43 protein-coding genes, 1 tRNA gene and 1 pseudogene (1 of these 45 running past the window's edge) are annotated in these 57,671 nt (G+C 64.2%); 12 read left to right on the forward strand and 33 right to left on the reverse strand.

Annotation, left to right across the window (positions count from 1 at the left end; genetic code table 11):
• The first annotated feature begins 163 nt into the window (after positions 1 to 163).
• Positions 164 to 592, forward strand: a complete 429-nt coding sequence (locus tag JS541_RS11335) for a metallopeptidase family protein (protein ID WP_214374622.1) — start codon at positions 164 to 166, stop codon at positions 590 to 592.
• An 18-nt stretch (positions 593 to 610) separates the two neighbouring features.
• Here JS541_RS11335 and JS541_RS11340 read toward each other — a convergent pair whose 3' ends face one another.
• Genes JS541_RS11340 through JS541_RS11350 form a run of 3 tightly spaced genes read right to left on the reverse strand, consistent with a single transcriptional unit; the run spans position 611 to position 5,591 of the window.
• Positions 611 to 2,137, reverse strand: coding sequence for a DUF5719 family protein (locus tag JS541_RS11340; RefSeq protein WP_214374623.1), 1,527 nt, complete (start codon positions 2,135 to 2,137; stop codon positions 611 to 613).
• Positions 2,134 to 5,256, reverse strand: a complete 3,123-nt coding sequence (locus JS541_RS11345; protein ID WP_214374624.1) for a glycosyltransferase family 2 protein — start codon at positions 5,254 to 5,256, stop codon at positions 2,134 to 2,136. Before JS541_RS11345 ends, JS541_RS11340 begins: the two co-directional genes overlap by 4 nt.
• Positions 5,257 to 5,291: 35 nt before the next feature.
• The gene (locus JS541_RS11350) at positions 5,292 to 5,591 is read right to left on the reverse strand and encodes a WhiB family transcriptional regulator (protein ID WP_214374625.1); all 300 of its coding nucleotides are present in this window, start codon (positions 5,589 to 5,591) and stop codon (positions 5,292 to 5,294) included.
• A 349-nt stretch (positions 5,592 to 5,940) separates the two neighbouring features.
• Between JS541_RS11350 and JS541_RS11355 the strand changes: the two genes are divergently transcribed.
• The 3 genes from JS541_RS11355 to JS541_RS11365 all read left to right on the forward strand — a co-directional run bounded on the left by JS541_RS11355 (position 5,941) and on the right by JS541_RS11365 (position 9,830).
• Positions 5,941 to 7,461, forward strand: coding sequence for an LCP family protein (locus JS541_RS11355; RefSeq protein ID WP_214374626.1), 1,521 nt, complete (start codon positions 5,941 to 5,943; stop codon positions 7,459 to 7,461).
• A gap of 121 nt (positions 7,462 to 7,582) precedes the next feature.
• The gene (locus JS541_RS11360; RefSeq protein ID WP_236036799.1) at positions 7,583 to 9,478 is read left to right on the forward strand and encodes an FtsK/SpoIIIE domain-containing protein; all 1,896 of its coding nucleotides are present in this window, start codon (positions 7,583 to 7,585) and stop codon (positions 9,476 to 9,478) included.
• A 76-nt stretch (positions 9,479 to 9,554) separates the two neighbouring features.
• A complete protein-coding gene (locus tag JS541_RS11365; protein WP_214374627.1) occupies positions 9,555 to 9,830 on the forward strand; it encodes a WhiB family transcriptional regulator in 276 nt (91 codons plus the stop codon).
• Positions 9,831 to 9,995: 165 nt separating this feature from the next.
• On the opposite strand, the gene JS541_RS11370 is transcribed toward JS541_RS11365, so the two are convergent.
• On the reverse strand, positions 9,996 to 11,483 hold the full coding sequence (locus JS541_RS11370; protein ID WP_214374628.1) for a PAS domain-containing sensor histidine kinase: 1,488 nt from the start codon (positions 11,481 to 11,483) through the stop codon (positions 9,996 to 9,998).
• Positions 11,484 to 11,709: 226 nt separating this feature from the next.
• Between JS541_RS11370 and JS541_RS11375 the strand changes: the two genes are divergently transcribed.
• Positions 11,710 to 12,615 (forward strand): hemolysin III family protein, encoded by a 906-nt coding sequence (locus tag JS541_RS11375; protein ID WP_214374629.1) that lies wholly within the window; start codon positions 11,710 to 11,712, stop codon positions 12,613 to 12,615.
• 123 nt (positions 12,616 to 12,738) lie between these two features.
• On the opposite strand, the gene greA is transcribed toward JS541_RS11375, so the two are convergent.
• The 10 genes from greA to JS541_RS11425 all read right to left on the reverse strand — a co-directional run bounded on the left by greA (position 12,739) and on the right by JS541_RS11425 (position 20,645).
• Positions 12,739 to 13,218 carry a transcription elongation factor GreA gene (gene greA, locus JS541_RS11380; protein WP_214374630.1) on the reverse strand — a complete coding sequence of 160 codons (480 nt, stop codon included), beginning with the start codon at positions 13,216 to 13,218 and terminating at the stop codon, positions 12,739 to 12,741.
• Between the two features lie 124 nt (positions 13,219 to 13,342).
• On the reverse strand, positions 13,343 to 13,744 hold the full coding sequence (locus JS541_RS11385; RefSeq protein ID WP_214374631.1) for an FKBP-type peptidyl-prolyl cis-trans isomerase: 402 nt from the start codon (positions 13,742 to 13,744) through the stop codon (positions 13,343 to 13,345).
• A gap of 72 nt (positions 13,745 to 13,816) precedes the next feature.
• Complete coding sequence (locus JS541_RS11390) at positions 13,817 to 15,274, reverse strand: L-serine ammonia-lyase (RefSeq protein ID WP_214374632.1); 1,458 nt, start codon at positions 15,272 to 15,274, stop codon at positions 13,817 to 13,819.
• A gap of 75 nt (positions 15,275 to 15,349) precedes the next feature.
• Complete coding sequence (locus JS541_RS11395; RefSeq protein ID WP_214374633.1) at positions 15,350 to 15,916, reverse strand: 4-hydroxybenzoate polyprenyltransferase; 567 nt, start codon at positions 15,914 to 15,916, stop codon at positions 15,350 to 15,352.
• Between the two features lie 101 nt (positions 15,917 to 16,017).
• Positions 16,018 to 16,096, reverse strand: a tRNA-Leu gene (locus JS541_RS11400).
• 76 nt (positions 16,097 to 16,172) lie between these two features.
• The gene (locus tag JS541_RS11405; RefSeq protein WP_214374634.1) at positions 16,173 to 17,186 is read right to left on the reverse strand and encodes a Ppx/GppA phosphatase family protein; all 1,014 of its coding nucleotides are present in this window, start codon (positions 17,184 to 17,186) and stop codon (positions 16,173 to 16,175) included.
• Between the two features lie 62 nt (positions 17,187 to 17,248).
• Complete coding sequence (locus JS541_RS11410; RefSeq protein WP_214374672.1) at positions 17,249 to 17,782, reverse strand: DUF501 domain-containing protein; 534 nt, start codon at positions 17,780 to 17,782, stop codon at positions 17,249 to 17,251.
• Positions 17,783 to 17,859: 77 nt separating this feature from the next.
• The gene (locus tag JS541_RS11415) at positions 17,860 to 18,528 is read right to left on the reverse strand and encodes a septum formation initiator family protein (RefSeq protein WP_214374635.1); all 669 of its coding nucleotides are present in this window, start codon (positions 18,526 to 18,528) and stop codon (positions 17,860 to 17,862) included.
• Between the two features lie 102 nt (positions 18,529 to 18,630).
• The gene (eno, locus tag JS541_RS11420) at positions 18,631 to 19,929 is read right to left on the reverse strand and encodes a phosphopyruvate hydratase (protein ID WP_163230630.1); all 1,299 of its coding nucleotides are present in this window, start codon (positions 19,927 to 19,929) and stop codon (positions 18,631 to 18,633) included.
• A 242-nt stretch (positions 19,930 to 20,171) separates the two neighbouring features.
• Positions 20,172 to 20,645: a GNAT family N-acetyltransferase gene (locus JS541_RS11425; protein WP_214374673.1), complete on the reverse strand. Its 474-nt coding sequence runs from the start codon at positions 20,643 to 20,645 to the stop codon at positions 20,172 to 20,174.
• 193 nt (positions 20,646 to 20,838) lie between these two features.
• Between JS541_RS11425 and JS541_RS11430 the strand changes: the two genes are divergently transcribed.
• Positions 20,839 to 21,903: a hypothetical protein gene (locus JS541_RS11430; RefSeq protein WP_214374636.1), complete on the forward strand. Its 1,065-nt coding sequence runs from the start codon at positions 20,839 to 20,841 to the stop codon at positions 21,901 to 21,903.
• Between the two features lie 94 nt (positions 21,904 to 21,997).
• Here JS541_RS11430 and JS541_RS11435 read toward each other — a convergent pair whose 3' ends face one another.
• The 9 genes and pseudogenes from JS541_RS11435 to JS541_RS11475 form a co-directional block, all read right to left on the reverse strand.
• The gene (locus JS541_RS11435; RefSeq protein ID WP_214374637.1) at positions 21,998 to 22,324 is read right to left on the reverse strand and encodes a hypothetical protein; all 327 of its coding nucleotides are present in this window, start codon (positions 22,322 to 22,324) and stop codon (positions 21,998 to 22,000) included.
• A 152-nt stretch (positions 22,325 to 22,476) separates the two neighbouring features.
• Positions 22,477 to 26,037 (reverse strand): transcription-repair coupling factor, encoded by a 3,561-nt coding sequence (gene mfd / locus JS541_RS11440; RefSeq protein ID WP_214374638.1) that lies wholly within the window; start codon positions 26,035 to 26,037, stop codon positions 22,477 to 22,479.
• On the reverse strand, positions 26,027 to 26,626 hold the full coding sequence (pth, locus tag JS541_RS11445) for an aminoacyl-tRNA hydrolase (protein ID WP_214374639.1): 600 nt from the start codon (positions 26,624 to 26,626) through the stop codon (positions 26,027 to 26,029). Before pth ends, mfd begins: the two co-directional genes overlap by 11 nt.
• Before the next feature lie 132 nt (positions 26,627 to 26,758).
• Positions 26,759 to 27,283, reverse strand: a complete 525-nt coding sequence (locus JS541_RS11450; protein ID WP_214374640.1) for a GNAT family N-acetyltransferase — start codon at positions 27,281 to 27,283, stop codon at positions 26,759 to 26,761.
• A gap of 14 nt (positions 27,284 to 27,297) precedes the next feature.
• Complete coding sequence (locus JS541_RS11455) at positions 27,298 to 30,534, reverse strand: UPF0182 family protein (protein ID WP_214374641.1); 3,237 nt, start codon at positions 30,532 to 30,534, stop codon at positions 27,298 to 27,300.
• Positions 30,535 to 30,700: 166 nt separating this feature from the next.
• The gene (locus tag JS541_RS11460) at positions 30,701 to 31,990 is read right to left on the reverse strand and encodes a solute carrier family 23 protein (protein WP_214374642.1); all 1,290 of its coding nucleotides are present in this window, start codon (positions 31,988 to 31,990) and stop codon (positions 30,701 to 30,703) included.
• A 119-nt stretch (positions 31,991 to 32,109) separates the two neighbouring features.
• Positions 32,110 to 32,922 (reverse strand): histidine phosphatase family protein, encoded by an 813-nt coding sequence (locus JS541_RS11465; protein WP_214374643.1) that lies wholly within the window; start codon positions 32,920 to 32,922, stop codon positions 32,110 to 32,112.
• Between the two features lie 114 nt (positions 32,923 to 33,036).
• Complete coding sequence (locus JS541_RS11470) at positions 33,037 to 33,735, reverse strand: haloacid dehalogenase-like hydrolase (RefSeq protein WP_214374644.1); 699 nt, start codon at positions 33,733 to 33,735, stop codon at positions 33,037 to 33,039.
• Positions 33,736 to 33,947: 212 nt separating this feature from the next.
• Positions 33,948 to 34,946, reverse strand: a pseudogene (locus tag JS541_RS11475) (4-hydroxy-3-methylbut-2-enyl diphosphate reductase); the annotation flags it as partial.
• 177 nt (positions 34,947 to 35,123) lie between these two features.
• On the opposite strand from JS541_RS11475, the gene JS541_RS11480 reads away from it, so the two are divergent.
• Positions 35,124 to 36,074 (forward strand): aldose 1-epimerase family protein, encoded by a 951-nt coding sequence (locus JS541_RS11480; protein ID WP_214374646.1) that lies wholly within the window; start codon positions 35,124 to 35,126, stop codon positions 36,072 to 36,074.
• Positions 36,075 to 36,366: 292 nt separating this feature from the next.
• On the opposite strand, the gene JS541_RS11485 is transcribed toward JS541_RS11480, so the two are convergent.
• A complete protein-coding gene (locus JS541_RS11485; protein WP_214374647.1) occupies positions 36,367 to 36,678 on the reverse strand; it encodes a hypothetical protein in 312 nt (103 codons plus the stop codon).
• Positions 36,675 to 37,343 carry a sigma-70 family RNA polymerase sigma factor gene (locus tag JS541_RS11490; protein ID WP_236036817.1) on the reverse strand — a complete coding sequence of 223 codons (669 nt, stop codon included), beginning with the start codon at positions 37,341 to 37,343 and terminating at the stop codon, positions 36,675 to 36,677. Before JS541_RS11490 ends, JS541_RS11485 begins: the two co-directional genes overlap by 4 nt.
• 150 nt (positions 37,344 to 37,493) lie before the next feature.
• Here JS541_RS11490 and JS541_RS11495 point away from each other — a divergent pair, with 150 nt between their 5' ends.
• Together JS541_RS11495 and JS541_RS11500 are read left to right on the forward strand one after the other, a co-directional pair.
• Positions 37,494 to 39,074, forward strand: a complete 1,581-nt coding sequence (locus JS541_RS11495) for a UDP-N-acetylmuramoyl-L-alanyl-D-glutamate--2,6-diaminopimelate ligase (protein ID WP_214374648.1) — start codon at positions 37,494 to 37,496, stop codon at positions 39,072 to 39,074.
• Positions 39,075 to 39,171: 97 nt separating this feature from the next.
• The gene (locus JS541_RS11500; RefSeq protein WP_214374649.1) at positions 39,172 to 40,170 is read left to right on the forward strand and encodes a GNAT family N-acetyltransferase; all 999 of its coding nucleotides are present in this window, start codon (positions 39,172 to 39,174) and stop codon (positions 40,168 to 40,170) included.
• 105 nt (positions 40,171 to 40,275) lie between these two features.
• Here JS541_RS11500 and smc read toward each other — a convergent pair whose 3' ends face one another.
• From smc to JS541_RS14890, 4 genes are all read right to left on the reverse strand, one after another.
• A complete protein-coding gene (gene smc, locus JS541_RS11505) occupies positions 40,276 to 43,929 on the reverse strand; it encodes a chromosome segregation protein SMC (RefSeq protein WP_214374650.1) in 3,654 nt (1,217 codons plus the stop codon).
• Positions 43,930 to 43,945: 16 nt separating this feature from the next.
• Positions 43,946 to 45,583: a folylpolyglutamate synthase/dihydrofolate synthase family protein gene (locus JS541_RS11510; protein ID WP_214374651.1), complete on the reverse strand. Its 1,638-nt coding sequence runs from the start codon at positions 45,581 to 45,583 to the stop codon at positions 43,946 to 43,948.
• Between the two features lie 102 nt (positions 45,584 to 45,685).
• Entirely contained in the window at positions 45,686 to 46,156 is a 471-nt protein-coding gene (gene nrdR, locus JS541_RS11515) for a transcriptional regulator NrdR (protein ID WP_236036816.1), read from the reverse strand.
• Positions 46,157 to 46,213: 57 nt separating this feature from the next.
• A complete protein-coding gene (locus JS541_RS14890; RefSeq protein ID WP_236036796.1) occupies positions 46,214 to 46,642 on the reverse strand; it encodes a LysM peptidoglycan-binding domain-containing protein in 429 nt (142 codons plus the stop codon).
• 162 nt (positions 46,643 to 46,804) lie between these two features.
• Between JS541_RS14890 and lexA the strand changes: the two genes are divergently transcribed.
• Entirely contained in the window at positions 46,805 to 47,527 is a 723-nt protein-coding gene (gene lexA, locus JS541_RS11525) for a transcriptional repressor LexA (protein WP_214374652.1), read from the forward strand.
• A 113-nt stretch (positions 47,528 to 47,640) separates the two neighbouring features.
• Here the strand turns inward: lexA and JS541_RS11530 are convergent, their stop codons facing one another.
• From JS541_RS11530 to hflX, 3 genes are all read right to left on the reverse strand, one after another.
• Positions 47,641 to 48,579 (reverse strand): cation diffusion facilitator family transporter, encoded by a 939-nt coding sequence (locus tag JS541_RS11530; protein WP_214374653.1) that lies wholly within the window; start codon positions 48,577 to 48,579, stop codon positions 47,641 to 47,643.
• Between the two features lie 344 nt (positions 48,580 to 48,923).
• Positions 48,924 to 49,886 (reverse strand): L-lactate dehydrogenase, encoded by a 963-nt coding sequence (locus JS541_RS11535; RefSeq protein ID WP_214374654.1) that lies wholly within the window; start codon positions 49,884 to 49,886, stop codon positions 48,924 to 48,926.
• Positions 49,887 to 50,109: 223 nt separating this feature from the next.
• Entirely contained in the window at positions 50,110 to 51,579 is a 1,470-nt protein-coding gene (hflX, locus tag JS541_RS11540) for a GTPase HflX (RefSeq protein WP_214374676.1), read from the reverse strand.
• Positions 51,580 to 51,741: 162 nt separating this feature from the next.
• Between hflX and JS541_RS11545 the strand changes: the two genes are divergently transcribed.
• Together JS541_RS11545 and JS541_RS11550 are read left to right on the forward strand one after the other, a co-directional pair.
• Complete coding sequence (locus JS541_RS11545) at positions 51,742 to 52,398, forward strand: methyltransferase (protein ID WP_214374655.1); 657 nt, start codon at positions 51,742 to 51,744, stop codon at positions 52,396 to 52,398.
• Between the two features lie 67 nt (positions 52,399 to 52,465).
• Complete coding sequence (locus JS541_RS11550; protein WP_214374656.1) at positions 52,466 to 56,626, forward strand: DUF3418 domain-containing protein; 4,161 nt, start codon at positions 52,466 to 52,468, stop codon at positions 56,624 to 56,626.
• A 296-nt stretch (positions 56,627 to 56,922) separates the two neighbouring features.
• Here the strand turns inward: JS541_RS11550 and JS541_RS11555 are convergent, their stop codons facing one another.
• Positions 56,923 to 57,671: the 3' portion of an aldose 1-epimerase family protein gene (locus tag JS541_RS11555; protein WP_214374657.1), read on the reverse strand. The gene runs 346 nt beyond the window's last position; only the last 749 of its 1,095 coding nucleotides appear in the window; the start codon falls outside the window, past its right edge; it ends in the stop codon at positions 56,923 to 56,925.

Raw genomic sequence — 57,671 nt, forward strand, 5'->3', positions numbered from 1 at the left:
TTTGGATGACCTGCCGTTCCTCTTCCGACAGGTGCGAATACACTTGACCCAAGGTGCAACATCCTTTCACTGGTTATCTAGACAATCTCCAATCTAAAGGGTGTTGCACTTTCATTTAGACAGCGGGCGCCGCTTGCCGCCGCCTGGGCCTATGGTGGTAGGCATGATCGAAGCTCCTTGGAACGCCCGCGTGTATCGCAATCGTCACGGCCGCGGCACACGCACGCCGATGTTCGGTACCCGTCTGCCCAGATATCGCACGCGCAGCGGTATGTTCGACGATATGGTGGCCGCGCAGATCCGTCGGCTGAACGGCGCATGGCCGCAACTGATCAAGCCGGTGCAGTTCGCCGTGGAGGACGTGCCGCCGTCACAGCCGGCCCCGTGGGAGCCGGAACCGAATCTGAACTCGCAGTATTTTCCTGCGGCGCACGGCGTGCCGACCCGCATCGTGCTGTATCGGATGCCGATTCAGTCCGTGGCGCGAAGCCGTATGGACATGCAGCTGATCATCCGCGACGAGCTGGTGGGACGCATCGCAGATCTCTACGGCCGCCGTCCCGAGGAGATCGACCCGGACTGGGGGCTGTGACCGGCGCGCCCCGGACCGTTATCTGACGATGGACGGATCCTGGTCGACACGGATCGTCTCGCGCAGCTCGTCCAACGGCGTCGACGGCAGATAGGCGACGCCGGCGAGTGACGCGTCATCGAGCGCGTTCCGGCTGAGGGATACACCCCAGTGAAGTTCTCCGGATGAGCGGTCGACACGCACTGCGACGGCGTCAGGGAACGTCTGCATGATGTCGAGCCGCTTCGCCGTGTTCGCGTCAAGCGCAAGCTCTTCCTGGCCGATGAGCGTGCCATGGCTGTCGTACGCCTTGACGACGGCTTTCGCATCCGCGGAGCCGACGTTGACGAACGTGGCCTCATCCTCGAACCCGTCGGGAATGGCCACGGCCGAGGACTCGTACGCTGCGGACGCGTTCTCCATGGCGAAGTCCTCCTGGCCGTTCTCACCGTTGCGGACGATCCGAGCACTGGCGTATATGGCCTTGTCGGCAACGGCGACCAGAGCCATGGCATCCTTGGGAGCCCGACCCGCGTCGATCACCGCCACAGTCCCTGCTGTGAGCCGCTCGTCCGACACGGATACCAATCCCTTGCTGGTAACCCATGACAGGCGAACGGCGCTGTCCGTCCTGCCGAAGGCGATCAGATCGACATGGTCGCCTTCAGTCACGGAGGGCATGACCGACGTGGCGGACGCATCTGCCAGCGGTGTCACATACTCTGAGCCGTGAGAGGTCAGCCCGTCCATCGATACCGTGCGGACGACCGCGGCGATGGGACTTTGCCGACTCGAGACGGATACGTACAGACCGTTCTGCCCGGGGACGGCGGCCGACAGGTCGATCGTCGTCTCGCCGTTCGCCCGCACCGTGACGCTTTCGCCGGTGGACAGCGTCAGCTTGCCGGCACCCGAAGTACCCCAGGCCTCCACCTGCACGGCGGTGGCCTTGCTGGACGGGTTCGCGATAACCAGCTGCTGCGTCGTGCCCGTGGCCGTGCCGGACAGCAGGAACTGATGGCTGAGCGACATGCCTACGCATGATGCTGCCGATATGCCTTTGAGATCGCCGGTCGTGGCCCATGAAGCAACCGACGAAGCGGTACCGGTGCCGCTCTTCGATTCGAGCAGCCGTGTGCGCAGCACGGTCGCCGCCTGGTCGACGTCGCCGGATGTGGTGAGGACGTCGGACTGCCCGTCCGAGACCAACGATGTCGTGTCGCCGGTTGCGGCAAGCGACCCGACCGAGGACTGGTAGACGGATCCGAATGCGGCGTAACGCGCCGACGACGCGATGTTGCCGGACGAGATCCTGAACTGACTGTCTCCGAACTCGCCGGTGTCCGCCAGACTCATGCGGGCCGGACAGTACGACGACAGCTGCAACTGGCTGACCTGCTGCGACGACTGGGATCCGAAGCCTGCCGTGTCGTCCACGATGCCGGAGAACGGCCGCAGCACGACCGAGGCCGCGAACAACGATATGACGATCAGCGCGCTGGTCGTGGCCGCGGCGATGGTCAGTCCGGTGCGTGCCGCACGATGGCGCGGTGCCTGTCCGCTCATGATTCCTCCCCCGCGTAACGATAGGTGCGATGCGGCAACGCCACCAGGCAGTACAGCACGATTACCACGCCCATGCACGCCAGCCATGCATACCGCCAATAACTCGACTGTGTGCGTTGCTGCCAGGAGGTGTCGATGTTCTGCTGATCCGCGCTGTTGATGGTCAGTCGGTAATAGGTGCCGTTGGCCGCGGCAACGACCGATTGGGTGCCGTCCGATGCGGTGACGTTGCTGACCAGCCTCTGGGCGGCGCTGTCGGTGTCGTCTGCGGGATCCACGGCCACGAAGATTCCACCGAATCCGAGCGTGCTGATGTCGCGGATGGACTGCGCGTCGGCTCCGGCCAGCAGACGCGCCACCGACCGCGACAACACGGCATCGGCGCGCTGCGACGTCTCGTCGGTGGTCGAGAACGCCAGACGTATGCGGCGCACGGGCGAACTGTCGATGAGATCGCCGCGTTCGGAACGCATCACGGTGAACGCCACATCGTTGTTCGAGGTGGCGTGGATCGCCAGTACACGATGATCCTCGCCTTGCGCGAGATAGTCGACCGCGACCATCGGCAATCCCGAATCGGAGACGGCCACGCTGCGTCGATCGGTGACGGACAGTCCGACCCAGCCGGTCACGGCCACGCACACGGTCAATCCCATGATCAGCAGCACCCGTCCGATACGGACAAACGCCGAAGTCCGCCCCACAACAGGCGCGCCGTCGCTCTTCGAGGTCCCGTCGGCGGACTGGACAACGGTACGTAACGGCACGAAGCGCTTGACCGCAGCACCGGCGACCAGACAGACGCAGGAGAGCAGGCCGAGCATCATCATCATGAATCCCGGAACCGGGGATGCCGCCACGTCAGCACCCGTATCCGAGGCGACGACGATGCGCGTGCAGCACAGTGCGAGCGCCGCGCCGGTCAACCCCGTCACCCACATCAGGCGGGACGCACGCAACGCGAACGGCAACGCCAGGGACAGTACGGCGAGCGCCACGATGACGGCCAGCACCAAGAACATCGCGATGGCTCGCAGCGTGCCGATGCCATCGAGCGCGAATACCCGCATAACCACGTCGATCATGGTCGCGGACCGCGGCCCGCCCTCGATGTTCAGACGAGGCACCGTCACGCTGCCGAACAACTGGCGCCACATGCCTTCGGAGGAGTACTTGATCGCGTTGACCAGCGTCGGGGACACGACGAACGCCGCCGGCACCGGCATAAGGAGCAGCATGACGCGATGGCGGCGAACGAACAGCACGAACACCAGAAAACTGGCGATCAGAGGGAGCAGCAACTGCGGCTGCGATGCGACGACCGGGATGAAGCACAGCGATGCCAGTGCCGAAGACTGCATGGAGCGGTGCGGGTGCAGCTGGTCTTCGGTGCGGTACATGCCGACCGCGCGGAACGCGAACGCGAACGCCGCAGGCATGAACACCATGACCGTGAGCATGGGCAGGTCAGCGGTATCGAATAGGCCCGCCGCAAGCGCCAGAGCCACCCACAGCAGGCCGCCCGCGACACGCACGCCGTTCGATCTGGTGAAAATGCCGGCAAGCGCCCAGAACGAGATCGCGGCCAGCGGCGCGGCCAGCAGGAAGATCATCGTCAGCGCGGCAGCCGGATGGCCGATCGTGACCACCGACGCGGCAAGCCATACGAGCAGCCACGGTGCGGGGGGCGCCGGTATGCCGGTTCCCGTACCGAACACCCACGGCGTGGTTGCCGCCTGCGCCAATTGGCTGAAGCTGGCCGAGGTGGGCAGCAGCTGCGCGGAGTACAGGGACGTGCCGGAGACGAAGGCCCCCACGATCACGGTGTGGTACGGGATCACGACGGCGAGCAGCGCGATCAGCATCATGCATGAGGCCAGTCCCCACCGCCGTATGCGGCGACGGCGCAGATGGGCGCGTGCCAGAGGACTGAGCAGCACGGTATTGTGCTGATCCTCCAGTGCCTGGGCTCGGTCTTTCCATTGGTTCATCTGCTGACGGTTGACGCTGAGCGCGGACAAGCGGGTCATCGGCACGTTGCTGTGCCGGGCCACGAGGCGTCGCGCGCGTATCGCACCGGGCAGCGAGATCAGCGCCCGCCCGGGCAGGCATAGTTCGCATCCGGCACGGTACGGCTGTTTGGACAGCAGCTGCATGAGAGAGACCGCAAAGGCGCGCAGCAGCAGCCACAGCCATAGCAGCGGCCACCAGAGCATGCGGATGTCGGTATACCGGTACCGTTGCCCGGCACTGATCACGGCCATCGTGGAATGCAGCCGTTCACCGTCGGCCACGGCCTCGCCGCCGCGCGTGCGCACGCCTTCGTAGCGGGCGCGCCGGTGGGCGATGCGTGCGGCGGGGACGACGACGACGCGGCCGCCGTCAAGACAGATGCGACGGCAGAAGTCAGCTGATTCTCCGTAGGTGGTGAACCACCGGTTGACGCCTTCGACTTCGTGCAGGGTGCGCACCGGCAGCAGCGCGCCGGCAAGCGACACCGCGAACACATCCTGCCGGTTGTCGTACTGTTCCTGGTCTTCCTCGCCGTCCACGACCAACGATTCGAGTCGGTGCCGACTGGCATACAGGCCTACGTCGTGCAGGTCGTTCGCCTGCCAGTCCAACTGTTTCGCACCCAGCAGCGATGTCGTCGGATTGTTGCGCCACGCGTCGGCGAGCGACGCGAGGCAAGTATCGTCCGCAGGCCTCGAATCGTCGTGCAGCATCCACCATGCGCGCACTGTCGCCGGCAGCCCAGCGGCGGTCATGCCCTTGGTCGCGGCGTCGCCGAATGATGTCGCCCCTTTGACCGGGACCACGCGGATCTCGACGCTCTTGCTTTCGGGAACCGCACGCAGCGGTCCCGCGGATGACGGGATAACCTCGAATCTGGCCACGACCGGTTCGCTGCGGCCGGTGCAGTCCGCGACGACGATCACCGCAGGCAGCATGCTTTGCCGCAGCACGGCCTTCATGGTGTCAGGGAAGAATCGCAGATCGCGTTCCACGGTGATCACCGCGGCGATGGCGGGGTTCACGTCCTGCCGGTGGGTATAGGGCCGCCTGGCCAGCAGCGTGGAGATCGTCTGCTGGAGTTCGTTGCTGCCTGTGGGATTCATAGACTCAAGTGTACGCATGGATGCGGAGGCCCGGCTCATGCCTGCTCCCTGTGCTCCTTCTTGTACCGACGGCGTTCGCGCTCGCTCATGCCGCCCCAGATGCCGAACCGTTCATCGTGCTCGATGGCCCATCTCAGGCATTGCTCCCGTACCTCGCATTGCGCGCACACGCGCTTGGCGTCACGGGTGGAGCCGCCTTTTTCCGGGAAGAACGCCTCGGGATCGGTCTGGGAACACAGCGCCTTGTGCTGCCACGACAGATCCTCTTCGGTATGGAACAGCCCCCATAGTTGCCGTAGCGGTTCTTCGGAGGAATCCTCGACGACACCCCACATTCGTCTTCCTCCTTACCGATGCACTTATGCTGTCAACCGTTAAATTACACACATGCGACTTGTGTTTTGTCAAATCCCTTATCATGGGAACCGTGTCATTACCGTCGATTTCACCGGAGGTGTGATACATAGGGTCAGCCGGTTCGCATGAGCGCACGCCCGGAGCCCGCACCGCGCGGTTCGGCCGTATCGAACAGGCCGCGGAACGGTCAGACGGGAACCGTTGCCGTTATCGTGGTGATGCGTATGTGCCGTTCCTGCGCAGGATCGCCGCGGCTGCGGCCCGGTTCGCGGGTTCCTGTGCGACAGTGACATGAGACAGTAACGAAGGCTATGGAGGCGAGATTCCATGATCGACGGCAACGGAGGTATGCATCAGGCGACACCGCCCAGCTTCACCCCAGCCGGTTCCAGAAGACGGCCGTCGCAGGATCGCGTGCAGCCGTCCGCGCAACCATCGGACCAGGTTCCGTCCGACGCGGGCGCCGCCGGCACGCAGCATCCCGCGATTCCGCCGTCCTTCTCGCCGTCCTCGGCAAAACGCCGGTCCGCCGCACGGCCGACCGGCGCAGCTGCCGTGCCGCCGTCTGCGACCGTACGGAGAACGTCCGCTCCTGCGCAGCCCGAGAGCGTCGTTCCGGTCTCGGCAGCGGCGGAACAGCCCCACAGCTTCTCCCCTGCCGTACCGCGTCAGCCGCGGCGTTCGGCGTCCGGCTCGCGCGTCTCGACGGTGGCGTCGCATGTGTCCGCGGCACCGTCCAGGGTTCCGCAGACGCAGCCGCGCACGCCGATGATGCCGGCCGCACCGTCCGTCATGGGCAAGGGCACCGGCGCGTCCCGGCGCCTCACGGAACGGCACATCGGACGGCTGCCACAAGGGCCTGGCACAGGTGTGACGAGGGCCAAGCGCCGGCTGCATGCCGGGCGGATCGTCTTCGGCGTGTTCGCGGTGCTGCTGGCGGCATTGGTGCTGTTGGTGTTCGGCGCATGGAATTGGGTCGACGGACGGATCGGCCGCGACCAGTGGCTGACTTCCATGGCCGATTCGTCCGGTGCGACGAGTTGGCTGCTCGTCGGTTCCGACAAGCGCGACAACACCGAGGGCGTCGTCGGTTCGGACGATGCGACGGTAACCGGATTCCGCACCGACACGCTGCTGGTACTCACCAAGCCGAAGAACGGCCCGAGCTCTCTGATCTCGATCCCTCGCGATTCGTTGGTCGAGGTCGAAGGCCAGTACATGAAGATCAATTCGGTGGCCCAGGTATACGGCAACAAGGCGTTGACCGGCGAAGTCGAACAGATCACCGGGCAGAAGATTGACCACGTGGCCGAGATCCAGTTCGGCGGTCTGAAGAACGTGGTGGATGCCGTGGGCGGTGTGAACCTGTGTTATGACCAGGACGTCGACGACGGCTATTCGGGACTTCAATGGCAGGCCGGATGCCATGACGCGGACGGTACGACGGCGCTTGCGTTCTCGCGTATGCGCTATTCGGACGCACAGGGTGATTTCGGCCGTGCGGCGCGGCAGCGTCAGGTCATCGCCGCGGTGATGAAGAAGGCGCTCAGCGCCGGCACGCTGCTCAATCCGGCGAAGGTCATGGCACTGGCGAACGCCGGACTGTCGTCGATCACGGTGGATGAGAGCACCGATCCCGCCACGTTGGCCGCCATGGCCTTGGCGTTCCGCGATGCGACGGGGTCCGGCGGCGTGACCGGCAGCCTGTACTGGTCCAATCCCGATTATTACGTCGACGGGGTCGGATCCTCTGTGCTGCTGGACGATTCCGCGAATCTCGAATTGTTCTCCCAACTCGCCTCGGGCAAGCATGCCACCGGCGAGGTGGGTACACTCGCGGAAAGCTGATTGTCGGCGTGTCGCCCTGCGGAGCCGTTGCCGCGTAAGGCGACACGCCGCACGATAAGCGTTCGACCACATCACCTGTTTCGGCTTGCGCGCGCCCGTGCAATGAAGCCAGACTCGAATCATGGGCACATCATCCACGCACATCGCATCGAAGCGACGGTCCGGTCTCCGTCATGGCCGTCGTCTCGCGCTGATCGCAGCGACGGCGCCGATCGCAGCCCAGATGATGATGCTCGTGGCGATGCTGGCGGAACGCCGTTGGCTGTTCGCCATGATGGTCGTGCCGGGAATCATCGGATGCGCCGCGTCGGCGGCGCTGTCATCGGTCAGAACCGATGCGGTCGCGGAAGACGACGCGAAGACGCCCAGTCACATATCCCCCGATGTCCACGACGACGGATGCGTCTTCCCCGAACGATGCCCGTCATGGGAGTCTCTGGCATTGCCATTCGCGCACGAGGAGCCGGCGCTGTGGCGGCACATCGTGCGCGTATGGCTGCAAGGTGGCGAGTCTCGTCATCATGCGCTTCGCGCGACCGTCGGCGTCCGGACGGACGGCCCGTTCGAGATCGATCTCGTCGGCCAGGGCCCGCACGCGCTGGTGGCGGGCACGACCGGCTCAGGCAAATCCGTGCTGTTGCAGACCTGGTGCATCGCGTTGGCATGCCGGTATCCCGCCGACCGGCTGAACTTCGTATTCCTTGATTTCAAGGGCGGTTCGGCGTTCAACGGACTTGCCCGTCTGCCCCATGTGGTGGGCAACGTGTGCGATCTCGACCTCAGCCATGCCGTGCGGGCCCTGGAGTCCATCGAGGGCGAACTGCGCAGACGGGAGCGGCTGGTGGCCGAGCGGCGCGTCGGGGATGTCCGGCAGCTGCGTGATCCGCCGCCGAGGCTGCTGATCGTCGTGGACGAGTTTCACGCACTGCGCAGCCAACTGCCCGATTCCGTGGATCGGCTGGTGCGTATCGCCTCGTTAGGCAGGTCGCTAGGCATGCATCTGGTGGCGTGCACGCAGCATCCGTCGGGTCAGGTGAGCGCCGACATGAAGGCGAACATCGCGATCGGCATCTGTCTGCGGGTGCGTGACGCCATGCAGTCGCGTGAACTCGTCGGTTCGGATGCCGCGGCGTCCATCAGCCCCTCATTGCCGGGGGCGGCGTACTGCCACGACGGGGAGCGGCTCGCGCCATTCCTGTGCGCGCAGGTCTCGGACATGGATTCGATCGTCAGGGCCATAGGGGTCGCGCACCGCTTCCGGGGAACGGCCATGCCCCGGCGATTGTTCAGCGCGCCACTGCCACGGTCGGTGTATGTATCCGCCGAGGATACGCCATGCGTCGTCGTGTCGGAATCAGGCCATCGTCTGGTCGGGTTCGGCCTGTCCGATGACGGCGTCACGCTCGGCACCGCGCGGATACGCATCGCCGACGGCAACGTCGCGATCATCGGCCAGCACGGGCGCGGCAAGTCGACGCTGATCCGTCTACTGCTCGAAGCGCTGCGGAATGAACCGCACATGCAGCTGGTGTTCAGCCGGGCGGAACACGGCGGGATGATCCGCAAGATCGTGCACCGGACTCAGTCTGAAACGCCGACCATATTGGAACCGTTCGCCTCGCACAAGACGACTTCGGGCACACGGCAAGACGTGGATGGCCCTCCCGCATGCCCTCACACGGTATGGTTGGCGGACGATGCCGACCCACTGTTCGACCCGATCGGCTCGCATCCCCTGCGCGACGAGTTTCACCGTGCGCTGCTCAGTCCGGATATGACGGTCGTGTTCGCCGTCGGCACATCGCGTCATGTCCGGGTTCCCGAGCATTGCGCGACGCGCATCGTGTTCCCGACCGCGGATCGGCCGACAGACTTGATGAACGGCATTCCGCCCGAGGTCCTCGGCCGGTTCACACCGGAGGATTTCGACACGGCCGGGCGGGCCGTGCTGCTCGAGCGGGGACGGGCCAGTCCCGTCCAGTGCTTTCTTTTACGCTCCGTTGGCGAAAGCTCTTGAAAAGTCGCCGATTTCGTGGTTACCTGTGTAATGGATTTTTACAACGGGCCCGCGGGGCCTCAAGGAAGGCAAGACAATGAGCAGTGCTTTTGACTGGCGCGCCAAGGCTGCGTGCCGCGACAAGGATCCGGAGCTGTTCTTTCCGGTAGGCAACACGGGGGCGGCATATCAGCAGATCGAGGAGGCCAAGGCCGTGTGCCGCACCTGCAAGGTGATCGACGCGTGTCTCAAGTGCGCGCTGGAGACCAATCAGGATTACGGCGTGTGGGGCGGTCTGAGCGAGGACGAGCGCCGCGCCCTGAAGCGTCGTGCGATGCGCGCCCGCCGTTCTCAGGCGTTGCAGAACCTCTGACGCATTCGCAGACTCACCGGGAAGGCCCCGGCAGCATCACCGCTGCCGGGGCCTTCCCATGTTCACGTGCATTCGAAACGGGCCGGCGTCGTTTCCGCGTGGCGATTTTGTCTTGGCCGGGCTGCGCCCGTCAGAACGAAACCGCCATGCGCCCGTTCGAACCGCCTATTCTTCCTGGGCCGCGCGCAGTCTCATTTCGAGCACCACGCGCGTGCCGCCCTCGCGGCGCGGCTCCCAGCGCACGCTGCCGCCGAAGTCGTTGGTGACGAACGTGTTGATGATCTGCGTGCCGAGACCCGAACCGGAGGAGCGCGCCATGCCATGGCTCTCCTCGTTGGCCAAACCCGATCCGTCATCCTCGACCACCACGTTGAGGTTCGCACCCGAACGGCCCACGGAGATCACGATGTGGCCTTCCTTGCGTCCCTCGAAGCCGTGCTCCACCGCGTTGGTGATGAGCTCGGTGAGCACAAGAGACAGCGGCGTGGCGTCCTGTGCGGGCATCATGCCGAACTGGCCGACGTATTCGATGTTGATGTGTTGGTCGCGCATCGTAGCCAGATCGACGCTCATCTTGAGCAGGTTGGAGATCACCTTGTCGAAGTCGACGATCTCGTCGGCGGTCTGGCTCAGTCCCTCGTGCACCATCGCGATGGTCTGCACGCGGCGCTGAGCCTCCTCCAGCTCCTTCTTGACCTCCTCCGACTTGGTCTTGCGCGCCTGAAGACGCAGCAGCGCGGAGACGGCCTGCAGGTTGTTCTTGACGCGATGGTGGATCTCGGAAATCGTCGCGTCCTTGGTCTGCAGCTCCTGCTCACGGCGGCGCAGCTCGGTCACATCGCGGCACAGCACGATGGCGCCGGTGCGTCCGTTCGCATCGAACAGCGGCATGGAGCGCATGGACACGGCGGAGTTGTTCGCGTTGAGTTCGGAGTCCACGGCTGCTTTGCCGCTCAGAACCAGCGGCAGGGATTCGGGCAGCGGGTCGTTCTCGTGCAGCAGCTGGGTGCCGACCTCGCTCAGCAGCTTGCCCTGCATCGGGTCGAGCGAGCCGAGACGGCGGAAGCAGCTGATCGCGTTCGGCGAGGCGTAGCGCACCACGCCATCGGCCGCCAGCACGATGAAGCCGTCGGCCACGCGCGCGTTGTGGCGCTGGCTCATCACCGAATCCATGTACGGGAACTGCCCGCGCGGGATCATCTCGTAAAGCTGCTTGCCGGCGTTGATGCTTTCGGACTCGTTGCGGCCGTTGGATTCGCGAGTCGCCATGTTCGTCTCGCGCACCACCAGGCCGAGCGTCTTGCCGTTGTGGTGTACCGGCGCGTATACGTTGCACACCGTGGACTTGCCGACGTTGCGCAGCACGGTGGAACGGAATACCACGGCCGAACGCATCGCCGCGTCGAGTTCGCCGATCATGTCTTCGGGCACCGGTTTGCCGACCACATCCTCGGCGCGCAGCGTCGCCACTGTGGATGGGCGGCACTGTTCGGCCACCACGTATTCGCCGTTGCCGTTCTGCAGGATGAGCAGCAGGTCGGCGAAGCTCAGGTCGGCGATGACCTGCCAGTCGGCCACCAGATGATGCAGCCATTCACGGTCGGTGCTGTCGAAATCGGGCCGCGTTGCGAGTACTTGTGTGAAATCTGCCATGCTGTCCATCATACGCAATGCCGTACCGTTGCGTCCGCCGCAAAATCGTATGCGCAGGTCGGGCGAACCGGCATCGTTGACCATCAGACAGGGACTGGAGCACCGTTCCCACCCCGCGTTTCTTGACAAATATTTAAGTTACGTTAACGTAGGTTACGTTAGCGTAGGTTAAGATGATAGTGACCGCCGACCGGACGTGCCGGCGAACGTCGATAGGGAGGAAACGATGGCAGTCTCCGAGGACGAGGTCGCACGCAAGCGCGCGGCGATACAGGCGGCGCGCGACGCCGCGACCGAGGCGAGGGAGGCGGCGCTCAAAGCCAAGGCCGATGCGGTACGAGTCAGGGCCCATGCCAGAGCGGAACGCATCCGCCGTCGCGGCGAGGAGCATGCGCTGTCCGTGATCGCCAAGGCGGAGGCCCGCGCGGCGCGGCTCGAGGGCATCTCCCCCGCCGAGGTCGAACGCAAGATCCGTCTCGACGTGCATGGTCGTCCGAAGCCGCTGCTGCGCGGCTGGATCCATGCAGTGGCGGCACCGCTCGCACTGGCCGCGGGCATCGTGCTGATCTGCCTCGCCCAAGGGGCCGGCCTCAAATGGGCGTGCGCGGTGTTCATGGTCTGCTCGCTGGTGCTGTTCACCAATTCGGCGGCCTATCATCTGGGAGACTGGTCCCCACGCGTCACCGACGTGCTGCGCCGCATCGACCATATGAACATCTTCCTGCTCATCGCCGGCACGTATACGCCCGTCTCGTTCGCGCTCGAGCCGCGCTGGCGCAACGCGATCATCGCCGGCATGTGGATCTGCACACTGGTGGCGCTCGTCATCCACGTGATCTGGATCGGGGCGCCCCGCTGGCTGTACGTGATCGTGTACATCGTGTTCGGTGTGTCCGGAGTGGCGTTCATGAGCCTGTTCTGGACCTCGCCGTATGCGGGGCCGACCGTGGTGATCCTGCTGGCTGCGGGTGGCGCATGCTATATCGCCGGCGCGATCGTCTACGGGCTACGCAAGCCCGACCCGTGGCCGCGCGTGTTCGGCTTCCATGAGATCTTCCACACCGGCACCGTCGCCGGATACGCGTGTCACATGGTCGCCATTTACATGGTGATCGTCAGCCTGTGGCATTAATGCATAGTTGAACGACCAATGACATATCCGCGTGCGATTACGCACCGATATGCGAATGTCCTGTTCCCCGCATCCTGACAATGCGTGCAACAGGACATTCGCATATCTCAAGTCCGGCCAAGCCTACTCGAGCGGCTTGGCTTCCTTAACGGTCACGCTGATCGTGCGGCCGTTGGGGGCCTGGTAGCTGACGGTGTCGCCGGCCTTGGCGCCCATGATAGCCTTGCCGATCGGAGAGTCCTCGCTCAGCACGTCGTATTCGGTGACGGACGCCATGTCGCGCGCGCCGAGCACGTACGTCATCTCGTTGCCGGCGAGCTCAATGGTCACCAGCGAGCCGTTGCCGACGATGCCGGCCTTCGGAGCCTCGACGATCTTCGCGTTGCGCAGCTTGACAGTCAGCTCGTTGATACGTCCCTCGTTCTTGCTCTGCTCCTCACGGGCGGCTTGATAGCCGCCGTTCTCGGACAGATCGCCTTCGGCACGGGCCGCGGCGATGCGCTTGGTGATCTCGTCGCGATACTGACCCTCGCGGTAGGCGAGCTCGTCCTTCAGCTTGTCGTAGGCATCCTGCGTGAGCGGGACGACTTTCTCTTCAGCCATGTTGTCCTCCTTGGTCAAAGTCTGTCAACGATGTTGTATGGTACGAAAAAAGCGCCGACTTGCGCCGGCGCGTCCACGTTTCGGGCAAAACGCGATCGGACCGGACACAGTGCCGGCCCGGATGTCAGCGGGTCGAAATGATGTCGATCACGAACACGAGCGTGTCGCCGCCGCCGATGCCGGCCTGCGGGACGCCGCGCGAGCCGTAGCCGTACTCCGGCGGGATGGAGACGACCAGGCGGGAGCCGACGTTGTGGCCCGGCACGGTCTGATCCCAACCCTTGATGACCTGGCCGACGCCGATGCCGAAGCTGGCCGGCTGGTGACGGTCGAAGCTCGAATCGAACGGCTCGGACTTGCCCCAGACGACACCGTGGTAGTTCACGGTCACGGTGTCGCCACGACGTACCATCGGGCCGTCGCCTTCGACCAGTTCCACGGCCTTGAGTCCGGCCGGAGCCTCGCCTTCGAACTCGATGACCGGAGCGGCGCCGAATTCGGCGTTGACCTTGGGCATATTCGCCATGTGTTCCTCCTTAGTGACGCACAATGTACACGAGGATACCCGCCGATGCGCGGGCACGCAACCGCAACCGGGTCAGCATTCGACTACGTTGACGGCCAAGCCGCCCTCGGACGTCTCCTTGTATTTGGCCATCATGTCCTCGCCGGTGTCCTTCATGGTCTTGATGGCCTGGTCGAGGCTGACGATGTGCGAACCGTCGCCGAGCATGGCCATGCGCACCGCATTGATGGCGGTGTTCGCAGCCATCGCGTTGCGTTCGATGCACGGGATCTGTACGAGTCCGCCCACCGGGTCGCAGGTCAGTCCCAGATTGTGTTCGATGCCGATCTCGGCCGCGTTCTCGACCTGCGCCGGCGTGCCGCCCATCACCGCGCACAGGCCGGCGGCGGCCATCGAACAGGCGACGCCCACCTCGCCCTGGCAGCCGACCTCGGCGCCGGAGATCGATGCGTTGCGCTTGAACAGATAGCCGACCGCACCGGCCGTCAGCAGGAACGTCACCACGCCGTCCTCGTTCGCGGAATCGACGAAATGCCAGTAATACTGCAGCACGGCGGGAATGATGCCGGCGGAACCGTTGGTCGGGGCGGTCACGACGCGCCCTCCTCCGGCGTTCTCCTCGGAGACGGCGAGCGCGAACAGGTCCACCCATGCGGCGTCGGACGCTTCGAGCGCGGCGTCGAGCCGATGGCTGCGTTTGAGCACGTCGCTGTTGGCGGCGAGCCGCGCGTACATTTTCGGGGCCCTGCGCGGCACGTCGAGTCCGCCGGGAAGGGTGGCAAGCTCGCTGGTGCAGCCGTTGGTCACGCAGTCACGCATGGTATTCCAGACCTTGAGCAGGTCGGCGCGCACGTCGTCGGCGGGGCGCGCGGCGGTTTCGTTGGCCCAGACGAGTTCGGCGATGGACAGGTCGTGTTCGCGGCACAGCGCGACGAGTTCGTCGCCGGTCGTGAAATCGTATGGTGCATGCGGGCCGAAATCGGTGGATGCCGATTCGTCGTCGTCAGCGAACGAGGTACCTGCCGGCGGGCGGTCATGGATGCCGATCATGAGGTCATCGGGGTGCCCTTGCCGTATGAAGCCGCCGCCGATCGAATACCAGACCTGTTCGTCGAGCAGGTTACCCGCGGCGTCGAACGCCTGAAAGCGCATGCCGTTGGGGTGCGCGGCCATGCGCTGCCAGCGTTCGAATACGATGTCCCGGTCGTAATCGAAGCCGACCGGATGACGTCCGTCGAGATTGAGCGTGCCGCCCACCTCGCATTCCTGGCGGATGGTAAGCACATGGTCGGTGTTGACGGTGGCCGGCAGCCCGCCTTCGAGTCCTGCCATGACCGCATGGTCGGTGCCGTGGCCGAGTCCGGTCAGGGCGAGGGACCCATACAGCACGACACGGATGCGAGCGACCCGGTCAAGCACGCCGGATTCGGCGAGCGAGGACGCAAACCGCTGACCGGCGACCATCGGTCCGACGGTATGCGACGAACTCGGCCCGACACCGATTTTGAACATATCGAGAATACTGAACATCAGCTGCCAGTATAGCGACGGTTTGTGTCATGCGACGCGACGCCGGGCCCGCGGCTCGACGGATGCGCATACGGATCAGGACAGCGCGGACAGCGTCATGCCGTAGATGATGCCACCAAGAACGGCGAGCACGATCGTCGCGATGCCGGCCGCGATGACCGCGGTACGTCGATTCGCCAGTTTGCCGGGCAGGATCGCGCCGAAGAAGAAGGAGACGAAGCCCGCCGCCGCGCAGTTGACACCGATGCCAAGCTTTGCAGTGCCGGTCAGAGCGATGCCTTGTGCCGGCGTGAGGACCGAGTCGATGACGGCGGGGAACACGGCGTATCCCCATGCGGCGAATCCGATCAGTCCGGCCAACGCATAGATGAACGGCAGCAATCTGGGGATGTCCAGCCGGTCGGTGAGCGATTCGACGGCCCACAGCAGCACGAATCCGACCGTGTATGCGAACGCGACGGCGAACAGGGAGGCGATGAGGAACCATGGCAGCGGCACGAACGCGCCGCCGGACATCTTCACATAGATCGGGGCGCTGATCAGCTCGCATACGCACAGCACGGCCGCGATGACGATCGCCTGCATCAGCATCGTGGGCAGCGAGTCCTTCGATTCACGGCGTACATCCAACCAACCGGCCATATCCGTTCCTTTACTCCCCGGCCACGTTCCGCAGCCGTCCGGCAACAACGCCGGCCAGTTTACCGGCCAAAAGAAAACGCCGTGTTTCCGATCGAATAAGGTGCCCCTGGCGGGACTCGAACCCGCAAGCCGAAGCGATCGATTTTAAGTCGACTGCGTATACCATTTCGCCACAGGGGCGTTGACCCGCGAACAGGCCAACCGTATTATTGTACGTCATCTTTCGGCATGTGCCGACAAGCGGCGTCCGTCATCGTCAGGCTCGTTGCGCGAGCAGTCGGCGGCCGTAGTCGAGCACGATGCCGTCGAGCAGGCCATGCTCGCTGGCGACGAACGAGTCGATCGGCTCGCCGTGGTCGGCTTCGGCCGCGGCGGACACCTTGGCGAGCACACGGTTCCATACGAGCGCGCCACCACCCACCACGTCGATGCGGCCGGGATGGATGGTCTTGTATTCGCGGCGCTCGGCACGTGTCATGCGCAGGAACCGATCGTCCACCTCGTAGGCATCCTCGTTGCGCACGCGCACGCCGTCGACCGCACGGTGATCATATTCCTTGAGACCGAGCGTGAGCGCAGTCATGGTGGTGACGGTGCCTGACACGCCGATGAGCGTGCGCGTTCTTCCGGCCGGCACAGTCCGGAACGCCTCGTCGATATGCTCATCGATGTCGGCGATCGCCTCGCCGATTTCGGCTTCGGTCGGCGGGTCGGTGTGCAAGTGACGTTCGGTCATGCGCACCGAGCCGATGTTCATCGAATATGCGGCCTGAACCTGCGTGTCGGGAGCGGTCACGCCGTCGCCGCCGAGCACGAGTTCGGTCGAACCGCCACCGAGATCGACCACGAGGAACGGGGCCGGCAGATCGCCGCGCGGCGCGACGCTGGTCGCGCCGAGGAAGCTCAGATCAGCTTCCTCCGTGCCCGGGATGACTTCGGGACGCACGCCGAGGATCCGTTCGATCCTGTCCTCGAACTCGTCGCGATTGTCCGCATCGCGCGTGGCCGAGGTGGCGACGAACCTCAGTCCATCCACCTGATGCTGGGCGAGGATCGCAGCGAATTCGGTGGCCGCCGTATAGGCACGTTCCAGTGCTTCCTCGGCGAACCGGTGCGTCTTGTCCACGTCCTGGCCGAGTCGTATCACGCGCAACGTACGCGGCACGATGTCACGCATGCCGTGTTCGTCCACCCGCGCGATCTTCAAACGGATCGAATTGGTGCCGCAGTCGATGCCGGCCACGATTACCGAACGCTGTTCGTCGTTCATCGAACATCCTCTCCTTGCATTGTCTGGTTCATGCCGTTCGGGCTTTTCGACCTTTGCCGAGCCTATTCAGCGTCCACCGCGCAACGGCATACGGCCGGGTCGAATTCGTCGGCGATGCGGGACAGGGTCATGTCGCCGATCGGGTTCGCGCCGGCGCCCATCACAAGCGTCTGCGCGAGCAGCGCATGCAGGCATTTGACGCGCACGGGCATGCCGCCCGCGCTGATGCCGGCGATGTGCTCCTCGCTGTCGCCTAACCGTTGCGCCAGTTCATGCCGAAAGGCGAGATACAGGTCATGCGCACGCCGGTAATCGGCACGCAGCTGCTCCCCCTCCTCGTCGGGCACGGCGAGCAGATCGTTGTACTCGGCCATTACGCCGTTCGCCTCCACATGGGAGACTGCCTTGACCGCTTCCGGACTGGTCAGATAGCAGGTGGTGGGGAACGGGATGCCGCCCGGAAGCACGGGGCGGGTCACGACGGCGAGCGGACGGCCGCATACGCAGCGCGCACCGACTGCGACCATGCCACGCGGATACCGTCCGAGCTGTCGTTCGACGACGGCAATGTCATGATCGGTGGCGGGGTCGTTCATGCACCGGTCGACCAGCCGCGAAGCCTGGTCGAGAATCGCCTGGTCGATGCCGTCGGCGGGGGTGTGTGCTGGATTCGTCACTGTTGCTGATCCTCCGTGGTGTGGTCGGTTTCGGTGCTTCCGGTGCCATCGGAAACGTTGTCTTGCGTGGTGCCCGAAGTGCCGTTCGCATTCTTCTGGTCATTGCCGGCAGTGGTCGCCTCATCGGCCTTCTTGTCCGCTTGTTCGAACGAATAGGCCAGTTCACTGTACCAGGGCAGCGATTTCTTGCCGGAATCCTCGTCGCCGGTATCGGTCTTGTCGTTCGGCGCGGATCCGGTGACGGCCTCCGGGTGCAGCACATGCACGACCTGTTCGCCGGGAAAGACGAAGCCGAGCTTGTCGCGAGCCTGCGCCGCGACATAGGCTTTGTCGTTCCACCGGGCGATATCGTTTTCCAGATCCTGTTTCTTTGCGATGAGCGCGGCCTCCTCACGCTTGAGACCGTTGAGTTCGGAGACGCTGATCGCATACGTGTAGAACGTCGACAGCAGCTGGATGGCCCCCAACGCGACGATGAACAGGGCGACGAAGAATACGATGGGACCGCTGCTGCGGGTTTTCGCCTTGGCCGCGGTGCGTCGCGTTCCGCGCTTCGCACTCGGCGCGGACGCACCCCGGGCCGCACGACCGTTCCGTGTGGCGCCCGATGCCGTGGTCTTACGGGTTTTGCCGGGGGATGCGCCGGGATTCGATCGTGATCTCATAGGCAATAAAAATACCCGCCGCATTCGACGGGGAATGCGGCGGGCATTGCACACTATGCGACCTTCATGAAGCGAATGGCCTTATGAAGGTTCGTCACAGGCTCACTTGGCCAAGTACTTCTTGCAGGCCTTGAACGCGCTGTAGCCGGCGTACTTCGCGGTGGAGCCGAGCTCCTCCTCGATCTCCAGCAGGCGGTTGTACTTGGCAACGCGCTCGCCACGGGCCGGGGCACCGGTCTTGATCTGGCGGGTGTTCTTGGCAACCGCGAGATCGGAGATGGTGGTGTCCGGGGTCTCGCCGGAACGGTGGGAGACCATGGAGGTGTAGCCGTTGGCCGTAGCCAGCTCGATGGCGTCGAGGGTCTCGGTGACAGTGCCGATCTGGTTGAGCTTGACCAGCAGGGAGTTGGCGGCGCCGAGCTCGATGGCCTTGGCCAGGCGAGCCGGGTTGGTCACCAGCAGGTCGTCGCCGACGAACTGCAGACGATCGCCGAGCAGCTTGGTGATGGCGGTCCAGTCTTCCCAGCCCTCTTCGTTGAACGGATCCTCGATGGAGACGATCGGGTACTCCTCGATGAGCTGCTCGTAGAAGTCGAGCATGTACTGGGAGTCGCGCTCGTCACCCTCGAAGTGGTACTTGCCGGTCTCCTTGTTGTAGAACTCGGAGGAGGCGACATCGAGGGAGATGCCGATCTGCTTGCCCGGCTCGTAGCCGGCGGCGGAGATGGCGTCCATGATGTAGTTCAGGGAGTCCTTGTTGGACTTCATCTTCGGGGCGAAGCCGCCCTCGTCGCCGAGGCCGGTGTTCAGGCCCTGCTTCTTGAGGACGTTCTTGAGGGTGTGGTAGACCTCGACGCCGGCCTGCAGGGCCTCGGAGTAGGAGTCGAAGCCGTACGGGGAGATCATGTACTCCTGGATGTCGGTCGCGAAGTCGGCGTGGGCGCCGCCGTTCATGATGTTCATGTTCGGGACCGGCAGGATGTGGCCGTTGGTGCCGCCGATGTAGCGGTACAGCGGTTCGTCGGCGGACTCGGCGGCGGCGTACAGGGCAGCCAGGGAGACACCGAGGATGGCGTTGGCGCCCAGACGGCCCTTGTTCGGGGTGCCGTCGAGCTCGATCATCAGGTCGTCGAGAGCGCGCTGGTCGGAGGCATCCATGCCGATGACCTTCGGAGCGATCTCCTCGTTGACGGCCTTGACCGCGTTCAGAACACCCTTGCCGCCGTAGACGGACTTGTCGCCATCGCGACGCTCCCAAGCCTCGGCCTCACCGGTGGAGGCACCGGACGGGACCAGACCCAGGCCGCGGGCGCCGTCTTCGGTGTCGAGGACGACCTGGACGGTCGGGTTGCCACGGGAATCGAGAATCTGACGCGCGTACACGCTTTCAATTGCTGCCACAACTACTCCTTTAACGTATAGGTTGTGATGACAGCCTTAAGAATACCGGGCTTTGTGGACGACGCGCAAGATCGCGCGACACGATTATGTGAGCGCTCACAACCTTGCGGCTCCGCCATGCCACCGGTCATCCGCCATTCACTTGCCGTTCATGTTCGCAGTCCGCATGCGGTCATGCGCCTACGTGTCACATCGCGCGGACTACGCCATCGGACGGCCTCGCCACGCGCGACGGATCCACATCACAGGATCTGTTCCATGCCGATCTTGTACGGTTTGAGTCCCATCCGCTCATAGAACGCCTGCGCTCCCGGATTGCACGACCACACGTTGAGCGTCACGTTGTAGCAGCCGGCGTCCCGCGCGAAATCGAGCACATGCCGGTACAGCGTGGTGCCGACGTGCCGACCGCGGGCCGACTCGTCCACACAGATGTCGTCGATGTACAGCGTGGTGATGTCGGTGAGGATATGACTGTGCTCGTGCCGTTCGAAGATGCAGAACGCGTAACCGTACAGCGTCGCGTCGTCGGCAGCGAACATACCGAACACCGGGGTCTCGTCGTTCGCGAGGATGCCGGCCAGTTCATCGTCCGTGTATTTGGTGACGCCGGTGTTGAACAGGTCCGGGCGGCCCCGGTGGTGGACTTCCAGCACCTCGCGCAAGAGTTTGTGCAGTTGCGGGATGTCGCGCGTCTCGGCGCGGCGGATATGCATGCCGTCCGCGGCGGGCTGCGGTTCGCCGCCGTCGATGTTTCCGACGCTCTCGTTGATCACGTCATCGGGTTCGTTGCTCATAACCGTCCAGTGTAATGCGCCGCATTACGGACGTTCGCTTCGGCACGGCGGACGGCGGACAATGGAAGACAAGAAGGACCCATACCGGGTCCCGCGGGACAAAGGAGTCGTCATGAACAGCCTGACCGCACGCTCATCGGGTATCATCCGCACCATCGCCGCGCTGACCGCGATGCTGTTGTGCACGGGACTTGCCGGCTGCGGCACACCGTCCGCCGCGACATCCACCGCGCCATCACAAACTGGCACGACCACCGGCACCACGTGCAAGGGACGCGACGAGCATGTGCAATACGACTGGCAGTGGTTCGACACGATCGATGATCTGACGGCGTCATCCGACCGGATCGTCTACGCGCGCATCGTCTCGTGCTCCGAACCGCCGGCGCAGGACGACGGATACGACACCACGATCAAGGCCGAGGTGCTCGGCGCCGCCAACGGCAACGACGCGGATCCGACGGACGGACTGCCGAAGTCCGGAGACATCATCAGCATGCACGGCTACACCGCCTCCGGGTCGGGAGCCGGCAAGCTCTCCGTCGGCGGCGAGTACGTGTTCTTCCTCTCCTACCACGACGGCACGTACGCACAGCTGACGCCCGCGCTCAGCACGTTCGAGGTGACGGACGCCGATCGGAACACGCCGACGAACATCCGCAACGTGGATGGCTCGTTCCCGCTGTCCGCGACGATCGCCGTCAAGCTCGGCATCACGGACGAGCACAAGCTGACCGTGTCCGAACCGGTCAGCGACGACGATGTCAGGCGCATGGCCGCCGTCAATCAGGCGGTCGGATTCGACGACGACATGACGCACGACGAGAATGCCGATGTGGTCAATTCGTCGAAGGCATCGTGGTGGTCGGCGGCCACCGTGGACAAGAACGGCGACACCGTGCCGCCAGCCGCGACCGCCATCATGTCGCTGACCCCGGTGCCGGTCGGCAAGTACCGGCTGACAATGGTCTGCTCCGGCACCGGCAGCTTCGACGCCGAACTGACCGTTGACGAAGCGAGCACACAACATAGGACGATCAGCTGCACGCCGGACAACGTGGCGAGCAGCACCATCGACATAACCGTCTCCGACGCCGGCGAGAAAAGCTGGATTCGCTTCACCCCGACCGACGACACCAAGGCCGCCGGAGGATTCCGCTTCGACAAGATCGGCTGAGCTCCATTGCGAGCAGTGGCGCATGACTTATCCGGTCATGCGCCACTGCTCATGTCAGACGGCGGGTCCCGTCATTCGCCCGACCCGCCGTATCCTACGACGCCAGTATCGTGAACGCCATGAATTCCGTGATCATGGTCAGAAACCACAAACCGGCCATGCCAAACGGATAACGCCAGTACGGGTGACGCAGGTTCCTGACACGCATGCATCGCCAGCACACCAGCGTCAGTATGGGGAGGAACGGAACCAGCAGGATGAGCACCAACCGTTGCGGCAGATCGATCGTCCCGTGGGTCATCGAACCAGGTGCGACCCAGATGACGAACCAGGCCAGATACAACAGCCAATCCGCATGAATCCGCGTCAACCGGACGGCCAGACGATCCACCCGCTCCATACTGCGAGATATCGGCTTCATCTCAGGTTCCTTCCCGTCGGCCGGATATACGGTCTTCCGCACGCCGGTTGCTTGACGCCGGCGGTCCTGCAATTTCGGACGGCCTTACGGCCGCGCTTCGCTGGCTCGCCTGTCGGCTCACACACCGGTCCACGAATGGCGCTGCCGTTCACCTACTTTTTCTTCGGACTCCATGCGAAGTCGTTGAGGAGGTCGCTGGTCCAGTCCATGACCATCTCGCCGCTCATGGGGCCGGAACCGAGCGAGCCGGCGAATGGGGCGGGGATCGTGTACGTGTGTGTGAGCGGACGGTACTGCGCGCCGCGGTAGATGCGGTTGATGCGCATCTGGATGGATTCGGGCGGGTCGATCTTGCCGACGCGCACGTTCTTGCCTTGCGCGATGATCTCCGAAATGCCGAGCTTGCGCGCCTTCATGCGCAGCCGCGCCACGCCGAACAGCGTCTCGAACTCCTCGGGCAGCTTGCCATAGCGGTCCGTGAGCTCTTCCGCCAGTTCGCGCAGATCGTCCTCAGTGTGGGCGGCGGCGAGCTTGCGGTACGCTTCGAGCCTGAGCTTGTCGGAATCGATGTAGTCGACCGGAATCGACGCCTCGATCGGCAGGTCGATGGTCACCGCCAGCGGTTCGACGCTAACTTCCGGCGCTTTGTACGCCTCGACGGCCTCCGAGACCATACGGATGTACAGGTCGAAGCCGACGCCTTCGATGTGCCCGGACTGTTCGTCGCCGAGCAGGTTGCCGGTGCCGCGCAGCTCCAGGTCCTTCATGGCCACGTCGAAGCCTGACCCGAGCGCCGTGTTCTGCGCGATGGTGGCGAGACGGTCGTGCGACTGCTGGGTCATCGGCTTGGCCGGATCGTACAGGAAGTACGCGTACGCGCGCTCCCTGCCGCGGCCGACGCGTCCGCGCAGCTGGTGCAATTGCGAGAGGCCGAACTTGTCGGCGTTGTCGACGATGAGCGTGTTCGCGTTCGAGATATCCAGACCGGTTTCGATGATCGTGGTGCACACGAGCACGTCGATGTCGCGATGCCAGAAGTCGCGGATGATCTGGTCGAGCTGCTTCTCCCCCATCTTGCCGTGCGCGATGCCCACGTGCGCCTCGGGCACGAGCTCGTGGATCTTCGCCGCGGTCTTCGAGATGTCCTGCACGCGGTTGTGCACGAAGAACACCTGGCCGCCGCGCAGCAGCTCGCGCCGTATGGCCGCGGTGACCTGCGCATCCTCGTATGCGCCGACGTAGGTCAGCACCGGCAGACGATCCTCGGGCGGGGTCGCGAGCGTCGACATCTCGCGGATGCCGGTCACGGCCATTTCCAGCGTGCGCGGGATAGGCGTCGCGGACAGCGACAGCACGTCCACGTTCGTGCGCAGCGCCTTGAGCGTCTCCTTGTGCTCGACGCCGAAGCGCTGCTCCTCGTCGATGATGACCAGACCGAGATCCTTGAACTTGATCTTCGGATTCAACAGCTTGTGCGTACCGATCACCACGTCGACCGCACCGGATTCGAGTCCCTCGATCGTCTCGTTGATCTCCTTGGTCGTCTGGAAGCGGCTCATCGCCGCGACCGTGACCGGGAAGCCCTCGTAGCGCTCGGAGAACGTCTCGTAATGCTGCTGGACAAGCAGCGTGGTCGGCACGAGCACGGCCACCTGTTTGCCGTCCTGGATCGCCTTGAACGCGGCGCGCACGGCGATCTCGGTCTTGCCGAAGCCGACGTCGCCGCAGATCAGACGGTCCATCGGCACCGGCTTCTCCATATCGGCCTTGACCTCGTCGATCGTTGTCAGCTGATCGGCCGTCTCCTGATACGGGAACGCATCCTCCAGCTCCTTCTGCCACGGGGTGTCGGGGCTGAACGCGAAGCCGGGCGTACGCTGGCGCGCCGAATACAGTTTGACCAGGTCCTCGGCGATCTCGTGCACGTGCTTGCGCGCCTTCGCCTTGGTTTCGGCCCAGTCGGAACCGCCGAGCTTGTTGAGCTTGGGAACCTCCGCGCCGATGTATTTGCTGATCTGGTCGAGCTGGTCGGTGGGGATGAACAGTTTGTCGGCCGGGGCGCCGCGTTTGCTCGGCGCGTATTCGATGACGAGGTATTCGCGTGTGCTTTTGTTTGCGCCGGTGCCGATCTCGCGCTGTTTCATGCCGACGAACCGGCCGATGCCGTGCTGTTCGTGCACGACGAAGTCGCCGGGCTTCAGTTCCATCAGGTCGATGGCCTTGCGACGGCGTTTCGGTGTTTTCGTTTGCCCCGCGGCGGACGAACGGCCGGTCAGGTCGCGTTCGGTGAGCAGCGCAGCCTTCGCGGCCGTGTCGACGAAGCCGTCGATGGCCTGCGAGCGGATGACGTCGAACGAGGCGATGCCGGTCTCGTTGATCGCGCGCTTCAACCGCGCGAGCGTGCCCTGCGCGGCGGCGGTGACGGTGACGTGGTATCCGGCGTCGATCAGTCCTTCGATGCCGGCGGCGGCCTTCGCCTCGTCGCCGCGGTACTCGCCGGGAGTGCGTGCGGCGAGCTGCACATGGTTCGGCATGCTCGTGTCCACGCCGAAGCTGGACAGGTTCCACACGTCGTGTTCCGAGTACGCGAGCGCGTTGACGGTATCCTCGAAGTCAAGGAAGCTGGCCTGGTCGAACGTGATCGGGGCGCCCGCGCCGTGGCCGGACGCGGCGACGTGCCAGCTGGCGGCGAGGAATTCGTTCGCGGTTTTCGCGAGGTCTTCGGCGGCGCGGCGCAGTTTTTCCGGGTCGGACAGCATGACGACCGCATGTTTGTCGAGCATGCCGGTGACCGGTTCCATGTCGTCGATGAGTGCGGGCATGAGCGATTCCATGCCTTCGACGGGGATCGCGCCTGCGATGGATTCGAGCATGTCGTCGGCGTTCGGGATCTGGCCGATGAGGCTCTTCGCACGGTCGCGCACGGCCTGGGTCAGTTGCAGTTCGCGGCAGGGCGTGGCCCAGATGATGCGGATGCCGTCGCCGTAGGTGCGCTGGTCGGAGGCGTGGAATTCACGGATCGTGTCGATTTCGTCGCCGAAGAATTCGATGCGCACCGGATGCGGCGCGGTGGGCGGAAAGACGTCGATGATGCCGCCGCGTACGGCGAATTCGCCGCGGTCCATAACGAGGTCGACGCGTGTGTATGCGTTTTCGACGAGCCGTCGGGACGCTTCGTCGAGCGGCAGTTCCTCACCTTGGGTGAACACGAGCGGTTCGACGTCGCCGAGTCCTTTGACGACCGGCTGGATGAGCGAGCGTACCGGCATGACGAGGATGCGGATGGGGCCGAACATCGGGTTCGCCGTGCTCGGATGGGTGAGCCGGCGGAAGACGGCCATGCGGCTGGCGACGGTGTCGGCGCGGGGGCTGAGCCGTTCGTGCGGCAATGTCTCCCACGCTTCGAGCTGGGCGATCTCGTTCGGGTCGCCGTCGTACCAGGAGCGCAGCGAGTCGACGGTTTCCTCGGCTTCGCGGCCCGATGCGACGACGAGCACGACCGGCTTGCGGTGCGCGACGGCCGCGGCGAGCGCCGGGCGCAGTCCTTCGGGGGCTCCGACGGTGATGATCGGGCTGGTGTTGCGGTCGGTATACGCTTCGATGTCGCCGGCGGCAAGCTTGTGGAAGGTGTCGTCGCGCTCGAGCGCGGCGAGCACGCCGGCCAGCGAACCGTTGACCAGCGCGTTGTGCGTCGCCTGAGCGTCAGCGGCCATTGAACTTCTCCTGGGTCTTCGCCAGTCCGTTGAAGATGATGTCTTCGGCGGCGTCCGCGCCGTCGGCGAGGAAGTCGGGCAGCTGCTTGCGCTGGTCGGGGCCGAATCCGCCGAGCACCCAGTTGATGGTGTTGTCATGCGCGTTCGCGCCGCGCTTGGCGTGGCCGACGCCCATGCGCACGCGCGCGTACTTGGGCGTGTTCAGCGCCTTGTCGATGGATTTGATGCCGTTGTGGCCGCCCGCGGAGCCACCGGCCTTGACCTTGATGCGGCCGAATTCCAGATCCATATCATCGTGGATGACGACGATATGGTCGGGCTGGATCTGGTAGTAGGCGCTGATGGAGGCGACCGCGTTGCCCGAATCGTTCATGTACGTCAGGGGCTTGGCGAGGAAGAACTTGACGGTGCGCCCCTGCAGGTTCATCGCGCCCTTGCCGAGCATGGCGAGTCCCTTGTGGTCGGAGAACGCGACCGACCAGCGTTCGGCGAGCACGTCGGCGGTCATGAAGCCCATGTTGTGCCGCGTGTCCTCGTACTTCTTGCCCGGGTTGCCCAGTCCCACGATCAGCCAGAAATCGGATGCCATGTCTATCCCCTTGTCCTCTTCATATCGTCATATTCACCGTACCGTCACGGCGCGTCGATCGTACGCAAACACACGAATCATACCCGTTCCCGCCGTCATCGAACGAACGGCGGGAACGGGCGAGCGGCAACGCTACAGAACGCGGTACCAGTAGCTCATGTCGTGAAGCGCGTCGCTGCCGGCGGTGGCCACGGCGGCGGGCAGCAGCCCGAATCGGGTGAAGCCGAACTTGCGCATGATCGCGACCGAGCCGGCGTTGTCGGCGTAGATGATGGTCGCGACGTGACGGAAGCCGCGTTCGCGGGCCGCCGCGAGTAGCCAGTCGACCATCGCGGTGCCGAGTCCCTGCCCGTGGAACCGCCCTGCGATGTAGTAGCTCAATTCGGCGATGCCGTCATAACCGGCACGCTGGTGGAACTTCGACAGCGAGCCGAATCCTGCGGTCGCGCGTTCGCCGGTCGTCGGATCGGTCACGTCGATGACGATGACCGGATACTTTGTGCGCGGGTTGTGCGAATCGACCCATGCACGGCGCGCCTCGAGCGAGACCGGTTCAAGATCGGCGGACGCTCCCCCGCGGATCACCGCCTCGTTGTAGATGTCGGCGATGGCCTGCACATCCCGCTCTTCGGCGGAACGGATCTCGTATTTCAACATGTCTGTCGTTCCCGTCACCGTTCGAGTTCGAGAGCCTTGTTGAGGGCTTCCTGAAGCTGCTTCTGGGCTTCGCCGTAGGCGGACCAGTCGCCGTTCTTCATGGCCGAGTCGGCGTCCTTCATCGCCTGCGCGGCGTCCTCAAGCGCGGCCTTGAGATCGGCGTTGGCCGACGACGAACCGTTGCCGTTCGACTGGCTGCCGGACGTACCGTTATCCTTGCCGCTGCCGTTCGTACCGGAATCCGAACCGCCGGAACCGCTCTGTGATGTGCCGTCGTTCGCATCCGTACCGCCGGTCGCGTTCTCCGCGTCGCCTGCGGCCGCGCCGGAATCGCCGCCGAACACCTGGTCGAGCGCCTCGTCGAGCGTGTCCGCGAACCCGACCTGGTCACCGAACGCGACGAGCACCTTCTTGAGCAGCGGGAACGAGGTCGAACCGCTCGATTTCACGTACACCGGCTGCACGTACACGAGACCGCCGCCGAGCGGCAGGGTGAGCAGGTTGCCGCGCACCACGTTCGTGGAGCCGGATTGCAGCAGGTTCAGTTCCTTGGACACGTCGGCGTCGGCGTTGAAGTTGTTCTGCGCCTGACCGGGACCGGGCACGTTGGAGTCCTTGGGCAGCTCCTGCAGTCGGAGCGTGCCGTAGTTCTTGCCGATCACGCCCTTCTCGGAACCCGCGTCCGAATCGACCGACAGGAAGCCAGTCAGGATCTCGCGCGTGGACGTGCCGGCGGGGATGTACGAGGAGGTCAGCGAGAAGATCGGCTCGTTCGTACCGCCGGTCTGCAATGTCAGGTAGTACGGCGGTTGCAGGATGTCCTTGGCCTGATCGGCCTCGGATTCGGTCGGGTCGACCGGCGTCTGCCAGAAGTCCTCGCCGGAGAAGAACTGGTTCGCGGAGGTCACGTGGTACTTGGCGAGCAGTTCGCGCTGCACCTTGAAGAGATTTTCGGGGTAGCGCAGGTGGCTCATCAGGTCGCCGGAGATCTCGGAGACGGAGTGGTACTGGCCGGGGAAGATCTGCTGCCATGCCTTGATGACCGGATCGTTCTCGTCCCACACGTACAGGTCGACCGATCCGTCGTACGCGTCGACGGTGGCCTTGACCGAGTTGCGAATGTAGTTGGCCTGCTGCGAGCCGAGCCCCTTGACGGTGTCCGACGTCTCGGTGGTCGAATCGGCGGTGGCCGAACCCAGATCGGTCATCTGCGAATACGGATACGCGTCGGAGGTCGTGTAGCCGTCGACGATCCACTTGACGCGGCCGTCCACCACGGCCGGGTACACACGGCCGTCGAGCGTCAGGTACGGCGCGACCTTGGCGACTCGCTCTTTCGGGGAACGGTCGTACAGGATCTGCGACGCGGAGGTCACACGGTCGGAGAACAGGATCTGGTCGGAGCCGAAACGGATCGCGTACAACAGTCGGGAGAAGATGTTGCCGACCGACGGGCCGCCGTCGCCCTTGAACGTGGTGGTCGCACCCTCCGAGCCGGTCGGATAGTCGAACTCCCACGACTTGGTGCCTTCCGGCGCGCCGACGATCGAGTATTCGGTCGCGTTCGGCGAGAAGTAGATGCGCGGCTCGTACTTTTCGGAATCCGTGAGCTTGCCCTGGGTGGGGATGCCGGACTCGAAGAACTTCGGCTGGCCGTCGGCGGTCACCTTGTTGCCATAGGCGGCGACGATGCCGTAGCCGTGCGTGTACACGGTATGGTCGTTGACCCAGTTGCGGTTGTCGAGACCGTCGAGGTCGAGTTCGCGTGCGGCGATCACGGTGTCCTGGCTTTCGCCGTCCACATCGTACTTGTCGACGGCGAGCGTGTCCGCGAACGTGTAGTACTGCTTGGACTGCTGCAGCTGCTTGAACGTGGGCGAGACGATCTGCGGGTCAAGCAGTCGGATCTGCGCGGTGGTGTCGGCCTCGCCGGACAGCGCACCGGACTCGCCCTTGGTGGTGGCCTTATACTGCTCGACCTTCACGTCGTTCAGACCGTACGCCTGCTGCGTGGCCTTGATGTTGCGCTGGATGTACGTCGATTCCATCTCCTGCGCGTTCGGGTTGACCTTGAAGCGCTGCAACAGCATCGGCCATGCGACGGTGAGCACCATCGAGACGACGAGCGCGGCGGCGATGGCGACGACCGGCGTGCGCCACGCCTTGAGCGCGGCCACGGCGCGAACGGTGGGTTTGGCCGGGCCTTCGAGCGCGTGCAAGCGCATGAGCCAGATGCCGAGGAAGATGCCGAGGATCGCGGTGATCGCGGCCATGATGAACGTGACCGGGATGGTGGCGTTGACGGTGGTGTAGGTCGCGCCGGTGATGCGGCTGCCCTGTTCGGTCAGGTGGGTGAACACGCCGAGCACCTGGCGGGCGGACCATGCGAGCATGTTGAGGATGAGCCAGATGGCGACCTGACGGCGGGCGCGCTTGGTGACGGCGAGGATGCCGCGGCCGTGCACGGGCATGGTGAAGCGGATGCCTCCCATGAGCACGTGGGAGATGACGGAGAACACGATGCCGACTCCGAGCAGCATGGACACGGCGGCGACCACGAGCTTCAAGCCGGGCAACACGAACACGTAGAAGCCGTTGTCGAGACCGAACTGCGGGTCGGTGGTGCCGAACGACTGCGCGTTGAACATGAGCAGCACGTCAGCCCAGTTCGCGTTGAACTGGGCGCCGAACACGGCGCCGACGATCAGGGAGACCACGACGGCGACACGGCGGGCGGTCTTCGAGGCGACGCCCTTGCCGATCTCGATCACGTCGCCGTTGATGCGGATCGTGGAGCCGTCGTCCGAATCGGGACGCGCGCGAATCGCGAGCATGGCAGAGACGAAGCCGGTCAGGGCCATGAGTAGCGCGTAGGCGACCCACAGGCCGACCTTGGTGCCCAGCTGCGTCCACACGACGCTTTGGAAGCCGAGCTGGCCGTACCACATGAGATCGGTGATGAACTGGGCAAGGCCGAAGAACAGGCCGACGATGACGACGAGCGCGAGCGCGACGCCGATGAGGATCCTCGAACCGCGGCTCACCCCGGGGATGGACGGTTGCTGCGCGATGCGTGGCGTGGCGTGGCGGCGTGGCGGCCGCGCTCCCGTACCGCCGTCATACGCCGAGGACGCGGCGTCGCCGTCCGCCTGGACGTTGAGGATCACCGGATCGTCGTCGCTGCCGTCTCCCCGGCGATCATCTTGTCGGGAGCCGTCGAACAATGGACCAAACGCATCGAAAAATGACATGTTCCCAGCGTAACGTCAGGTGCGGAACCGCTTATGCCCAGAGCTTGTCCAGAATCACCTGGCATGAGGGTCGCCATGCCGGAACGCAGGCGGAGCCGTGTGACTTGCATATGAATGAGGCTCCCTTGCGGGAGCCTCGGGATCGCGGATCATCGCATGTGTTCGGTCACAGGATGTCGGGATCGTCCTTGTCGATGGTGCCGGTGGCCTTGCCGATGGCCTTGAGGCCATGGTAGGCGACGAGGATCACGATCGTGCCGATGGCGATGCCGTTGAACTGGATGCCGCTGAACGCGAACTCGAACTGGCCGATGGCGATGATCATGACAATCGCGGCGACCATGATGTTGAGCGGCTTGTCGAAGTTGACCTTGTTCTCGACCCAGATGCGGATGCCCATCATGCCGATCATGCCGTAGAGCAAGGTGGTCACGCCGCCGAGCACGCCGGCCGGGATCGTGTTGATGATCGCACCGAACTTCGGGCACAGGCTCAGCAACAGGGCGAAGCCGGCCGCGCACCAGTAGGCGGCGGTCGAGTAGACCTTGGTAGCGGCCATCACGCCGATGTTCTCGCCGTACGTGGTGGTGCCCGAACCGCCGCCGAAGCCGGCGATCGCGGTGCCGAGGCCGTCGGCGAACAGGGCGGTGCCCATCTGGTTGTCGTAGTCGCGGCCGGTCATCTGCGCGACGGACTTGACATGGCCGACGTTCTCGGCGACGAGCACGAGCACGACCGGCAGGAACATCGGCAGGATGGAGAAGTCGACCTGCGGGGTGTGGAAGTGCGGCAGGCCGATCCACGCGGCCTTGCCGATGGCGGAGAAGTCGACCTGACCGCGGGCGCAGGCGTACACGTAGCCGACGATCACGCCGAGCAGGATGTTGAGTCGGCCCGTCAGCCCCTTGAACAGCACGGCGATGAGCAGCACGGCGATCAGCGTGACGAGCGCGGTGTCGGGCGCGGCCTTGAAGTTGTTCCACACGCTCGGCGCGAGGTTGAAGCCGATGATCGCGACGATGGCGCCGTTGACGACCGGCGGCATGATGATGTCGATCCACTTCGAGCCGGCGTAATGGACGGCCACGCCGACGAGCGCAAGCAGCAGGCCGGTGACCATGATGCCGAAGCTGGCGACGGCGGGTCCCTTGTGCGCGGTGGTGACGGCGGTGATCGGCGCGATGAAGCCGAACGACGAGCCGAGGTAGCTCGGCAGCACGTTCTTGTTGATGAGCAGGAACAGCGCGGTCGACAGCGCGGTGAAGAACAGCGTGGTCGACGGGTCGAAGCCGGTGAGGATCGGCACAAGGAAGGTCGCGCCGAACATGGCGACGACGTGCTGGGCGCCGATGCCGACGGTGCGCGGCCAGGTCAGGCGTTCGTCGGGTTCGACGACCTCGCCGGGGGCGAGCGTCTTGCCGTCGCCGTGCAGCGCCCATGTGAACAGGTTCTTCATAGATGAACTCCTTCGGTTCTCTCCGAGCGGGCGCGTTACGTCATGCGCCCGCGCATCGTGAGCCATTGTAACCTGTTCACCAGTCCTTCACGTTTCGGCTTGGAACCGCACGCCGCAGATCACAGATGCGGGTCGACGGCGTGCACCACGTCCACGAGGTCGCCGTTGGACAGGGTCGGCTTCTTGAACGAACGCCAGTCGGTCACCTGCACCTCCCATTTGCCGGTCTCCTCGCTCAATACCGGACGCGCGGTCTGCTCCCAGCGGAACCGCTTGTACGTGCGTCCGGTCGCCGGATCGCGCCGCGAATAATGCAGACAGGTGCAATTCGTGATCTGCCACTCACTCGATGCGGCCCGGTGCATGAACTCCTCGTCCGAGAGATCCTCGAGCACAAGCATGAGCGCGAGCATGAGGTCGCCGTGGCTGACCATCACCACCGACTGCGCGTCGGATTTGCGATCGAGCGAGGTGAGCAGGTTGTGCACGCGGTTCTCCGCCACATCGGCGATCGACTCGCCTGCCGGCGGCCGCCAGTACAACGGGTCCGTGTTCTTGAACATCCAGTTGCGCGGATAGTTGCTGCGGAAATCGTCCTTCGTGATCGTGTTGATCTCGCCCCACGAGCGCTCCCGCAGCACGCGGTTCTCCTCCCATTTCGCCTTCGGCAGAGCCATCGTGGCTGCCGTCTCGCGCGTGCGCACGTACGGCGAGACGAGATAGCGGTCGAACAGCTGCTGCTGGTCGACAAGCCAACGACCGATGCAGTCGGCCTGTTTGCGGCCGGTCGCGGTAAGCCTCCACGAGCGGTCGGGCACGGTCACGTTATCCTGCGTGTACAGCGAGTTGTCGCCGCGATCACCGGCGCTGATGATCACGTTCGCCTCGGATTCTCCGTGGCGGATCACATACAGGTCAAGCGGCATTCCCATAAGCCGCGCTCCTTTCGTCCATATCAGTCCCGTCCTTCGCCGGCGACGTCGCCCCCGACGACGCGTCCTTGCCATTATCGGTCAGACGAACGGCAGGAAGACGCCGAGGGATGGCTATTTGATCCGGGTGATCCTATCTCCCTTGACCATGTACGCCTTGCGGGACAGATCGATCATCGGCTGGTCGAATTTGCTGTCGGTATAGAATTCGTCGACCGGCACGTCGCCGAACAGTTCACGGAACCGCTTCGGCTTGTTCGTGTTGAAGTTCAGATAGGTGACCTCCAACGTATCCGGGTCGATCGTGGATGCGACCAGATGATGCACACCGAGCCTGCGGCATGCCTCGCCCACGGTCACATCGAACGAGGCCGTGAGGATCACGTCGTCGGGCTGCGGCCGGTACCAAGGTTTGATCCTGCGCATGTTGCGGTCCCAGAACCTGCTCACCAACGCTTCCAGCCCGCCGTTGAGCCGTTCCTCCCGGGCGACGATGCGTCCAGTTTCGACGTCGTGCGCGACGCCGTCCAGAATGGCGTCCAGATCGCCTGGCCGCTCTTCGGATTCCTCGCCGTCGCACAGGGAGTTTACCGTGCGCGAGCCGGCCAGATCGTGCAGGTATTTGCGGGCGATGTCGCCGACGCCGCGTTCCATCTGCTCGAGCGTGGCCTTGCCGAGCTTGTATTTGATCGCGTACCGCAGCACAGGCGCGATATGGCGGAACACCTTCGGATCGTAGCGCGCGCTGAACAGGTACAGGTCGAACAGACTTTCGCCGTCATAGATCGTGCCGTCAAAATCGAAAACCCGCATACCGCTCCCTATTCATCGATGAGGCCATCATAACGGACACGGTACGTGGCGCCGGCTTATCGTAGGCTAATGTTTCCCGCCGTTCGGCAACCGTTCATCTGCGCGTCAGACCCACCGCTTGCGGCGAAGGCTGCCGTCCGCGCAGTTCGGACGGCCGAGCCGTCAAACGGGAAGCACTGTGTGCTTCCCGTAGGCGAGGTGAGCGTGCGCGCCTATTGCGCACGCGAAGGCTGCCGGCGGAGTTCCGCTGGCAGCACGAAGTGCATGTTCTCCTTGACCGTCTCCACCGAGGACACGTCGGTGAATCCGCGCTTCTTCAACGTCTCGATCACGCCGGACACCAGTTCGTCGGGCACGGACGCGCCGGACGACACGCCGACCGCCTCCACGCCGTCGAACCACGCCGGATCCATCTCCGAGGCGTCGTCGACCCGATGCGCCGTGCCACGGCTCCCCAGCGCATCCTGCGCGACCTCCATGAGCCGCACGGAATTGGACGAGTTGGCCGAACCGACGATCACCACGCAGTCGGACTGTTCAGCGACGAGCTTGACCGCGGTCTGGCGGTTCGACGTGGCGTAGCAGATGTCCGAGCTCGGCGGCTCCTTGAGCCACGGGAACTTGGCCTTGAGCGCGGCGATCGTGCCGGCCGTCTCGTCGATGCTCAGCGTGGTCTGGCTGAGCAGCACGAGCTTCGTGTTCGGCGCGAAGTCCAGCGAGTCCACGTCGCCGGCGTGTTCGATCAGATGCACGTGCTCAGGGTTCTCCCCCACCACGCCGACCGCCTCGTCATGCCCCTTGTGGCCGATGTAGATGATCTCGTAGCCTTCCTTGACGAACCGCAGCACCTCGCGGTGCACTTTGCTCACCAGCGGGCAGGTGGCGTCGACCACGTGCATGCCACGCGCGGAGGCCTCGGCCTTGACCGACGGCGACACGCCATGCGCGGAGAAGACGACCGGGATGCCGGCCTGAGCTGCTGCGTCAGGGATTTCGGAGAGCTCCTGCACGAACACCGCGCCCTGCGACGCGAGCTCCTCCACGACATGTTTGTTGTGCACGATCTGACGACGCACATACACCGGAGGCAGCCCGTCCTCGCGCGGCGCCCGGGAGGCCTTGAGAATCGTATGCACGGTGAGAATCGCCCGATCCACGCCCGCGCAGAAGCCGCGCGGGTCAGCCAACACGATCCGTTTCGCCATATCGTCACCTTTCCTCTTATGTTCAGCCCCACTGTACCGTTCCTCATGTCCATGCCGAAATGGGCGAAATCGGATTCGATTTCGCCCATTTCGGCACATGCATCGCGCTAGACTGGATCGTTAGCGGTAACATCCGTTACCGGACACACGAAACCACACGGACCTCACTATGGAGTGATGCATATGACGAAGAACATCCCGCCGCGCACCGGCCAACAGTATTCCATCCACTACGGCGACTGGGCCGCAGTGATCACCGAACTCGGCGCGACGATGCGCAAGGTGACGTATCAGGGCAAGAACGTGATCGTGCCGCTCGGCCCCGACGACCCGGTCACCTGCTGCCACGGCCAGCTGCTCGTCCCGTTCCCGAACCGCATCGAGGCCGGCACCTACACGTTCGAAGGCAAGACGTACACGCTGCCGATCGACGAGCACGACCGCAACACCGCCATCCACGGCTACGGCTACCGCTCCTACTGGAAGCTCGAGGAGCTGACCGAGACGTCCGTCACCCAGTCGTGGCGCGTGCCGTTCCTGCTCGGCTACCCGTTCGACGTGATCGTGACCGCCAAGCACGAGCTGGACGCGGACGGCCTGCACATCACCGTGAGCGCGTACAACAACGGCGACACGGACGCCCCGTGGGCGCTGGCGATCCACCCGTGGCTCGACAACGGCTTCAACGGCTACGGCGACGAGATCGACGGCCACAACGCGCAGTGCCGCCTGACGGTCCCGGCCGACACGCATGTGACCGTGGACGAGAACCTCATCCCGACCGGCACCGAGCCGGTGGACGGCACGAAGTACGATCTGCGCGACAACCCGCTGCTGACCGACCAGCCGTTCGACGACGCGTGGACGAACGTGCGCCACGACGCCGACGGCACCGTGACCGCCACGTTCACCCGCCCCGACGGACTGGAGATCAAGGTGGGCGGCGACGAAACGATCACCTCGTTCCAGGTGTGCACCGGCACCGGATTCCCGGCGTTCCAGCACCCGGCCGGCACTGCGGTCGAACCACAGACCGCGTATGCGAACGCGTTCAACACCGGCAACGAACTGATCGTCATCAAGCCGGGCGAGACAAGCACGACCAAGCTGTTCATCAAAGCGGAGCAGCACTGAACATATCCCGCCGACGAGTTGCGAACGTCTGCGGGATATGCGATAATCCCGTAGGCTTATTAATCTTGAAGTAAAGGAGTCCATCATGGGCATGCGCGGACGTAAGCGCAAGGATCGTCGCAAGAAGGCCGCCAACCACGGCAAGCGCCCGAACGCCTGATCCAAGCCTGTTTCAGGCTGCGTGAATAACGCTAGAGAAGCCCCCGTGCCATACATTGGCAACGGGGGCTTCTCGCATTGTCTGATATTGTCCAGCCGACGCCCCCCGAATTGGGAGACTCCGACCGGCCGCTCATTCGTCCGTATCACAGCAGCAGTGGTCGAGTGTCTCGCGGAGGCGCCGCATCAGGCATTCGGGGGCGACCTGCGGGCGAAGATAGGCACGCATCGCTTCGATCAGCGCACGTTCGCGCGCATCGCAACAGGTGGCCGGGTCAAAGCATTCCCCCGCATCATTGCCGGCGCCGGACAACGCATCCGGCTGCACGCCGGGGTGCACGGCCGGATCGGGATGCACCGTAGTGACATGCACGTCGGCGCGAACCACCGTACCGTCCGCGGTCTGACGAGTCACCGAGATGTGACGCTCCACCTGCTCGCTCATGACCGCTCCTTATGTCCGAATCCGACCGTCTTCCTGCTCTCGTCTCCATTATCGCCGTTCGCACCGTGCTTCGCGGACAGTGAACCATGGGAGGGGCCCGAGTCCTTCACGTATCCGCGCTCGCGCGCGTATGCGGACAGATCGCGTTTGAGCTGCGTGCGCGCGCGGTTGAGCCGGCTCATCACCGTGCCGATCTTCACGCCCTGCTCGTCGGCGACCTGCTGGTAGGTCTTGCCGTCGATCACCGTGTCGATGAACACCTGCCTGCGTTCGGGAGGCAGCCGGTCGAGCGCGGCCATGATCTCCTGGGGCGCAAACGTGTCGAGATACTCGTCCTCGGCCGATTTCAGTCCCTCCGACGAATGCTCGGATGCCGAATAGATGTCCCAGTCGTCATATTCGCCGGTGGAGTCGTTGGCCCGTTGAGGACGGCGCTTAGCCTTCGCGTACTGGTTGAAATAGGCGTTGCGTTCGATCGTGGTCATCCACGCCTCGAAATTCGACCCCTCCTGGAACGAGTCGAACGCCTTGAACCCGCGCTCGAACGTGTCCTGTACGAGATCCTGCGCGTCGTCGGCGTTGTTGGTCAGTTTCATCGCCTGCCGGTACAGGGCGTCCACGGCCGGCATGGCGAGCCGTTCGAACCGCTCGCGTTTCGCCGCCATCTCCGGGGTCATACCGGGCGACGGCACCGTCCGCTCCCCCTCGTCCTGTGCTGCTGCCACCTTTTCGTCTGCCACGCCTCCCCATTGTAAGGGAGAACATGCCAGCCTCACGCTAAGATGACTAACGCGAATCGATAAGGAGTACACGGCATGACTTTGACGGTGCAATCGTTGACCCTGCAATCGGCGGCGGATCTTCTGTCCGAGCATCATCTGCTGCGCGAGATCATCGCTGACGGCCATTGGACGCTGGATCCGCGTGACATCGACGGGCACGATCGCCCGTTCGCCGATGTCACGTACGACACGCGCAAGGTCAGCGACGGAACGCTGCTGTTTTGCAAGGGCAACTTCAAGCCGGAGTATCTGAACGGCGTCGATGGGCGAGGCCTGGCCGCGTATGTGGCCGAGACCGATTTCTCCACCGCGACCCGCGCGCCCGGCCTGATCGTGGACGACGTGCGCAAGGCAATGAGTCTGCTGTCCGCCGCATTCTTCGGCCGGCCGCAGGACACACTGACCGTGATCGGCATCACCGGCACCAAGGGCAAGACGACGACCGCGTATTTCACGCAGGCGGTGCTCAACGCCTATTCCGGCGGCCGCTGCGCCCTGTTCTCATCCGTCGACAACTGCCTCGACGGCCATACGTACACCGAATCCGCGCTGACTACGCCGGAAAGCCTCGACGCGTTCCGCATGATGCGGCAGGCGCTTGACAACGGCATGCGCTATCTGGTGATGGAGGTCTCCTCGCAGGCGTACAAGGTGCACCGCGTCTACGGTCTCACGTTCGACGTGGCCGCGTTCCTGAACATCTCCCCCGACCACATCTCCCCGATCGAGCATCCGACGTTCGAGGACTATCTGCACTGCAAGCGGCAGATCTCGTACAACTGCCGCAAGCTGGTGCTCGGGGAGGACTGCGATCATGCCGATCTGATCCGTCAGGACGCGGGCCGGGCCGGCGTGCCGGTGGTCACGTTCGCGTTGCGAGAGAAGGTCTGCCAGAACGACGGTATCGACGTCGTCGCCACCCCCGACCCGCAGCACCCCGCACAGTACGTGTTCCACGATCACGGTGCGACGATCGGCGACTTCTCGCTCGAGCTTGAGGGCGGCTTCAACGCGGCCAACGCCGCGGCGGCGATCGCTTTGGCTCGTCAGGCCGGCGTGCCGCAGGATTCGCCCGCGTTCGCCGCGCTCGAACAGGTACGCATCTCGGGTCGCATGGAACATTTCGCGAGCGCCGACGGCAACATCGTCGCCTACGTCGACTACGCGCACAACTATGTGAGCACGAAGACGCTCGCCGAGTTCGTGCTGCGCAAGTATGCGGGTCGCGATCCCAAGCTCGTGCTGGTGACCGGTTCGGTCGGCGACAAGGCCGTGGATCGCCGTCAGGGCATCATCGACGGCGCGCAGGACAAGGTCGACCGGATCATCCTCACCTCGGAGGATACCGTCAAGGAGCCGATGCTCGACATTCTGAACGAGATGCGCGGCTACATCACCAACCCGCATGTGTCGTCCACGATCATCCTCGACCGGGCGCAGGCCATCGAAACCGCGGTCGACGAGGCTCGTGCCGATGCGGCGGCCGGACGTCTCACCGTGCTGCTGGTCATCGGCAAGGGCGAGGAGCAGTGGATCAAGGTCGGCGGCAAGCACGCGCTGTACGAGGGCGATGGCCATATCATCCGCCGCCTGTTCGGCATCGCGCAGGGCTGACGCCGCACGTCGCGCCAGTCCCAGTCGTTCCATCGACACACCGCCGCTGCACCGCGGCCCGTACTACACTCGTCACCAGTCAATCGCAAGGAGCATCATGATCACGCTGGAAGCCGTCACCCCCGAAGCCTTGGAAGCGGCCGCCGCCGAACACGGCATCAATCTTCCCATTGAACAGACCGCAGTATGGGCGGCATATCAGGCCGACATCGACGGGCGCACCCCGTGGGGCGCGTATCTGGTCAAGCGCGACGGCGAGACGGTCGCGTTCGTGTCCCTGATCGATTTCGAGACGCACGGTTATCACTATCTGCGTTCGGTGCATGGACCGGTCTGGGTCGCCAAGCCTTCCGAAGCCGAAGAACGCGACGTCATAGACGCCTTGGTCCAGACCGTACATGCCAAGGACAAAAAGATCGTGTTCCTACGCATCGACGCATGGTTCGAGGCGGGCACCGAACCCGTGCTGTCAACTGTCCCGTATGACCAAACCGTCATCGTTGATCTGACCGGCGGAGACGATGCGATCCTGACGCGCATGAAGAAGCGCGGCCGCCGCGATGTGCGCAAGGCGCTGCGCGAAAGCCCGGCGGAATGCAAGGACGAAACCGAACTGGCGGTCGCCGACTTCTCCGAATACTACGAGGTGATGGTCGAGACCGCGCATCGCGACGGATTCTCGCCCGCGCCGATGAGCGACTACACCGACATGATCACCGCACTCGGCCCCGACCATTGCCGCGTGTTCGCCGCCCGCATCGACGGGCGCGTCGTCGCGTGGGCGATCGTCACGGTGAACGGCGCCCATGCCGTGTACTACTACGCCTGCATGCGCACCGAGGTGATGCGCAACCTCGTGCCCGACAAGCTGCTGTACACGTTCTGCTGCGCGCTCGGCGCACGGGGCTGCACGCAGATCGATCTGATGGGCATCGGCAACGATTTCGCGCCGTCGCTCAAATCGCTGAACATGTTCAAGACCAAGTTCGCGGAAGACACCACGCAGGTGGCCCCGGCGCGTGACGTGCCGATCAAGAAGGTGTTCTACGGCACGCTGGCCGCCGTGCAGAAGCTGCGCAAGTCGCTGCGCAAGTAGCGATACCCCACTATGGCAAGGGGCTTCCCGTTTCCCGCGGTTCGATTCCGCGGGAAACGGGAAGCCCCTTGCCATATTCCTGCCGGCGGCATACCTTCGGCCGGTTCAGGCCTGTTCCAGCCGTTGCGACACGACCGCCGTCACGCCGTCCGATCGCATGGTCACGCCATACAGGGCGTCCGCGATGCTCATGGTGCGCTGCTGGTGCGTGATGACGATCAGCTGCGCATGCTCGCGCAACTGGTCGAGCGCGTCGAGCAGACGGGTCAGGTTCGTGTCGTCCAACGCCGCCTCGACCTCGTCCATCACGTAGAACGGACTGGGCCGCGCCGTGAAGATCGCGAACAGCAGTGCCAGGGCGGTCAGCGAACGTTCGCCGCCCGACAGCAGGCTCAGCTGCCTGACCCGTTTGCCGGCCGGGCTCGCCTCGACGATCACGCCGGTGGAGAGCATGTCGTTCGGGTTCTCCAGCCGCAATCGTCCGGTGCCGCCCGGGAACAGGGTGGCGAACACCTTCGAGAACGCCTCCGCGGTGTCTTCGAACGCGGAACGGAACACGTCGAGCATCGTGGCGTCAAGATCCCGGATCAGTTGCATGAGATCGTCGCGGGATTTGGCCACGTCGTCCCGCTGCTCGTGCAGATACCTGTTGCGGGTCTGCAATGCCTCGTATTCCTCGACCGCCAGCGGGTTCACCTTGCCCAGCGCCGCCAAGGCGCGTTTGGCCTGTTCCAGCCGCTTTTCCTGCTCCTCACGCACGTAGGGGACGCTCAGAGGTAACTCGTCCGGCTCGTCGCCGGATCCGGCTTTGGCCTCGGCAGCCGTATCACCGGACGTCTTCGCGTCCGAGTCCGTCATCGGTACGGGTTTGTCCGGCCCGTACTCCCTGATCAGCTCGTCCGCTCCCATGCCGAGCTCGTCGGCGATCCTGCCGGCGATCCGGTCATAGTCCGCAGCCAGCCGTTCGCGGGTCACGTCCAGCTCGTGTTCGTGCGCGATCAGATCGTTGACCTTGGGTTCGAGCTCGTCCCGTCGCGTTCTCAGACCGCCAAGCTCCTCATGACGACCGGCGGCTTCCGACTGCACCCGTTCACGCCGGTCGGAGACATCGCGCACGGACAGGCCGACCATATCGGCGACGGCCGCCGCATCCTGTGCGATCCGATGCAGCCGCTCGGCCTGCCGGCGCAGACGGGCGTTCGTTTCTTCCACGCGGGCGCGACGGATCTCGGCTTCATGGGCCTGGTCGCGGAGCAGTCCCACCTGTCTTGTCAGCGATTCCGCCGCGCGTTTGGCCTCGTTCCATGCGATGTTGGCGTTCATCTCATGTTCCCGGTCTTCGCGCAACTGCAGATCCAGACGCTGCTCCCGCTGCGTCAGTTCATTCGGATCCGCATTGCCGGCATCGTCCCGTTGCAGGGATTCAAGCGTCCGCGTCAGTTCCTCGACCTTTGCCTGATGCGTTTCGCCGCTGCTTCCGGCCGCAGCGATCCTGCCATCCACGTCACGTATCCGCAGTTCGATGGCGACGATCTGGTCGTTGGCGACGCGCAGCGATTGCGCCGCCTGATCTGATCTGACCCGCATCTCCGTTCGACGGGTGACGGCCTGATCGACACGCAGTCGCGCCTGATCCCGCAACGTTCTGGCCTGGTCGATGCGTCCGCCGAGCTCGTCGAAGCTCACACGTAGCGATGCGACGCGTTCGACCGCCTTGTCGCGCCGTGACGCCAGTGACAGGTCGCTTTGCGACAGCGACGAACCGCCGACCGCGCCGACCGCGTTAACGAATTCTCCAGATTGAGTGACCGCGCTGGAGAACCGGCCCGGGCAGGGGCCCGCATCGGTCTCATCCACCGCTTCGAATGCCTCGTCCAGAGTATGTGTCGCGGCCACGTCGGAGAGCAGACGCCTGACCGCAAGCACCACGCCGTCGGCTTGGTCGGCGTCGGCATGGGGATTGGCGGATACCAGGTCGGCCGCGCATCGGATTGCCCTGCCCGGCGCCGTGAGCGCATTGTTATCCGCGTCGCGATTGGAGTCCCGGTCATGCGAGTCGAGCGGCGTCAGTACCACGGCTCTGCCAAGCCGATCCTCGTTGGCACGTTCGAGCGCGTGGATCATATTGCCCGGTTCGGGAACGACGATGGCTCCGGCGAACGCGTCGAGCGCCCGTGCAACGGATTCCTCCCAACCTTCCTCCACATGGATGAAGTCGGCAAGTCGGCCGATGGAGGCGACCTCGGGGTCATGCTCCAGCGTCTGTGACGCGCTGCGGCTTTCCAGCGTGTCCTTCAGCGCATCCGCCTTGGCCTGCAACGATATGATCGCCGCGTTCAGCTCACGCTGGCGATCCTGCAGCTCATTCAATTCGTCCTGTCGCCCGGACAGTTCGAGACGTGCCGCCTTCAGCTCGTTTTCACAGTCGGCAGTGTCATCGGGCCGCGCTTCGAGGTTCAGGGCGTCTCGTCGTGCGGTCAGATCGTCCCGCTGACGGATCAGTCCCTCACGCTGGGCCGCGAGATCCTTGCCTCGAGCGGCTTCCAGCTGGATCGCGGACTCCTCGCGGGCGATCGTCTCACGTAGGTTGGCTATGGAGGCGTCGCGCTGCCGTGCCATGCCACGCAGCTCATTCAGGCTCTGACGTACCGTGGCGAGCCGTTGTTCGTCGTCCATGCGACGCGCGCTGGCGGCGTCGACGGCGTCTTTCGCATCCTGCGCTGCCTGCCGTTGCCGTGATGCCTGTTCCTCGAGCTCGTCGGCCCGTCGACGGAGCAGTTCCGGGTGAGCGTCATCGTGCTCGATCACACGATCCGACAATGAACGACTCCGTTCCTGCGCCACGGATGACAGCGATAGCAGCCGTTCCTGGATGCGCGATAGGTCGTGCCACTGCTGGTTGAGTTGCGCAAGCACCGGTGACGAGGCGGCGGACTGTGCTTCGATCTGTTCGATGCGCAGTTTGATCCGGGCCAGATCGTGTCGTGACGAGCCGAGCTGCGTACGCACGTCGGTCAGGCGGGCGCGTGTCTCATCCCGCTGCTCGCCGATACGCTGCGCATCGTCGGCGAGCAGGCGCGACTGGGCGTCGCGGATGGTGGCCTGGATAAGGTCGGCTCGCCGGCTGGTTCGGGCCTGACGCCCGAGAGGGCCGAGCTGGCGGCGCAGCTCGGTCAAAAGATCATCGAGGCGCGCAAGATTGGATTCCGTGTTCGCCAGTTTGCGCAACGCGCGTTCCTTGCGCTTGCGATGCTTGAGAATGCCTGCGGCCTCTTCGATGAACGCACGATGGCCGCTGGGGTCGGCTCTGAGAATCGCATCGAGCCGTCCCTGTCCGACGATCACGTGCATCTGCTGGCCGAGTCCGGTGTCGCTGAGCAGCTCCTGGATATCGAGCAGACGGCAAGGCGTGCCGTTCATCGCGTATTCGGACCCGCCGTTGCGGAAGATGGTGCGGGTGATCGTCACCTCGGTGTACTCAATATCGAGCGCGTGATCGGTGTTGTCGATGGTCAGCGACACCTGCGCGCGGCCGAGTGCGGGGCGGGAGGATGTGCCGGCGAAGATCACGTCCTCCATCGAATTGCCGCGCAGGTTCTTGACACCCTGCTCGCCCATGACCCATGCCAGGGCGTCCACGATGTTCGATTTGCCCGAGCCGTTCGGGCCGATGACGGCCGTGATGCCCGGCTCGAACCGCAGCGTGGTGGCGGAGGCGAACGATTTGAACCCTTTGAGTGTGAGTTCCTTAAGATACATTCGTCGCAGGACCCCGTCAGTCTCGCTCGGAACCGGTCTCGTCGCCGCCCTCGTCGGTGCCGTCCTGCTTGGAGGCGGCCTCTTTGGCGAGTGTCGACAAGCCGAAATCACCGAAGTCGTCCACGTCGAAATCGGGGTTCGCGTCGGTTTCGAAGTCACGGTCGGCATCCGTCTGAGGCGCAGAGTCCCCTTCCGATTCGTCGGCTCGGATAATCGGCCCGTTCCCGAGATTCGGCTCGACGCGTTCGGACTTGGGCTTCGCCAGATCGGCGTTCATCCGTTCCTTGAGCAGGGTTCGGGCGTCGCCGGCCGTTACGAAGCTGCCGCAGATCAGCACGCCGTGCCCATAGCCGACGCCCAGTTCGTCTTCCACGTCGACCATGTTGACGGCGGTCTGGATCGCGTCCGGCAGCGAGTCCTCACGGATCACCCGGTCGCGACCGAACACATGCACCGCCACCTTCTCGAGATCTTCGGCGGGCATGACGCGATCCCGCCACGAGTTCTCGGTGACGATGATCTTATCCAGCACCGGTTCAAGCACACCCAGATATTCCTCGACCTGCTTGTCGGCCATCATGGCGACCACGCCGACGAGCTGCTGGAAGTCGTAGTTCTCCTCGATCGCCGCGCGCAATGATTCCGCGGCGTTGACGTTATGCCCGCCATCGACAATGATGGTCGGCGACGTACGCACCTGCTCGATACGCCCGGGAATCTTCACACCGCTGAGGGCCTCGGCGACCAGGTCGCCGTCCAATGCACCGGAGACGGGGATCACCGTTTCAGCCGCGGCCAGCGCTGCCAGCGCGTTGTGCGCCTGATGCTCTCCGAATTTGGCGATCGGCACTTCCGTATAGGTGCCCAGCGGCGTGCGCAGCGTCGCGACCTGGCCACCGACCGCCGGCATACGGCTGATGACCTCCATCTCATATCCGTCGCGGATCATGGTCGCCTGATTGCGGCGCGCGGCCTCCTCGAGCACGGGCATGACCTCATCCTCATGCGGCTGCTTGCCAATGATCGCGGCGCAGCCCGGCTTGATGATACCGGCCTTCTGTTCGGCGATCTTCTCGACGGTGTCGCCGAGCCACATCATATGATCCATGTCGACGGGGCCGATGACGGCGGCATCGGCGTTCAGCACGTTGGTCGCATCCTGCAGGCCGCCCATGCCGACCTCCACGATGACGACGTCGACCGGGGCGTCCGCGAACTTCCAGATGGCCATGGCGGTAAGCACCTCGAAGAAGCTCATGCGGGGCTTGCCCTGCTCCTCCATCTTCGCGTCGACCAGATCGATCAGGCCCTTGACCTGATCCCAGATATCGATGAAATCGTCGTCGGAAAGCTCCTGGCCGTCGATGGCGATGCGCTCGTTGATACGCTCGAGATGTGGAGACGTGTACAGCCCCGTACGCATGCCATATGAACGGCAGATCGCCTCCGCCATGCGGGCGGTGGATCCCTTGCCGTTGGTCCCGGTCACGTGGATGACACGGAAGGAATCCTCAGGGTGCCCGAACAGGTCGAGGATCAGCTTCATGCGGTCGAGATCCATGTTGGTGGTGTTATGCTCCGGCGGACGGCGCATAATGTCGCGTTCCACTTCGCGAATGGTCTCATTGTTCCGATTCGGATGCTCATATGACATACTGATCAGCGTTCCTTCTGGTGATGATGATTAATGCTCGCGTATATACGTATCTCATTCAGGGCATGCTTCGCCATGCTCCTTGGCAACATAGCAGACGAACTATGCTTCGTTCTTCAACTCGTCTATGGCCTTTTGGAAATCATCCAGGCCGTCGAAGTTCTGGTACACACTTGCAAAACGCAGATAAGCGACCTTGTCCAGTTCCTTCAGCGGAGCGAGAATGGCCTTGCCCACGTCCTCGGACTTCACCTCGGCAAGCCCTCGCGATCGCAGGTCCTCTTCCACACGCTGACCAAGTTTTTTGAGATCCTCTTCCCTGATCGGACGGCCTTGGCACGCCTTGCGTACGCCCGATATGACCTTGCCGCGATCGAACGGCTCCGAATTGCCGGATCGCTTGGTCACCAAGAGCATGGTGGTTTCGACGGTGGTGAAACGCTTGTGGCATTTCAGGCATTCTCGACGACGTCGAATGGAAAAACCGTCCTCGCTGATGCGAGTATCCACGACTTTGGTGTCAGGCTGCTGGCAAAAAGGGCAATGCATGACCCCAACAATAGCGTGAGCCATACCATACATGCAAACATCCTTCCTCGCTCCATCGCACATGACGCGAGAGACAACCGGCTACGACTCCGACTCGGCTGGGACTATAATGCGTTGGCCCACTTGCAGCGAATATGAATCCAGATCATTCAATCGCCGAAGCCGTTCAACGGTGCTCGACACATCGCCTCCCGCCGGCGTGATCGCCTGGGCGTATTGCCAGAGCGTGTCGCCAGGCTGCACCGTGTAGCACGTGACCTCCATCGCGGTGGAGGCCGAATCGGCCCGCATCGGGACCAGCCACGAATACGCGATCCACGCCAGCGTCATGCACAGCAGAGCGGCCATGCAACGGACGACAACGTTCGGTTCGCGGCCGTCATGCCCGTCAGGAGCAATCGGCCCACACGAGAAGCCACTGCATTCGTTGCGCGCGACACTGCGCCAGACGGTTCGTTCATCGGTTTCGAGTCCCGTGCCGCACACCGCCGCACGGGACGTCTTCGTCATGTCGGACATCATTGCGACCACACCCTTTCGAACTTTCGTTCTATCGAACAACAGTTTGATTGTGGCACGTCTGTTCGACTTTTGCAACGCGACACGTCGAACAGATGTTTGATTTTTTATCACGGTCACGATATGATGATGAAGACATGAAAGGAGCCACCCGTGAGCACCATCCCCTTCACTCCCCACCGCCCGTCAGGCGTGCCTCAGGAGAACGATCTCACCGAGCGGCAACGTCGCGTGCTCGACGCGATCAGAACGCACATCGCCACCAAGGGCTTCATTCCGTCGTTCCGTGAGATCGGCGAAGCCGCCGGCCTGAAAAGCCCCTCTTCGGTCAAACATCAGCTGCAGGTGCTTGAGGAAAAGGGCTTCATTCGCATGAACGCCAACAAGGGCCGGGCCATCGAATTGGTCGGCCCCACCTCCGAACGTGGTTCGAATGCCGCCGCACAGGAACGCACCGCGGAGATCCTGCCGTTCCCCGAAGGCTCCAGCGCATCGATCCAGCAGTCGCAGGATGTACCGCTGGTCGGCAGGATCGCAGCCGGAATACCGATCACCGCCGAGCAGCACATCGACGATGTCATGCGCCTGCCCGAACGTCTGACCGGCACCGGAACCCTGTTTATGCTGGAGGTGCACGGGGATTCCATGGTCGACGCCGCCATCTGCGACGGGGATTTCGTCGTGGTGCGCGAGCAGAACACTGCGGTCAACGGGGATATCGTGGCCGCGCTGCTGGGTGATGAGGCGACGGTCAAGACGTTCCGCAACGACAACGGCCATGTGTGGCTGATGCCCCACAATCCCGCCTACTCACCCATCGATGGCACACACGCCCAGATCATGGGGCGTGTCGTCACCGTTCTGCGCAAGCTGTAGCCAAACGTCGATGCACAGGGTGTGCGACGTGGCAATCCGCCCGGACAGCAATGCCATGTCTCCGCGCATTCCGCGCCGTTCGGATCCTGCGTCGGCGCAGGATCCGCTATCCGCTATTGATGCAGGTGTTCCGCATTCGCGGTGGTGTAGCCTTCCGGTTCAAGTTGGAAGGTGGTATGCGGCACGGATACGGGGAAATGCTCACGCAGGCAGTCCTGCAGCTGCGCAAGGATCTGCGCTCCTTGTTCCATGGTGAGTCCCCGTTCGACCACGACGTGCGCCATGAGGATCGGCATGCCGGTGGAGACGGTGCTGGCGTGCAGGTCATGCACGGCGATGACGTGCGGAACCCGTTCCATATGTTCGCGCACCTTGTCGAGGTCCAGCCCTTCCGGCGTCTCTTCGAGCAGGACCCTGACGGCGTTATGCAGCAGCTTGATCGCCCGGGGAATCATCATCAGCGCGATGACGCCGCCGGCGACCGCGTCGAATCCCACCCATCCCGTACTCATCATCACCAACGCCGAGATCACGACGGCGACGGAGCCGAGCGCGTCGTTCATCACCTCGAGGAACGCCGCCTTCATGTTCATATTGTCCTTGCTCTGGGATGCGAGGATGATGATCGAGCCGACGTTGGCGGCAAGGCCGAGTATGCCGAAGAACAGCAGCAGGTTCGGGTCTCGGATGTCGTCCGAGGCGGGATGAAACAGTCTCATGCCCGATTCCGCAAGTGCATAGATGCCGACGAACAGCAGGATCAGCGCACCGACGCCTGCGGTGATGACCTCAAGTCGCGCCCATCCCCAGGTTCGCGTGTTGTTGGGTTTGCGGCGCATGAGGATGGCGGTGATGGTGGCGGCGGCCAGCACCGATATGTCGGTGAGCATGTGGCCGGCGTCGACGAGTAGCGCCAGCGATCCGGTGACGATCGCACCGACCACTTCGGCCACGAACACGGTACCGGTCAGGGCCAGTGTCATGGACAGACGCTTCTGGTGAGACCTTCCGTCTTCCCCATTGCGCATCACGGTCCCGTGATCATGTGTCATAACGTCGCCCTTTCCTGTCTTACGGTGATGAGACCGCTTCTCACAACCATTCTCATTAACCCCACAACGCAAGAAACCCCGGCACAATGCCGGGGTTTCACATACGTATGGAAGTCAGAACCGACTCCCATCCATCGCATCAAGACGAATATCGGCTGATGCGTGCGGAAACCGCCGTCCGAACCCGAAGGCGCACAACAGTGCGTCGAAGGTGAGGAAAGGTGGTTACCGCTTATTACATTTTGTTGAATGACGCGTGCGTCCGCAAGGCGCACCGAGGGAAGCGGTACTAAGTACCGCAACCGAGGAGCAACGCAGCGGACGCTCCGTCATTCAACAAAATGTTAGAAGCCGAACTGGGCGGCGGTTTCCTTCAGCGTCTCCGCGGAGCGCTTGAGGGCCGCAAGCTCACGGTCGGAGACCGGGGTGTTGATGCGGGTGTTGACGCCGGAGCGGTTGAGAAGGGTCGGGACGGACATGCAGACATCGGAGATGCCGTGGAAGTCCTTGAGCATGGAGGACACCGGCAGGATGCGGTTGGAGTCGGAGAGGACGGCCTCGACGATGTCGACACCGGACATGCCGATGGCGTAGTTGGTCGCGCCCTTGCCGTTGATGATCTTGTAGGCGGCGTTCTTGACTTCCTGGTGGATCTCCTCGCGCTTGGCGGCGTCGAGCGGCTCGTGGCCCGGCAGCGGGGTCCAGTCGCACATCGGCACGCCGGCGATGGTGGCGGAGGCCCACAGCGGAACCTCGGAGTCGCCGTGCTCGCCGCAGATGTAGGCGTGCACGTTCTTGACGGAGACGCCGGTCTGCTGGGCGATCAGGAAGCGCAGACGCGCGGAGTCCAGGTTGGTGCCGGAGCCGAAGATCTGGTTCTGCGGCAGGCCGGTGATCTTCTGGGCGACGTGCGTGGCGATGTCGACCGGGTTGGTGATGAGCATGTAGATGGCGTTCGGGGCGACCTTGACGAGGTTCGGCATGATGGCCTGCAGGATCTTGACTGTCGCGCCGACGAGTTCGAGGCGGGACTGGCCCGGCTTCTGGCGCGGGCCGGCGGTGATGACGACCATGTCGGCGTCGCGGCAGATCTCGGGATCATCGGAGCCATCGATGGAGACGGCCGGGTAGAAGCTGGAGCCGTGCTGCATGTCGAGCACCTCGGCCTCGACGCGTTCCTTGGCGATGTCCTCGAGCACGATCTCACGGGCGACGCCGCGCTGGGCGGCGGTGAAGGCGAGGGTGGAGCCGACTGCACCGGCACCGACGACTGCGAGCTTGGTGGGCTTGACGTTCAATTCAGCCATGTTGTTGCGACCTCTCTTGAAAACTCTGCCGATTGTGTCGGCATTCATCCAAACAACGTATTCACTTTATCCACACACGCTGACGTTTGAGACACTCGCGTTGCGGACGGATATGGTGATCTTCGTCACACTTGAGAGCGTTCACATCACATGTCCATAATCGCGGCTCACATCGTGGAATCGGCGGAATGCCGCCGCTGCCGCAGCACGCACGTCGAACGGCTCAGTCGATGGCTGCTTCCATCACCTGGGCCGCCAGATGACTGCCCACCTCGGCCTCGACCATCATGCCGTCGTCGCGGTATTCGACGCCGATCACATGGCCGTATTCGCGGATGCGCGACAGCAGCGAGCCGGCCGTATATGGCAGCAGCGCGTGCACATGCACGTTCGGCACCGGCAGCATGCCCTCGACACGCTCGCGCAACGCATCGATGCCCTCGCCGTTGTACGCGGACACGATGAACGCGTCCGGCTGCAACGCGCGCAAGCGTTCGCGAGCGGCCAGGTCGATGCGATCGGCCTTGTTGAACACGAGAATGCGCGGGATATCCGCGGTGCCGTCGATATCGGCGAGCACGTCGTTGACCGCGTCGACCTGCGAAAACGGATCCGGGTGGGAACCATCGACCACGTGCACGATCAGATCCGCTTCGGCGACCTCCTCCAGCGTGGATTTGAACGCCTCGATGAGCTGCGTGGGAAGCCGACGCACGAAGCCGACCGTGTCGACGTAGGCGTAGAGCCGGCCGTCCTTGGCGCGGGCACGGCGCACGGCCGTGTCCAGCGTGGCGAACAGCGCGTTCTCGACCAGCTCGGCCGAACCGGTGAGCCGATTGGTCAGAGACGATTTGCCGGCGTTCGTATAGCCGACCACGGCGACGGTCGGCAACCCGTAACGCCGACGGGAACCGCGTTTGACCTCGCGGGCAGGCGCCATCTCGCGGATCTGCTTGCGCAGACGCGCAATGCGCGTGCGGATGACGCGGCGGTCCATTTCGATCTTCGTCTCGCCCGGGCCACGTGAACCGATGCCCGCATCCGCGCCGGCCGCACGACCGCCGGCCTGGCGCGACAGCGATCCGCCCCATCCTCGCAGTCGCGGCAGCATGTATTCGAGCTGGGCCAGCTCCACCTGCGCCTTGCCTTCTCGCGACGTCGCGTGCTGGGCGAAGATGTCCAGGATCACAGCGGTGCGATCCACGACCTTGACCTTGGTCGCGTCCTCGAGCGCACGCCGCTGGCTCGGCGGCAGATCATCGTCCACGATGATCGTATCGGCCTCTTCGCGCGCGACGATGTCGGCGATCTCCTTCGCCTTGCCGGAACCCACGTACGTGGCCGCGTCCGGCCGGTACCGATGCTGCAGCAGGCCGTCGCACACGACCGCGCCCGCGGTTTCGGCGAGCGCCGCCAACTCACGCAACGATTCCTCGGCAGCGGAGGCGGTGGTCACGGCCGACGACCAGACGCCGACGAGCACGACGCGTTCGAGACGCACCTTGCGGTATTCGACTTCGGTGACGTCCTGCAGCTCGCCAAGGCCGGAGACGTGCTTGAGCTGATTGCGGGACTCTCGCTCCTCCCAGGCCTCGCTGGATCGCTCGCCGAACCCCGCACCGTGGTCGTTCTCGTCGAGCAGCACGTCGGACTGGTCTGCCAGCACGCCGGTCAGCACCGGTTCTTTTTCCATGATGGGCTGGTTCACGACGCCGCCGTCAACGGCCTGCTGCTGGCTCTGCTCGCTCAAAGGCACCTCTTGCTTGACTCACGATTGAACTATGGTGGTCTTTATTATCATCGTTTTGGAAGACATGCCGCAGCGCATGGGTGATTTGCTGGTGCAAGGAGATATATGGTCGAGCAGTATTTTTCCGCCGAACCCGCGTCCGAGGACGTGCGCCGTACGCTGACGGTGTCGCTGCAGGGCAACGAGGCGACGGTCGAGACGTCGAACGGCGTGTTTTCCGGATCGCGTCTTGATCTGGGCACGTCCGTACTGCTGCGCGAGGTGCCGGAACCTCCGCAGACCGGCACGTTCCTTGATCTGGGCTGCGGCTGGGGCCCGGTCTCGCTGGCGTTGGCGTTCGCATCCCCGGATGCCAGCGTGTGGGCAGTGGACGTGAACACGCGTGCGCTCGAGCTGACCGCGGCGAACGCGAAGCGCAACGGCTGCGGGAACGTGCATGTGACGCAGACGGACGAGTCCGGCGCTCCCCTGCCCGAGCAGACGGCGACGGCTTGCGAGCCGCTGCCAAGCGACGTGCGGTTCGACGTGATCTGGTCGAATCCGCCGATCCGCGTCGGCAAGGAGGCGCTGCACACACTGCTCATGACGTGGCTGCCGCGTCTGAAGCCTGCCGGCGGCACCGCGTATCTGGTGGTGCAGAAGAACCTTGGCGCCGACTCGCTGATCCCGTGGCTGGCGGGCGCGCTCGGCGACGATTACGAGGTGGGCAAGTACCATTCCGCCAAGGGGTACCGCGTCATCGAAGTGGTGCGCAACAAGTAGGCAAGCATATTCCATTCGCGGCTCCCCGCCATCGGGGAGCCGACTGCATGTTAGGGACAGTTCACTGATGAAATTCGAATATCCGTCCGAATTGCCGGTGTCGGCCGCGCGCGACGAGATCGCCGAGGCCGTCCGTCACAGTCAGGTCGTGATCGTGTCCGGCCAGACCGGTTCGGGCAAGACCACGCAGCTGCCGAAGATCCTGCTGGAACTCGGCCGCGGCTCACATGGCCGGCAGATCGTGCACACGCAGCCGCGTCGTCTGGCCGCGCGCACGGTCGCCGAGCGCATCGCCGCGGAGATGGGCGTGCGGCTAGGTGACGAGGTCGGCTATCAGGTGCGGTTCACCGACGAAAGCTCACCGAAGACACGCTTGCGCGTCGTGACCGACGGTATCCTGCTCGCACAGATCCAACGTGATCCGAAGCTGAACCAGTACGATACGATCGTCATCGACGAGGCGCACGAACGCAGCCTGAATATCGATTTTCTGCTTGGCTATCTGACCGCGTTGTTGCCGCAACGGCGCGATCTGAAACTCGTGATCACGTCCGCGACGATCGATTCGGTGAAGTTCAAGGAACATTTCGAGCATGCGCTGCACGACAAGGTTCCGGTGATCGAGGTGTCGGGCCGTACGTTCCCCGTGCAGATCGTGTATGAGCCGCTCGGCACCGCGCCGGCGCTCATGCGCAACGTGCCCGGGTTTGAGACCGGCGCGATGCCCGGAGAGGAGGCGTACGCGGAACTGTCCGCCGCGCCGAGCGCCGCCGAGCGGGGCGGTAGCAGCCGCGGCACGGATCGCGATACCGATATGGACATGCCGACGGCCGTGGCGCGCGCCTGCGCCGAGCTGGTCATCCATTCGAGCCATGAACGCGGTGCGCGCGACATTCTCGTGTTCGCTTCCGGCGAGCGCGACATCCACGAGTTCGAAAACGCGCTGCGCCGCCATTACGGCCCGCGTGCCGACGACATGCGCCGTCCGGATGCGATCGAGATCATGCCGCTGTTCGCGCGCCTGTCGGCCAAGGACCAGCACCGGGTCTTTGAACCGCATACGCACCAGCGCATCGTGATCGCCACGAACGTGGCCGAGACGTCGCTGACGGTGCCGGGCATCCGCTATGTGGTCGATCCGGGCACCGCGCGCATCTCCCGCTATTCGAAGACCGCGAAGGTCCAGCGGCTGCCGATCGAACCGATCAGTCAGGCGAGCGCCGACCAACGTTCCGGTCGATGCGGCCGTATCGCGGACGGCATCGCGATTCGTCTGTATTCGCGTGAGGATTACGAGACGCGACCCAGGTTCACCGAACCGGAGATCCTGCGCACCTCATTGGGCGCAGTGGTGCTGCACATGCTGTCGGTGGGCGTGGCGCGCACGGCCGAGGACGTGACGAACTTCGGGTTCATTGACCCGCCGGACATGAAGGCCGTCTCGGACGGCTTCAACGAGCTGACCGAACTGAAGGCCGTGGCCCGCAGGCATGGCGAGGTGGTGCTCACGCATGTCGGCCGCCAGCTGGCACGCATCCCGATCGACGTGCGTTTGGGGCGTATGGTGATCGAGGCGGCGAAGTCGACCACGCCGGACACGTTGGCCGCGGTGCTCGTGATCGTCGCGTTCCTGAGCCTGCAGGACCCGCGTGAGCGGCCGGACGACGCTCGTGACGAGGCCGATCGCATCCACAACCGGTATGCCGACCCGACGAGCGACTATCTGACCGCGCTGAACATTTGGGACCGCATCTTCCAGGCGGACGGCGAACCGAGCAATTCGGCGCTGCGTCGCATCTGCAAGACCGAGTATTTCAGCTGGCTGCGTGTGCGCCAGTGGAAGGATCTGGTGAACCAGCTTACCGACATGTGCCGTGAGCTCAAGTTCACGGTCGGCTCCCCACAGCCCGCGTCGCGGCCGAGCCTGGAGATCCGCCAGCTGCCGATCAACCAGCAGTCGGCCGGTTCCCTGCGCTGCTCGTGGGACGACCGCGGCATCCACACGTCGATGCTCGCCGGTCTGCTGTCGATGATGGGCATGCAGGTCATCCGCGAGCCGAAAGCGTCCGATTTCACGGGGCTCAAGGGCGCGGCTCGCGCGAAGGCGATCAAGCGCGCGCAGAAGATGGCGAAGAACGACTATCAGGGCGCACGCGGCACGCATTTCGCCCTGTTCCCCGCCTCGAGCGTGGCCAAAAGCACGCCCGCATGGGTGATGAGCACGGAGCTGGTGGAGACGAGCCGGCTGTGGGCGCGCTATTCGGCGGCGATCGACCCGGCGTGGGCGGAACCGTTGGCCGGCCAGCTTACGCGCACCACGTACGCGGAGCCGCACTGGTCCGGCTCGCGCGGCTCGGCGGTGGCGAGCGCGAAGGTGCTGTTGTACGGTCTGCCAATCGTGCAGGACCGCACCGTGCAATGGGGACGCATCAATCCGCCCGAAGCACGTGATTTCCTGATCCGGCAGGGTCTGGTGGAAGGCGATATCCAGCAGCGGTTCAGCTACGACGAGTTCGTGGGTCGCAACCGCGACATCCTCGACGAGGCGGCCGACGATGCGAGCCGTACGCGTCAGGTCGCGCAGACGGTCAGTGACGAGGACCTGTTCGACTTCTACCAGTCGGTGATCCCGAACGACGTGACGTGCGTGGCCGATCTGGCGAAATGGTGGAAGCGCGAGCATGACGAGCATCCGCATCTGCTGGACTTCGATCCGGACAAGGTGGAACGTCTGGCATCCGCGGAATCGGTGAGCCTTGCCGACTATCCCGATCATTGGCATACGCTCGGCACGGACGGACAGCCGATCGACCTACGGTTGAGCTATGTGTACGATCCGCACGATCCGGCCGACGGCGTGACCGTGCACGTGCCGCTCAAGGCATTGTCGAGGCTGACGCCGGAACAGTTCACGTGGAATGTTCCCGGATTGCTGAACGAACTGATCGTGGGGATGATCAAGGCGTTGCCGAAGTCGCTGCGCGTGCAGTTCGTGCCAGCACCGGACAATGCCCGCAAGATTCGGGCGTGGATCGACGAGCATGTCGCCGATCTGCCGGGTTCCGGCGAGCGCAACAAGCCGAACCTGCCACCGGCCAGTCTTCCCGGCATGGATAGTGCGGATACGACCGTCGGCGGAGCGGACGCGGCGCGTTGGCCCGATCTGCCGCATGTGTTCACGAGGGCGGCGATCGAGATGATCGGCGCGCAGATCCACCCGGAGGTGCTGACCGGCGAACTGTGGGAAAAGCTCAACCCGTACCTGCGCATGACGTTCGCGGTCGAACAGCAGTTGCCTGCGCCGAAGAACGCGCGAGGCCGGCGTGGCGCGCGAGGCCCGGTCAAGGTACTCGGCACCGGCAAGTCGCTGGTCGAGCTGCAGCGCAGGTTCGCGGCGCAGGCTGAGGCGTCGGCACGGCAGATGGTCAAGAAGCAGGCCGATCGCGCGGCCGACCAGGGCAAGCTGGTCGAACAGGCGAATCTGCTGCACAAGGCGGGGGCCACGACCGAGTCGCGCGCCGACATGCTGTGGCGTGGCGCATTGGACGCGCTGCGGCTGCCGTCCGAACGTATTTCGTCGCGTTGGCTGGGCGCGGAGGCGCTCATGTTGGCGTCCGCGCCGTACAAGACCACCAAGGATCTGGTGGAGGATCTGCAGCTGGCCGCGGTCAAACGGCTGTTGCCGAAGGTCGATGCACTGCCGGACGACGACGCGCTGGCCGATGCGGTGCTGGGCGTCACGGAAGTGTTCGAGGACACCGTGTATGCGGTGGCGCACGACGTGATCACGATTCTCAAACGCTACGCGGAAGTCGACAAGGCGACGAGCGGCAAGGCCGACCTGCCGATGCTCTCGGTGCTGCAATCGGTGCGCGAGCATATCGTCACGCTGGTGTTCCCCGGATTCATCGGCGCCGCTCCCCCGGATGCGCTGGCGAACATCCCCCGCTATCTGCAGGCCGACATGATGCGGCTGGCGAAGGCGAAAACCGACAAGAACCGTGACGTGCGCTGGGCGTGGGAGGCCGATGAGGCCAAGCAGCTGGTTGACAAGGCCCAGGCCCGTGCCAAGGCGGAGCCGGCCGGTCCGAAACACGAGGTGCTCGCCAAGCAGGCACAAACGGCCCGTTGGATGCTCGAGGAGTTCTACGTGTCCCTGTGGGCGCAGGAACTCGGCACGGCCAAACCGATCAGCATCAATCGCATCAAAAAGGCGCTGGCACAGTAACCAAAGCACTGGCACAGTAACCGCCGTAACCGTCCGCTCACGCGGACGGTACCTCGGCGTGACCGTTACGGCGGCAACGGATCGCCACGCGTCGTCGCCGTGTTCACGATTGTGCGACCACGGCGGCGACGAAACACGCTCAGTGACCGTTATCCTCCGTATGTTCACGCGACCGGCATGGCGACGCGAACATACGGAGGACACAGCGATCCCATATGTCCGTATGTTCGCATCCCTGTCGCGATCGCGCGAACATACGGACATTACCGTCGCTGCGAGCAGCCCGGGATGGTGGTTCAGACGTTGATGAGCGCGTCGCGGCGGGCGATAAGCTGGTCGATCGCAGTGTCGCCTTCGATGACGGTGAACGTGACGGTCTTGCGTTCGGTGGCCTGCGGTGCGATCGTGTGCAGGTCGCCGCGCTGCTCGTGCCAGCCGCGGCCGTGCACGCTCGAGTTGGACGGCTCGAGGCCGACCACGTAGTCGCCAGAGCCCATTGACTTCCATTCCATGAAGTACGGGAAGTCGGCCGCGTCGAACTCGATCACCACACCCAGGCCGAGCGTGCGGTTGACGACGGCGGCGAAACTGCGACCGTTCGCATCCGCGGCCAGATCGTGCAGATACACGCTTTCCGGCTTGTTCGCGACCGGCGCGCCGATCTCGTTCCACGGGGTCGTGTCGGCGGCGGTCGTCTCGTCGCGCGGCGTGGCCTTGCGGCTCGGGATCACGACCTCGGCACCCTCCGCCAGCAACGGCCAGCCGAAATTGCAGTGGTACATCCACATGAGCGGCTCGGCGCGGAAGCTTTCGTTGGTCACCTCGTCCTCGACCGTGATCGTGGACGTGCCATACACGCTCGTGATGCGCCGGCGCAGCACCATGTTCTCGCCGAACAGCTCGGCCTCGCGCATCTCGCCCGATACCTCGAGCACATACCGGTCGTTCTCGTCCCAATACGCGTCGGAAGAGACGTGTTCGGCCGGCGTGGTGCGGATGCGCCCGTGCATCGGATAGCTGCCGGCCGGGTACTTGGAGTCTGCGG

Origin of the sequence: Bifidobacterium sp. SO1 (genome assembly GCF_018555335.1) — a bacterium.
In the GTDB taxonomy this organism is placed as follows: domain Bacteria; phylum Actinomycetota; class Actinomycetes; order Actinomycetales; family Bifidobacteriaceae; genus Bifidobacterium; species Bifidobacterium simiiventris.

Coding starts and splice junctions, on each gene's coding strand:
- JS541_RS11470 (WP_214374644.1), bottom strand. CDS start 33,735: ATGCGGGTTTTCGATTTTGACGGCACGATCTATGACGGCGAAAGTCTG.
- pth (WP_214374639.1), bottom strand. CDS start 26,626: ATGGCATCCGATTTCTGGCTGATCGTGGGACTGGGCAACCCGGGCAAG.
- JS541_RS11550 (WP_214374656.1), top strand. CDS start 52,466: ATGAAATTCGAATATCCGTCCGAATTGCCGGTGTCGGCCGCGCGCGAC.
- JS541_RS11410 (WP_214374672.1), bottom strand. CDS start 17,782: ATGAACGACCCCGCCACCGATCATGACATTGCCGTCGTCGAACGACAG.
- JS541_RS11355 (WP_214374626.1), top strand. CDS start 5,941: ATGATCGACGGCAACGGAGGTATGCATCAGGCGACACCGCCCAGCTTC.
- JS541_RS11500 (WP_214374649.1), top strand. CDS start 39,172: ATGATCACGCTGGAAGCCGTCACCCCCGAAGCCTTGGAAGCGGCCGCC.
- JS541_RS11365 (WP_214374627.1), top strand. CDS start 9,555: ATGAGCAGTGCTTTTGACTGGCGCGCCAAGGCTGCGTGCCGCGACAAG.
- JS541_RS11490 (WP_236036817.1), bottom strand. CDS start 37,343: ATGGCGGCGAAACGCGAGCGGTTCGAACGGCTCGCCATGCCGGCCGTG.
- JS541_RS11360 (WP_236036799.1), top strand. CDS start 7,583: ATGGGCACATCATCCACGCACATCGCATCGAAGCGACGGTCCGGTCTC.
- JS541_RS11465 (WP_214374643.1), bottom strand. CDS start 32,922: ATGGGAATGCCGCTTGACCTGTATGTGATCCGCCACGGAGAATCCGAG.
- JS541_RS11480 (WP_214374646.1), top strand. CDS start 35,124: ATGACGAAGAACATCCCGCCGCGCACCGGCCAACAGTATTCCATCCAC.
- JS541_RS11390 (WP_214374632.1), bottom strand. CDS start 15,274: ATGTTCAGTATTCTCGATATGTTCAAAATCGGTGTCGGGCCGAGTTCG.
- JS541_RS11460 (WP_214374642.1), bottom strand. CDS start 31,990: ATGAAGAACCTGTTCACATGGGCGCTGCACGGCGACGGCAAGACGCTC.
- JS541_RS11385 (WP_214374631.1), bottom strand. CDS start 13,744: ATGGCGAATATGCCCAAGGTCAACGCCGAATTCGGCGCCGCTCCGGTC.
- JS541_RS11535 (WP_214374654.1), bottom strand. CDS start 49,886: ATGGCTGAATTGAACGTCAAGCCCACCAAGCTCGCAGTCGTCGGTGCC.
- JS541_RS11510 (WP_214374651.1), bottom strand. CDS start 45,583: ATGTCATATGAGCATCCGAATCGGAACAATGAGACCATTCGCGAAGTG.
- JS541_RS11495 (WP_214374648.1), top strand. CDS start 37,494: ATGACTTTGACGGTGCAATCGTTGACCCTGCAATCGGCGGCGGATCTT.
- JS541_RS11425 (WP_214374673.1), bottom strand. CDS start 20,645: ATGCATATCCGCCGCGCCGAGACGCGCGACATCCCGCAACTGCACAAA.
- JS541_RS11450 (WP_214374640.1), bottom strand. CDS start 27,283: ATGTTGAAATACGAGATCCGTTCCGCCGAAGAGCGGGATGTGCAGGCC.
- JS541_RS11485 (WP_214374647.1), bottom strand. CDS start 36,678: ATGAGCGAGCAGGTGGAGCGTCACATCTCGGTGACTCGTCAGACCGCG.
- greA (WP_214374630.1), bottom strand. CDS start 13,218: ATGGCTGAAGAGAAAGTCGTCCCGCTCACGCAGGATGCCTACGACAAG.
- smc (WP_214374650.1), bottom strand. CDS start 43,929: ATGTATCTTAAGGAACTCACACTCAAAGGGTTCAAATCGTTCGCCTCC.
- JS541_RS11375 (WP_214374629.1), top strand. CDS start 11,710: ATGGCAGTCTCCGAGGACGAGGTCGCACGCAAGCGCGCGGCGATACAG.
- JS541_RS11395 (WP_214374633.1), bottom strand. CDS start 15,916: ATGGCCGGTTGGTTGGATGTACGCCGTGAATCGAAGGACTCGCTGCCC.
- JS541_RS11435 (WP_214374637.1), bottom strand. CDS start 22,324: ATGAAGCCGATATCTCGCAGTATGGAGCGGGTGGATCGTCTGGCCGTC.
- JS541_RS11335 (WP_214374622.1), top strand. CDS start 164: ATGATCGAAGCTCCTTGGAACGCCCGCGTGTATCGCAATCGTCACGGC.
- JS541_RS11545 (WP_214374655.1), top strand. CDS start 51,742: ATGGTCGAGCAGTATTTTTCCGCCGAACCCGCGTCCGAGGACGTGCGC.
- JS541_RS11350 (WP_214374625.1), bottom strand. CDS start 5,591: ATGTGGGGTGTCGTCGAGGATTCCTCCGAAGAACCGCTACGGCAACTA.
- hflX (WP_214374676.1), bottom strand. CDS start 51,579: ATGGAAAAAGAACCGGTGCTGACCGGCGTGCTGGCAGACCAGTCCGAC.
- JS541_RS14890 (WP_236036796.1), bottom strand. CDS start 46,642: ATGACGAAGACGTCCCGTGCGGCGGTGTGCGGCACGGGACTCGAAACC.
- JS541_RS11530 (WP_214374653.1), bottom strand. CDS start 48,579: ATGACACATGATCACGGGACCGTGATGCGCAATGGGGAAGACGGAAGG.
- nrdR (WP_236036816.1), bottom strand. CDS start 46,156: ATGGCTCACGCTATTGTTGGGGTCATGCATTGCCCTTTTTGCCAGCAG.
- JS541_RS11405 (WP_214374634.1), bottom strand. CDS start 17,186: ATGAACGACGAACAGCGTTCGGTAATCGTGGCCGGCATCGACTGCGGC.
- JS541_RS11455 (WP_214374641.1), bottom strand. CDS start 30,534: ATGTCATTTTTCGATGCGTTTGGTCCATTGTTCGACGGCTCCCGACAA.
- JS541_RS11370 (WP_214374628.1), bottom strand. CDS start 11,483: ATGGCAGATTTCACACAAGTACTCGCAACGCGGCCCGATTTCGACAGC.
- JS541_RS11430 (WP_214374636.1), top strand. CDS start 20,839: ATGAACAGCCTGACCGCACGCTCATCGGGTATCATCCGCACCATCGCC.
- JS541_RS11345 (WP_214374624.1), bottom strand. CDS start 5,256: ATGAATCCCACAGGCAGCAACGAACTCCAGCAGACGATCTCCACGCTG.
- JS541_RS11340 (WP_214374623.1), bottom strand. CDS start 2,137: ATGAGCGGACAGGCACCGCGCCATCGTGCGGCACGCACCGGACTGACC.
- JS541_RS11415 (WP_214374635.1), bottom strand. CDS start 18,528: ATGAGATCACGATCGAATCCCGGCGCATCCCCCGGCAAAACCCGTAAG.
- mfd (WP_214374638.1), bottom strand. CDS start 26,037: ATGGCCGCTGACGCTCAGGCGACGCACAACGCGCTGGTCAACGGTTCG.